Raw genomic sequence first — 57,424 nt, 5'->3', positions numbered from 1 at the left:
GCAACGGCGTCGGCGCTCCTGCCGACGAGGACGTCAAGCTGGTGCCCGAGGCGCTCGAGGGGAGCAACGTCAACTCGGTTGAAGCGATGGTCAGAATGATCAGCCTCGCTCGCCAGTTCGAGATGCAGATCAAGATGTTGCAGACGGCCGACAGCAATGCGCAGGCGGCCAGCCAGATTCTCTCCATGAACCGCTGATAGGACAGGACAAGCATGATCCGCTCACTGTGGACCGCCAGTACCGGCCTTACTGCCCAACAGGTGCAGATTGACGTCATTGCCAACAACCTGGCCAACGTCAGCACCAATGGTTTCAAGCAGGCACGCGGGATTTTTGCCGATCTGCTTTATCAGACCCTGCGTCAGCCAGGTGCCCAGTCCTCGCAGACGACGCAGATTCCGGACGGGCTGCAGATCGGTCTGGGCGTAAATCCCGTTTCCACGGGGCGAATTTTCACCCAGGGTGCTCTTCAGCAAACCGGTAACAGTCTCGACATGGCCATCGACGGGGCGGGCTTCTTTCAGGTCCTGCTGCCCGACGGGACCACCGCCTACACGCGTGATGGTTCGTTTCAGAAGGACAATCAGGGGCAGATCGTGACCACCAGCGGCAATCCGCTGCAACCGGCGATCACCATTCCCGAGAATGCCTTGACGGTGACCGTCGGTACCGATGGCGTGGTCAGCATCACCCAGCCGGGGACTCCAGCCACGGTGCAGATCGGCATCGTCCAGGTAGCCACCTTCATCAACAATGGTGGCCTGCAGAGCGTTGGCGACAATCTCTATCTGGAGACTGCGTCGAGTGGCACGCCGACGCCGAATACCCCGGGCAACAATGGCTCGGGGGTGGTGGTACAGAACTACGTCGAAGCCTCCAACGTCAATGCCGCGCAGGAGTTGGTACTGATGATCCAGACCCAAAGGGCGTACGAACTGAATTCGAAAGTGGTGGCGGTCTCCGATCAGATGCTGGCGCGTCTGACGCAGCTGTAAGGGCCTGATGATGAGCACTGGCCGGGTGAACAAGACAGCGCTGTTGCTGCTCCCCGTGGTACTGCTGATGGCCGCGTGCACCACCGTGCCGCCCACCAATATCCACCAGCCGATGACTGCGCGCCCGCAGTACCGCAGTGATGCGCTGGCGGCCAATCTGGCAGCGACCGGCAGCATTTATCAGGCGGGGGCCTCGAGAACCCTGTTCGAAGATCGCCGCGCGCGTTATGTCGGCGACACGATCACGGTGACCATCAGCGAGAACAACAACGCGGCGACCAAATCGAATACCAACGTCAGCAAGACCGGTAGCATCAGTGCCACCGCCGGCCCGTTCGCCGGTTCGCCGGCCAACTGGTTCCGGCCCGGGGAGCTGAACGCCAGCAGCAGCAATGTCGCCGCCGGCAAAGGCGATTCGGCGGCCAACAACGTGTTCACCGGCACCATTACGGTGACCGTCATCGAGGTCTTGCCGAACGGCAATCTGCTGGTTTCCGGCGAGAAGCAGGTGGCGATTGGTCAGGGGCAGGAATACATCCGGCTTTCGGGTATCGTCAATCCGTATTTCGTCAACGCCGCCAATACCATCCCCTCGTCACAGATTGCCGATGCACGCATCGAATACAAGGAGAGCGGTGCGATCAGCGAAGCGCAGGTGATGGGCTGGCTGGCACGATTCTTCCTTACCGTCTTGCCATTCTAAGGAGAACACAGTGGCCCCGACTTTCGCCAGGCACACCGGCAAAATGCAGCGCCGTCCGGCCGTTTTTGCCGCGCTCGCCGGTTTGCTCGCCCTGGCCTTGCTGAGTTTTCCGGTAGCGGCCGAACGGATCAAGGATCTGGCCTCGGTACAGGGCGTGCGTAGCAACCAGTTGGTCGGCTACGGGCTGGTCGTCGGCCTGGACGGAAGCGGTGACCAGACCACGCAAACGCCGTTTACCACCCAGAGCATCATCAACATGCTGGCGCAGCTGGGCACCACCCTGCCGACGACGCAATCCCTGCAACTGAAGAACGTTGCTGCAGTAATGGTGACCGCGAATCTACCGTCGTTTGCCAGGATCGGGCAGGTCATCGACATTACCGTATCGTCGATGGGCAACGCCAAGAGCCTGCGTGGTGGGACGCTGGTGATGACGCCGCTGAAAGGCGCCGATGGTCAGATCTACGCGCAAGCCCAGGGCAATGTACTGGTCCCTGGGGTTGGCGCGGGCTCCGCGGGCAGTCGGGTGACGATCAATCACCTGCTTGCCGGCCGTATCGTCGGCGGCGCAACCGTCGAGCGCGAAGTGCCGACAGCCCTGGGGCAGGGCCCCTTCGTTCACTACGAGATGCGGACGACCGACTTCGGGACGACGCAGCGCGTGGTCGAGGTGATCAACCGCGCCATCGGTCCCGGCACCGCGCAGGCGCTCGATGGTCGGCGGGTGCAGGTGATCGCCCCTGAAGACGCGAACAGTCGGGTGGCTTTCCTGGGGCACCTGGAGAGTCTCGAAGTACGGCCGAGCAAAGGAATCGCCAAGGTGATCATCAACCCGCGCACCGGCTCGGTGGTGATGAACCAGATGGTGACCATCGAATCCTGCGCGGTCGCGCACGGCAACCTTTCGGTGGTTATCAATACCGAACAGCAAGTCAGTCAGCCGAATGCGCTGGCGACGGGGCAGACGGTCACCACTACGCAGAGCGAGATCGAGATCAAGCAGGGGGGCGGATCCTTGATGTCGCTGAAGGCGGGTGTGAATCTCGCTGATGTCGTCAAGGCGATCAATGCGCTCGGTGCCGGACCACAGGATCTGCTTTCCATCCTGCAGTCCATGAAAGCGGCCGGCGCCTTGCGTGCCGAGCTCGAGATCATCTGAGTCCTCTTTCAAGACGCCCATCCCACCATCCCATCCGCCCATGAAATCAATCACCCTTGCCAGCGATACTGCCAACACTCGCCTGGCCATCGACCCCGCAGCGGCCGCCGATCTGCGCGCCCGGCTCGCTCAGGATTCGCAAGGCGGCATGAAGCAGGTAGCACGGCAGTTCGAGGGCATGCTCCTGCAGTTATTGCTAAAAAGCATGCGTGATGCGACGACCAGTGGCGGCATGCTGGACAGCCAACAAGGCAGCTTCTTTACCGCCCTTGGCGATCAGCAAATGGCCCTGAACCTGGCCACCCAAATGCCCATGGGTCTGGCAGAATTGATCGAACAACAGCAGTCGGGGCGAGCGGCCAAGGGCGGCGAAGCCGAGGCCACGCATTCAACCAGCGCAACTCTCGACGCCTTGCAGCAGTCCTTGAGCGCCCTTTCGCCGGCAACTGCGGCGGGCTATCTCGGTGGCGCTCGCCACCGGACGGGGTTGCTGGCGAGCGCGGCGGGCAGCAGTCGCGCAGCAGCGCTGGCCGCGGAATCGCCTTCGGCGCCACGTGACTTTGTCGATCGTGTCTGGCCACACGCCCAGGCAGCGGCCGCAGCCACCGGTGTCCCTGCACGTTTCCTGGTCGCCCACTCGGCGCTGGAGAGTGGCTGGGGACGGCGCGAGATCAGCCGTGCCGATGGTTCGCCGAGTTTCAACGTCTTCGGGATCAAGGCCGGGCGCAACTGGTCGGGGGCGACGGTTGAGGTCGACACGACGGAGTTTGTCAATGGCGTCGCGCAGTCCGAACGGGCGACGTTTCGCGCCTATGCCTCCTACGCCGAGGCGTTTCGCGACTACGCCGAGCTGCTCTCGAGCAAGCCACGCTATGCGGGCGTGCTTGGCCAGCAGGATGGCGTACAGTTCGCGCGTTCATTGCAGGAGGCTGGCTACGCGACGGACCCGATGTACGCCGACAAGCTGGCGCGCATCATTGCCGGCAACACCCTGCGCCAGGCCTTGTCCGGCTAGGCGCTCGATGGCGCGGGTCGACGATCGCCTAAACATTCGCGCTCTCCTGCCGTTAACAGAATAATCAAAAGGAGTTCACCGCATGGGCTCAGGAATCATCAATACCGCAGTGACCGGTCTGCACGTGGCTCAGTATGGGCTACTGACCACCGAACACAATATCGCCAACGTCAATACCCCTGGCTTCTCGCGGCAGAGGAGCATCCAGGAGAGCAATGCCGGCTTGCTGACCGGCGCCGGCTATGTTGGGCAGGGTGCGAACGTGGCAACGGTCGAGCGCATGTACAGTCGTTTTCTGACCGAGCAGGTGGAGCGTTCGCAGAGCAGCGCTAGTGAACTCGAGACCTACTACGCCCAAATCAGCCAGATCGATGATTTGCTCGCCGATCCGGGCACTGGTCTGTCGCCAGCGCTGCAGGCGTTCTTCGCCAGCGTTCAGGACCTTGCCGCCAATCCTTCGCTGTTGCCGAACCGCCAGGCGATGGTCTCGGCGGCGCAGTCACTGAGCGCCCGCTACCAGTCCTTGAGCGATCAACTGGCCGCGATGTACGATGGCATCAACAGTGGAATCACGGCTGCCGTCGCCAGCGTCAATTCCTACGGCGAACAGATCGCTTCACTGAACGGCCGCATTGCGGTTGCCGAAGCTTCGACCGGCCAGCCGCCGAACGACTTGCTCGATACGCGCGACCAGATGGTGCTCGAACTGAACCAATTGATCCGTACGCGAACGACGACCAATACCGATGGCAGCTACAACGTCTTCGTCGGCAGCGGCCAGCAACTGGTTGTCGGCTCACAGCTGATCGGTATGGCGACCATGGCGTCGAGCGCCGATTCCTCCCGGCTGGTGGTCGGTTTGCGAACCGCGGCCGGGGTCCAGGAGATGCCGGCGTCCTTGATCAGCGGCGGCAGTCTGAGCGGCTTGCTGGCTTTTCGCAGCGAGTCGCTGGATAGGGCGAGCAACGATCTGGGCAGCAACGCGGCTTCGCTGGCCTTGACCTTCAATGCGCAACACGCGCTCGGTCAGGATTTCTTCGGTCAGTCGCAGCTCGCCTCGTCGCCGCCGACCAGCTTTACGCCGCAGTTCTTTTCGGTTTCTCCGCCAGTGGTGATCGGCAACACCCGGAATCCGCCGGATAGCCCCCTGGTCAGCGCTGCTTTCGTCAGTCCGCAGCCGTTCAATGGCAATTTCTACGCCGATCTGGGTAACAGTGACTACCGACTCAATGCCGACGGCGCTGGCCTCACCCTGACTCGCCTGACGGACAACAAGCAATGGTCGGGGGTCGACCTGGCGGCGGTGAATGCACAGCTGAGCAGCGATCCACAGGGTTTTGAGCTGGCTTCACCGGGGGCCCTGGTGGCGGGTTCCAGCTATCTGATTCAGCCGACGCGGGGAGCGGCTCGCGGCATCGCCGTGAATCCAGCGTTGATCGCCGACTCGCGTCTGATCGCCGCTGCCGGGCCGTTGCGGGCCGCCGTCGGCACGGCCAATACCGGTACGGCCACCATTTCATCGGGCCAGGCCGGCCCCGGCTATCAGGATGCCGTTGCCGGATTGCCGATCAGTCTGGAATACAATGCGGGCGAACTGCGCAACTTTCCGGTCGGTGCGCGGGTGTCGATCGATGGTGCCGCGCCGGTGGACATCACCGCCAGCGACCAGGGCATTGCTTACAGCAGCGGTGCAACGGTCACCCTGGTGGGCTCGGCCAGCGTCAGTCCGCCCACCGGCTTCAGCTTCGTGATAACCGGTTTGCCCAATAATGGCGACCGCTTCACGGTCGAGATCAACAGCGGGGCCACGGCCGATGGGCGCAACGCGCTGACCCTTGCGCAGCTGCAAACGCAGCACACGATGTCCGGGCAGACGGCTTCCTATCAGGACGCTTACGCGCGCCTGGTGAGCGAAACCGGCAACAAGACACGCCAGTTACAGGTCAGCTCCGATGCGCAACAGAACTTGTTGGCGCAGGCACAAGCCAGTCGCGACTCGCTTTCGGCGGTCAACCTCGACGAGGAGGCAGCGAACCTCATTCGCTATCAGCAGGCCTACCAGGCATCGGCCAAGGCATTTCAGATTGGCGCTTCCCTGTTCGATACGATTCTCGAACTGGCGGCTTAATGTGAAAGTCGCGCAAGCGACTCACGAACCTCCCTTCTCCCCTTGCGGGAGAAGGGGCAGGGGAAGAGGGAAACGGTCATGACTTTCATGATTCGGGGTATCTCGACATGTCATGACCGTTAATGTGAAAGTCGCGCAAGCGACTCACGAACCTCCCTTCTCCCCCTGCGGGAGAAGGGCCGGGGGGAAAACGGTCATGACTTTCATGATCTGGGGTGTCACGACTGTCATGACCGTTAAGGAGACTTAGATGCGGATCAGCAGCAATCAACTTTATGATGCCGGTGTGCGCGGCATGGAGCGCAACCAGAGCCAGCTGCTCAAGCTGCAGGAGCAGATTTCAAGCGGCCGGCGAATTCTCACACCGGCCGACGATCCGATCGGCGCGGCGCGAGCGCTGACCGTCACGCAGACTCGTGAGGTCGCCGCTCAGTACGCGCGTAACCAGGGCGCGGCCGCTGATCGCCTGGGACTGGTCGACAGTCAGCTCGGCGCGGCGACCGATCTCCTGCAGAGCGTTCGTGAGCGCGTCATTCAGGCCGGGAACACGATTCTCAGTGACAGCGACCGCCAGGCCGTGGCCAGCGAACTCGAGGCACGTTTCGCGGAGCTGTTGGGAATTGCCAACAGCAAGAATGCCGAGGGCGATTATCTCTTTGCCGGTCACCAGGGCGCGACGACGCCCTTTGTGCTCAGCGCGGCGACATCGTCGGCGGCACCGACCTCGGTCAGCTATTTCGGTGACGATGGCGAGCGTCTGATGCAGGTCGGGCCGGCACAGCAGATGCCGAGCAGCGTTGCCGGCAGCGATCTGTTCATGAACATCCGTGAAGGTAATGGCAGCTTCCTGGCCGCTGCTGGCGGTGACGGCGGCACCCTTGCCAATAAGGGGGCCGGGGTCATTGACGGCGGCTCGGTGCTTGACCCGCAGAAGTGGCAGCGCGCCCTGAACTCGGATTTCTGGCAGGGAAGCAGCAATCAGGCGCTGGAAATAAGATTCTCGTCGGTCGCCGGGAGCAGTCATTACCAGCTGTTCGACGTCTCGACGTCGCCGCCACCGGCCGCCGCTTTGCCGGCCAGGTCAGTCACTGAGCTGCTGCCATTTACTTCCGGACAGGCTATTCCGCTGCTGAGCAGTGCGCCGGCGGCCGACTTTGGCGCACAGGTGGTGATCAACGGCCTGCCGGCCGATGGCGACCGCTTCAGCGTCACGCCGAGTGGTAACAAGAGCGTCTTCCAGACGATGCAGGAGCTGATCGGCCTGCTGAACTCCCCGCTCGGTTCGAGCCAGGCGAGGACAGAGTTCACCAGCCAGCTGGCAGGACATCTGAACCATCTCGACCAGGCGCAGGCCAACGTCAGCCGCGTGCAGGCATCGGTCGGCGCACGCCTGCAGGCACTGGATGGTCTGAGCAGCAACTCGGCGGCGGTCGATATCCTGCATCAGCAGAGCCTGTCGGCTCTTCAGGACCTGGATTATGCGCAAGCGCTCTCGGACTTCACGCGTCAGCAGTTGAGTCTCGAAGCCGCCCAGAAGTCCTTTGTCACGATCAGTGGCTTGAGCCTGTTCAGCTATCTGTAAGTGATCAACATGCCCAGGCTCCTCCCGGCCGGTCTTTTTCTCGCGACCCTGTTGGCGGGCTGTGGCACGGTCGACGTGCAGCCGCCCGCGCGGGCGGTGAGCAATCCCCCGGACAGCCGCTATGCGCAGTCGCCCGATCCGACCGTCAGCGTCGAGCCTGGCAAGGCTATCGCCCTGGTCGGGGCGGTGGGCTATGCCGCCTCCGCCTATACCGGGCCGGCGGCGAATCTGGGCATGGCCGCTGCCGGCGCGATCATCGCCTATGTGGTTTACGATCCGCTGGCACCGAACTGGACTATCGAAGAGCAGATGGTCGCTAGCGACACCTACCTGCTGTCGATGCGCGCCAAGAGTTTCCGCACTGGCGGCGATGGTGAGTCCGGATTGATCCTCAAGCGACGAGCGCTACAGTTGCAGCGCAAACATGGCTTCCTGGGCTTCCGGATTCTCGACTATTCCGAGGGTGTCGAGTCGAGCACGCCTTTTACGCATCGCTACGCGGAAGGCACGTTCCAACTGGTCCGAAGTGATCCTGAGAAGGTGGATTAGCGCGCGGCTGGCGAGAAATTGCCGAGCATGGCCTGCAGCCCGTACTCAAAAATCTGCTGTATGGGTTGGCTCAGATACGACAGACCGAACACCAGTCCGGCGAAGCCGAGAGTGATGGTCAGCGGAAAGCCGATGACGATCAGGTTGAGTTGCGGCGCGGCGCGGCTGAGGATGGCCAGCGCCAGGTTGGTGACTAGCAGCGCGACAAGAATGGGGAGCGCCAGGAGCAGGCCCGACGAGAAGATCAGCGCACCGGAACGCGCCAGCTGCAACCAGCTGCCCGTTTCCGGCAGTGCTGCACCGATGGGGATGGCGGTAAAGCTGTGCGTCAAGGTGGCGATGACCATCAGGTGGCCGTTGATGGCCATGAAAATCAGCAGTGCCAGCAGCCCCAGGAACTCCGAGACCACCCCGGTCTGACCGGCGGTCAGTGGGTCGTAGGCGGTGGCGAAGCCGAGGCCCATCTGCAGGCTGATCATGCTGCCCGCCAGGTCGACTGCGGCGAGCACCAGGCGTACGGCGAAACCCATGGCAAAGCCGATGAGCATTTGTTGCGCGAGGATCAGCAGACCTGCACCCGACGCCGGGTCGACGGCGGGCATCGGCGGCAGCGCCGGGGCGATGGCCAGGGTGATCGCCAGGCCAAGGATCAGCCGGATGCGGACGGTCAGGGCGGGGTTATTGAACGGCGGCGCGCTGACCAGGACGGCGAGGACGCGTGCCAGCGGGAAGAAGAAGGCGACGATCCAGGCGTTGATCTCGGCCGAGCTCAGGCTGATCATCGCTGGCCTAGCCGACCAGTAGAGGAATGCTTTCGAACAGTCGGCGCACGTAGTCGACCATCAGCCCCAGCATCCACGGGCCGGCCAGGAGCAGGATCAGGAATACCCCGACCAGCTTGGGAATGAAGGACAGTGTCTGCTCGTTGATCTGCGTCGCGGCCTGAAAAACACTGACGATCAGGCCAATCAGCAGCGCCGCGAGGAGCAGTGGCGCGGCCAGCAGCAAGGTCATCTCGACCGCCTGGCGTCCAATATCCATGACCAGTTCGGGCGTCATGTGGCGAAACTGGCCACCAGTGAGCCGAGGATCAGATGCCAGCCGTCGACGAGCACGAAGAGCATCAGCTTGAAGGGCAGGGCGATCATCACCGGCGACATCATCATCATGCCCATCGACATCAGCACGCTGGCGACGACCATGTCCACGATCAGGAAGGGAATGAAGATGATGAAGCCGATCTGGAACGCCGTTTTCAGCTCGCTGGTGACGAAGGCCGGGACCAGCAGACGCATCGGAATGTCGTCGGCAGACTGGAAGCGGGGCGCGTTGGCCATGCGCGCGAAGAGCGCGATATCCGTTTCGCGCGTCTGCTTGAGCATGAACTTGCGCAGCGGTACGGCGCCGCGTTCGATCGCCTGCAGGTAGGTGATCTTGTTTTCCGACAGCGGTTGATAGGCTTCGCTATAGACGCTGTCGAGCACTGGCGACATGATGAAAAAAGTCAGGAAAAGCGCCAGACCGAGCAGCACCTGATTGGGCGGTGAGGTTTGCGTCCCCAGCGCATGCCTGAGCAGCGACAGGACAATGATGATCCGGGTAAAGCTGGTCATCATCAGCAGCGCTGCCGGGATGAAGGTCAGTGCCGTCAGCGTCAGCAGGGTCTGCACCGACAGCGTGAAGGTCTGGCTGCCAGCCGCGCCCGGGGTGCTGGTCAGCGCCGGCAGGCCGCCGGCCTGGGCCCAGGCCGCCAGCGGCGCGAGCAAACCCAGCACCGCCAGTAGCGCGAGCAGGAAGCCACCGCGGCTGCGTCTAGCGGCCTTCATTCTTGCGCTCGGCGACCTGCTTGAGCCATTGCGAGAAAGGCTTTTCGCCGTCGCCGGTCGATGGCAACTCACCTTTCGGTAGCGTATGCAAGGTTCGAATCTGGCCCGGCACCAGGCCGACAACGAGCCAGGTATCACCAACCTCGACCAGCACGATGCGTTCTCTGCTGCCGATGATCAGACCGCCAACGACGCGCATCGGGCCATTGCTGCCGAAACCACGGCCGCCGTTGAGCCGGCGCAGAAAGTAGGCGGCCAGAAACAGAACAGCGATGACCAGGGCCAGTCCGAGAACGCTTTGCAGCATCGTCGCCAGCGACAGGCCAGGGGGCTCGGGAAGCGCGGTCTGCGCCAGCGTGCTGCCCGAAAACAGCGCGCACAGCAGCCAGCACGCATTAAGCGTCGGGTGGTAAACAAAGGGCTTGAGGTGTCGAAGCAAGAGGGGCCGCCGGCTCAGAATGCTGCTCGCTATCTTAAAGCAAGCGTGGCGAAGCGCATACGCCGTGCTTCGCAAAGTTCGTTGGGGAAGGGCCGCTTCGCGAAAGGCTGGCAGTGTGCGGGTGATCTATTTCAGTCGCAGCAGAGAAGCCGGGGTGGTCTTGCTCACGCTCCAGGCGACGGTTCACCGCTCTCTTTCGACGCGCTGCCGCCGGCTTCGGCCGCGCAGGAGAAAGCGGCCGGGGTCGACGGCGTCGACCAGATCATCGGGCAGCGGCAGGGGGGCGGCGGTGACCATGCAGGCGAGCAGTTCGCCGGCGAGAGCCGACCAGACGATGCCGCGGGCGCCGAAGCCGTTGATCAGGTAGAGACCTGGCAGGCGCGGCATTTCGGAGAGTGCTCGGGAGGGGGCGTCGGGGTCGATCGCTGCGGCGTCGCCAATGGCGCCGATCATCGGCAGGCGATCGGGGGATAGTGGGCGGAAGCCGACGCGGCCGGCAAGGTCGCGTGCCTGAATCCCATTGCCGTAGCCGGGCAGGATGAAGTCGAGTTTGGCCAGGTTTTCGGCGTGGTCGCTTTCGCGCAGCGCGGCTTCGCCATCATCGACGCTGAAAGTGGCGCCAGCGCAGCGCAGGCCGTCGATGGCTGGAGTCACGTAGCCGAGGCGGCAGACGACGACGTCAGGCGCCGACCCTGCTGTTGCGGCGAGATGTGAAACCTGTCCGCGGGCGGCGCGCAGGGGCAGATGGGCGGTAACGGCGAAATGTCGGGCGGTCGTCGCATTGGCGAGGATCAGTACCGGTGCTGCGGCGATGACGTCGCCGGCGGCGTTGCGGGCGCGCCAGAGATCGGCCGGGCGGTCGATCTGCGCCACCGCAGCGGCGTAGTGGGCAGTGATGGCTGTGGCGTAGCGGGCGAGATTGGCGCGGCACAGCGACCCCGGATCGACCCAGCCTCCGCCGGGGAACCACCAGCCGCCGCTGGCCACCGGCCAGGCGGCGAGTTTCCGCGCCTGCTGACGATCGACGAAGTAGAGTTGATCGGCTGCCGCCTTCCGGATCTCGACGACCCGTTGCTGGGTGGCCGCGTGCGTTTCGTCGCGGGCCAGATGCAGGACGCCCGTCTGTCCCCAGCGCAGGGCTTGGCCGGCGGCGGTCAAGGCTGCGAAATGGCGGCAGGCGTGTTCGAAGCCGGCCCGGGTCAGCCGCGCCAGGCGGTTATCGTCGAGCGAGGGCAGCGGGCGCAAGACGCCGGCGACGTTGCCCGAGGCGCCCTGGGCGGGCGCGTGGGCGCGCTCGATGAGGTCGATTTTCCAGCCGCGCGCGGCCAGGCGTTCGGCGGCGCTGCTGCCGGCCAGGCCGGCGCCGATGACGATTGCGTGCTGGTTCATGGCCGGCTGGGCAGGCGATCTACTCGGGTCGCATTTGCGGGAAGAGGATCACGTCGCGAATGTTCGCCGAGTCGGTGAGCAGCATGATCAGGCGGTCGATGCCGATGCCGCAACCGGCGGTTGGCGGCAGGCCGTATTCGAGCGCGCGGACGTAGTCGGCGTCGTAGTACATCGCTTCCTCGTCGCCGGCGTCCTTGGCTTTGGCCTGTTCGAGAAAACGGGCCGCCTGATCCTCGGGGTCGTTCAGCTCGGAGAAGCCGTTGGCGATTTCGCGGCCGGCGATGAACAGCTCGAAGCGCTCGGCGATTTCCGGGTTGCTGTCGCTGCGTCGGGCCAGGGGGCTGACCTCGGCCGGGTAGTCGATGATGAACGTCGGGTCCCACAGGCCGGCTTCGGCGGTCTCTTCGAAGAGCAGTAGCTGCAGGGTGCCGAGGCCGGCGGTAGCAGCCACCTCGACTTTCATCTCGCTCAGCTTCGCGCGCAGCCAGGCGGCGTCATTGAGCTGCTCGACGCTGTAGCCGGGATGGTCCTTGCGGATCGCCTCGATGATCGTCAGGCGCGCAAAAGGCTTGGCGAAGTCGAGGGTCCGGCCCTGGTAGGCGAAGATTTCGCTGCCCAGCGCCTCGCGCGCGCTGTGGCGCAACAGCCCTTCGGTGAAGTTCATCAGGCGGCGATACTCGGAGTACGCCTCGTAGAACTCCATCATCGTGAATTCGGGGTTGTGCCGCGGGCTGATGCCTTCGTTGCGGAAGTTGCGATTGATTTCGAAGACTTTTTCGAGCCCGCCGACGACCAGGCGCTTGAGGTATAGCTCCGGCGCGATGCGCAGGAAAAGCTCCATGTCGAGGGCGTTGTGGTGCGTCTTGAAGGGTTTCGCCGAGGCCCCGCCGGGGATCGGATGCATCATCGGCGTTTCGACTTCGAGGAACCCGTCGTTGACCATGTAGCTGCGGATCGACTGCACGATGCGACTGCGTACGGCGAAAGTGAAGCGTGAGCGCTCGTTGGTGATCAGGTCGACATAGCGCATGCGGTACTTCTGTTCCTGGTCGGTCAGGCCGTGGAACTTCTCCGGCAGCGGCCGCAGCGACTTGGCCAGTAGCCGTACTTGCGAGCATTCGACGGTCAGTTCGCCGCTGCGGGTGCGGAAGAGGGTGCCGACAGCGCCGACCATGTCGCCCATGTCCCAGCGTTTGAAAGCCGCGTAGGCTTCTTCGCCGATCAGGTCGCGGCTGACGTAGGCCTGGATGCGTCCCGAAAGGTCCTGCAGGGTGATGAACGAGGCCTTGCCCATCACCCGCTTGAGCATGATGCGACCGGCGACGCGTACTTCGACCGGCAAGGCGGCGAGCTCTTCGCGGTCTTTTTCCTCGTACAGTGCGATGATTTTGCCGGCGGTGTTCTCGCGCGCGAAGTCGTTCGGATAGGCGCTGCCGGTCTGCCGCCATTCGGCGAGCTTGGCGCGTCGTTCGGCAATGATGCGGTTTTCGTCGTGCTGCGCGGAGCTATCCTGCGCGGTATCGGTGTCGGGCATGATGGCGGTCGGTCTCGGGTGATCAGCGGGTTATCACTGTTTTGCGGGGTTGGCCAGGGTCTGCGCATCGGTGGCTGCACGCTCGAGCAGGAAAGCGCCGATGGCCTGGGCCGTGGCCTTGTCGGCAGGCATGCCGTACCAGCGTGAAAACGCGGTACGCGTGTCGCCCGGATTGTCGCTCGCTGGCGGCAGGTAGAAAAGGCCGCTGGCGCGCCCGCTTTGCGGGTCGAAGAGGATGTAGAGGTGTTCGTCGAGGCAGCCGGCGGAGCTGCACGCCGAGGTCAAGATGTAGCCGGTGCCGTTGATGTCGACGCGCTCGGCGCGCTTGCCGGCAGCGAGTCGCTGCGTCCATGCCGGGAAGTCGAGTTCGCCGACCGCGCTGCGGTAGGCTTTGGCAAACTCCGGCTTAGTCTTGAGCAGCGCTTCCGGCTGCTGGCCGACATAGGCGTCGAGCGAGCTGTCGACCGCGGCGGCGAAGTTCGGCACGAAGCTTGGCACAAGCAGCAGGCTGGCCAGGGCGATGGTGAGGAAGGGTCGTGGCATGGGTCAGACTCCCTGTTTGAGGCTTGCTTCGATGAACTGATCGAGGTCGCCGTCGAGCACGCCCTGCGTATTGCCGACCTCGACGTTGGTCCGCAGGTCCTTGATTCGCGACTGGTCGAGAACGTAGGAGCGGATCTGGTGGCCCCAGCCGATATCGGACTTGGCGTCTTCGAGTTTCTGCTGCTCGGCCTGGCGATTGCGCATTTCAGCCTCGTAGATGCGCGACTTGAGCATGGCCATTGCTTCGGCCCGGTTGCGGTGCTGCGAGCGATCGTTCTGGCACTGGACAACGATATTCGTCGGCAGGTGCGTGATGCGTACCGCCGAATCGGTCTTGTTGATGTGCTGGCCGCCGGCGCCGGACGCCCGGTAGGTATCGATGCGCAGGTCGGACGGGTTGATGTCGACCTCGAAGGAATCGTCGATTTCCGGGTAGGCGGTTACCGAGCAAAAGCTGGTGTGGCGGCGGGCGTTCGAGTCGAAAGGCGACTTGCGCACCAGACGGTGAATGCCGGTCTCCGAGCGCAGCATGCCGTAGGCGTACTCCCCGTTGAGCTTGATGCTGGCCGTCTTGATGCCGGCAATGTCGCCTTCTGACTCCTCGAGCACTTCCACCGCGTAGCCTTTGCGTTCGCCGTAGCGCACATACATACGCAGCAGCATGGCCGCCCAGTCCTGCGCTTCGGTACCGCCGGCGCCGGCCTGGATGTCGACAAAACAATTGAGCGGGTCGGCGGGGTTGTTGAACATGCGCCGGAACTCAAGGCCGGCGACATCCTTCTCGATGCCGTCGATGTCGGCCGTAATCGCCAGCAGCGTTTCGTCATCATCTTCTTCGCGGGCCATGGCGAACAGTTCGCCGGCGTCGCGCAGGACCTTACCGACCGTATCCAGCGTCAGCACGATATTTTCGAGCGAGCGCTTCTCGCGGCCCAGTTCCTGCGCGCGCTCGGCGTCGTCCCAGACTTTCGGATCTTCGAGTTCTAGAGAGACGGCCTTGAGTTCATCGGCTTTCTGATCGTAGTCAAAGATACCTCCGCAGTTCGGCGGCCCGCTGACCGAGGTCGTCGAGTCGGTTTTCGATGAGGTTGAGCTGTTCGGCTTCCATGTTTTCTCTGATCGCTTGAAGAATGAACCGCCCATTATATACGTCCGCCGCCAGCTGCCGGGCGGCAGCTTCGGCGCGTGGGCGCGCGACAGCTTCGCCGCTGTTCACGAGTGGTGGTGCGTCAGGGCACGCTCGCCCTGCTTGGCCACTTCGCTTGCGCAGGGCAAAGCAAGCCCCGTCTTGTGCCTGGACGAATATGGTTTGAGTTCTGATATTAGTGGGATTTCTTGTTATCCTAAGGCGCGGGCCGAAGTCGGGACGTCTCGCTGTGGTCGGCTCCACCACGCTCTTGACGATGCACTACGAACTGCGTGCTCTGACATTCAGAGTGGTCAAGAAAAAGAAACTGATCTCGGGAGGAAAGCATGTTGATCTGGCTGATTGTTCTTTCTTGCGTGCTTGGCGTCGTCGCCTGGTCTCGACGCGCGCGCGCGCGACCGACGTCGACAAGGGAAAAGTCAGTGCCCTATTCCCAGCTGCCCTTCCGTGGCGTCGTGATAAGACAGGGGAGCCATACCTGTGCCGCGGTACGGAAACTTGCAGGGACACGATTTCTCGCCAAAGAGGCGCCGCGTTTGCCGTTAAATGACTGTAACGTGGTAGCTTGTCAATGCCGCTTCGCCCACTTCGACGACCGCCGTGAAGACGATCGCCGACGGACACACGCCTTGCAGCGCGGCTTCGTGGACGCCGTGGGAAAAAGCGAACGTCGCGCCGACACTGACCGCAGAAGCGCCGTGGAGTGCGCCTGAGCTGTAGCTATTGCTGCCTCGGCGGTCGCGGTCGCGTCGCGAGACCACGGGCAGACTGGGCCAGCGCACCGCCGCGCCTGCTCGTCCGCGGCTGGTTCACGCCGAGGGGTTCTCGATATGCTCGATCATCAACTGCGGCGTCTGCACGCCGTTGTAGTCGTTGATGGCCAGCCGGTAGGCGGCGCGGATGGTGTTTCCCGGGGTGTGGGAAAAGTTGAACTGGATGGCGTCCAGCCTTTGTGCGCCTTTGCGCAGGCGCAGCTTGAGATGCTTGTCCTTGAGGATGCGCTGGCTTTCGACGACGAAATCGTCCTCGAACAGCGGTGGCGGGAAACCCTGGCCCCAGACTTCGGCTTCGAGCAGGCGGGCAGTGGCGATCGAGTAGTAGCCTGATTCGAGGCCGCCGTCGGTTTCCAGGGTGCGCGTGCGGTCGGCCGGGGCCAGCAACTCCTCGGCGACCTGCGCGAAGAGTTCGCGAAAACGCGGCAAATCGCACTCCTTGATGGTCACGCCGGCGGCCATGGCGTGGCCGCCGAAGCGTAGCAGCAGGCCGGGTGCGCGTTTGCCGACCAGGTCGAGCGCGTCGCGCAGATGCAGACCGGGGACCGAGCGGCCAGAGCCCTTGATTTCGCCACCGTCCCCCTCGCCGCGGGCGAAGGCGAAAACCGGTCGGTGCAGCCTTTCCTTGATGCGCGCGGCGACGATGCCGACGACTCCCTGGTGCCAGTCGGCGTCAAAAAGCGAAACGCCGACTGCTGCCGAGTGCGGGTCCGCAGGCATGGTGGCCGCGGCATCGGCGCCGGCTTTTTCGATCAGCAGCAGCGCCTGCTCCTGCATGCCGGCCTCGATTTCGCGGCGCTCGCGATTGAGGGCATCGAGTTGCTGGGCGATATTCATCGCCCGTCCCGGGTCGTCGGTGATCAGGCATTCGATGCCCAGCGACATGTCGGCAAGGCGACCGGCGGCGTTCAGGCGCGGGCCGATGATGAAACCGAGGTCGCTGCTCGAGGCCTGTGTCGGGGTGCGTCCGGCGGCACGAAAAATGGCCGCGATGCCGGGCGTCAGCCGACCCTGGCGGATGCGCTGCAGGCCCTGACTGACCAGCACGCGGTTGTTGTGGTCGAGCTTGACGACGTCGGCGACGGTGCCCAGCGCGACCAGGTCGAGCAGGGTCGCCAGCTTCGGTTCGCGGCGGCCGCTGGCTGCCGCGAACCAGTCGCGCTGGCGCAACTCGGCGCGCAGCGCCAGCATCACGTAGAACATTACGCCGACGCCGGCCAGTGCCTTGCTCGGGAAGTCGCAGCCGGGCTGGTTGGGGTTGACGATGCATGCGGCGGCGGGCAGTTCGTCACCTGGCAGGTGGTGATCGGTGATCAGCGTGGCAATGCCCAGTTCGCGGGCGCGGGCGACGCCGTCGACGCTGGCGATGCCGTTGTCGACGGTGACGATCAGGTCGGGACTGCTTTTCGCCGCCAGGTCGACAATGTCCGGCGACAGGCCGTAGCCGTAGGTGAAGCGGTTGGGGACCAGGTAATCGACGCGGGCGCCGAAGGCGCGCAGCGCGCGGATGCCGACCGCGCAGGCGGTCGCGCCGTCACAGTCGTAGTCGGCGACGATGAGAATTTTCGCTTGCCGGGCGATGGCGTCGGCGAGCAGGACCGCGGCCTGGGCCGCGTGCGTCAGGCGCGTGGGTGGCAGCAGCGACGGGAAGTCGTAGTCGAGTTCGCTGCGCATGACGATGCCGCGCGCCGCGTAGATGCGCGCCAACAGGGGGTGCAGGCCCTGTTGTTCGAGTTGCCACTGGACGCGCGGCGAGACGCGACGGCTGTGCAGGGTGGTCATCACTTGCCCCGGGCGAGCGCTTGCGCGGTTGCCGCCAGCGGCTGCGGACGACGCCACAGTTGCCATTGCTCGCCGCGGCCGCTTTCCCAGGCCAGCGCCGCGTAGGCGGTCGCGGCTTCAAGGCGCAGGCGTTTGAGCCTGCCGCTGGCGAGTGCTTTCTGCACGGGCGCAAACCAGTGTTTGTCGAGCCTGGCCAGTTCTTTGCCGTAGGCGTCGGCGTCTTCGTACTGCACGGGGCGCTGCAGCGTGTCGAGAATCACCAGTTGTCGGCTGCCGGCCGGTGCTTGCGCGAGCAGCGCGCCGAGGTCGGCGGGCAGTGGCTGCATCGGGATGCCGTAAGCGCGGCCCAGGCCGCAGGCCAGTACGTCTGCGCCCCAGATGCCGGCGAAATTGCCGGCACCGGCGCTGCTGTTCGCTGCGGCTTGCGCGCCAGCGCCCCACAACCACAGGCTGTTGATCGTCGAGCGGCCGGCCTCCTCGCGTTTTTCGTTGGCCGGCTGCCCGTAGAGAACCATTTGCACTTCGTTGAGCAGTTGCCGCAGGTGGCGCGCCTCCGGGGTTTCCGGCAACTGCCGGCCAAGCTTGCGACCGGCGACGACCGACAGCGGCGGGACGTCGAAATGGCCCAGATCGGTTTCGCCAGCGAGCTGCAGATACCAGCGATCGGCCGTGGCGACATGGAAAGTGCCGACATCTGCGAACTGGCGATTGAGTTCGGCGATGAGTTCCCGCGCCTCGTCGAGGCTGATGTCGAGACTGCTACCGTCGGCAAGAATGAGTTTTTCCTGGTGCAGGCGCAGATGTACCGGGTCGGCACAAAGCCAGCACGGGTCGGCGCCGGCGGCGGGCGGTGCCTGACTCTCGCCGAGGATCCGGAAAGCCGCCCAGGGAACGCTGCCGCTGAGGCCGAAGGCGTCGCCGAGCGTTGCTTCGAAGGACTGTGGCGCCCGTCGCTGCAGGCGACTGCGCGCGATCAGCGTGTTCAGTCCGGGGCAGGCGAGGGCGTCGAAAGTTTCGCGGTCGTCGGGTTCGGGCCAGACGAGTTCGGGGACGACAAGAGTGAGCTGCATGCGGGTGGGCCGGAGGAGGCGAGACAGTGGAGGAAGCGCTGGGCGAGAAGGCGGGCGAGACAACGGACGGATGGCGTGAGCGCGGCCAGCGTAGCCCGAGGAGTGTGGAATGCTTGAATGCTTGAACGGGCAGCCGCTAGCCGAAAAAGTGTAGCATAGCGGCTTTGCCGTTTCGGCGCTTCGCAGCACCAACCTGAGATGAGTTCCCGCCGCTGATGGCCCTTCCTTACGAGCTGCTGATCGGCCTGCGCTACACGCGCGCCAAAAAGCACAATCACTTCATTTCCTTCATCTCGCTGATTTCCATGCTTGGCATCGCCCTCGGGGTCGCCGCGCTGATTGTCGTGCTGTCGGTGATGAACGGCTTTCAGACCGAGCTCCGCTCGCGCATTCTGGCCGTCGTCTCGCACGTCCAGATCACCGGCGGCAGCGGCGAAATGGCCGGCTGGCAAGCGGTCGCCGAGCAGGCAGCCGGACAGCCACACGTGCTCGCCAGCGCGCCCTTCGTGCAGGCACAGGCGATGCTTACCTCCGGGCAGGCAGTGCGCGGCGCCCTGGTGCGCGGCATTCTGCCCGACCAGGAAGACCGGGTCGCCGATTTTCGCCCGCACATGAAGAGCGGCAAGCTCGACGATCTGACTCCCGACAGCTTCAACATCGTCCTCGGCAGCGAACTGGCGCGCGCGCTCGACGTCCGCGTTGGCGACCGGGTGACGCTGATCGCACCGCAGGGCGTGGTGACGCCGGCCGGGGTGATCCCGCGGCTGAAGACTTTCAACGTCGTCGGCCTGTTCGAAGTTGGTATGTACGAGTACGACAGTGGCCTGGCGCTGATTGACCTCGCCGACGCACAGCGTCTGTATCGCATGGACGATCGTGTTTCCGGCGTGCGCCTGAAGCTCGACGATCTGTTCAAGGCGCCGCAGGTGTCGCGCGCCCTGGCCGGTTCCCTGCCGATCAACGCCTTCATCAGCGACTGGACGCGCAGCCACGCCAATTTCTTTCGCGCCGTACAAATCGAGAAAAACATGATGTTCATCATTCTCTCGCTGATCGTCGCCGTCGCGGCGTTCAACATCGTGTCGACGCTGGTCATGGCGGTGACCGACAAACAGGCCGACATTGCCATTCTGCGCACCCTCGGTGCCAGCCCGATGAGCATCATGATGGTGTTCATCGTGCAGGGCGCGCTGATCGGCTTCATTGGCCTCGGCCTTGGTGTCGCCGGCGGCGTTGCCCTGGCCCTCAACGTTGATGTCGTGGTGCCCTTCATCGAGCGCCTGCTCGGCACACAGTTTCTCGCCAAGGAGGTTTATTACATCTCGAACCTGCCCTCTGAACTACAGTGGAGCGATGTGACGACGATCGTCGGCGTTGCTTTCGTGCTCGCACTGGTGGCGACGATCTATCCGAGCTGGCGTGCGAGCCGGGTCAATCCAGCGGAAGCCCTGCGTTATGAGTGAGCCGGTTCTGGCCTGTCAAGGGCTGAGCAAGATCTATCGCCAGGGCGATAGCGAAGTCGAGGTGCTGCTCGGCGTCGATCTTGAGATCCAGGTCGGCGAACGCGTGGCCATCGTCGGCGCCTCCGGTTCGGGCAAGAGCACCCTGCTGCATCTCCTCGGTGGCCTGGACGCGCCGAGCGCTGGCAGCGTGCAGTTGATGGGTAAGGATCTGAACAGCATCAGCGACGCGCAACGAGGGACGCTGCGCAATCACCACCTTGGTTTCGTCTATCAGTTTCATCACCTGCTGGCCGAATTTACTGCCCTCGAGAACGTCGCCATGCCGCTGATCATTCGCCGCCTGCCGAGGGCGGAAGCAGAAGCGCGGGCCGCAGCGATACTCCGCGAAGTCGGTCTCGGCCACCGCTTGCAGCACACGCCCTCGGAACTGTCCGGGGGTGAGCGGCAGCGGGCGGCGATCGCCCGCGCGCTGGTTACCGAGCCGGCGTGCGTGCTCGCTGACGAGCCGACCGGCAACCTCGATCGGCAAACCGCCGCCGGCGTCTTCGAGCTGATGCTGGCGCTCAACCGCTCGCGGCAAACCAGTTTCGTCGTCGTCACCCATGACCCGGCACTTGCCGGCCGTGCCGAACGCATCCTGACCCTGAACGACGGCCGCTTGCAGCCCTCTGACGGCTGAGATTCTGCCTGGCGCGCCAATCGCCTAAAGTTTCGGCGCCTGCTGCCGTTAAGGGTCTTGCGGCACCTTTTGGAGACGGATCATCATGCAGACCCTGTTCGCCCCGGCCATTGCCCTGCTCAACCGCCTTGGTTATACGAAGAAGTTCACGGTGATGGGGATGCTGGCGTTGATCGCGATCGGTCTCCTCGGGGCGAATCTCTACCGTTCCGAGCAGCGGGTAATCGACCGTTCGCAGCAGGAGTTGGCCGGTCTTGAAACGATCAAGCCGATCGCCATTCTGGTGCAGCATCTGCAGGTCCATCGCGGGCTTTCGTCAGGGGTTCTCAATGGCGACGAGAGGATGGAATACCGGCGCGCAGGCAGGGAAACGGAAGTCAAGGAAGCGCTGCAGGCCGTCACTGCGAGCTTGCCGCCACAATCGGCCGCGTCTGCTTCATGGCAGAAGCTCGTCGCCGCGTGGGGGACCATCCAGCAAGGAGGCCTCAAGCTGGGGGTACGCGAGAATTTTCTGCGCCACACCGCGCTGATCGATGAACTTGCCCGCTTCCAGCGCGCCATCGCCGATCAGAATTCCCTGACCAACGATCCTGACATCGACTCCAGCTATCTCATTGATACACTGGTTGACGAGTTGCCGCTGGCGCTGGAGAACATGGGCCAGCTGCGCGCCATGGGCACCGGCGCCTTGGCCCGGAAAGAACCGCTGGCGATGGCGCAGCGGGTCGAACTGGCCGCAGCACTGGGCAGGCTCAATTCAGCCGTGGATGGTCTGCGGCGAAATATCGCCAAGACCTCGCACTACAATCCCGGCTTGCAGTCGGCGCTCGACGCTGCGGCTAAGGACATGGGCGCGGCGGCGGAAGAGTTCGGCACCATGGTGAACGACGACATCCTCAGCGAGCGCTACGAGATGCTGCCGGCGGTCTATTTTGCGGTGACGACGCGGGTGATCGAGAAGGGTTACAAGGAGATGTTCGACAGCCTTTTCCCGACCCTCGAACAAGTGCTGCAGCAGCGCCTACAGCGAGCACAGCGGGAATTGGGCATCAGTATTGCCGTTACCGCGCTCATTCTGCTGATCTACGCTTACGTGTCGATCGCTTTCTATTTGGCGACGATTGGCAGTATCAAGCGCCTGGCAGCGAATGCGCGAATGATTGCCACCGGCGATCTCAGCGTCAGGGTGGATCTCGGTACTCGTGACGAGCTGAGGCTGGTTGGCGACAGCCTGAACGAAATGACCGAGGGTTTTCGTGTCCTGATCCAAAAGGTCCAGCGCAGTGCCGGCGAGGTGCTCGGGGCCACCCAGAACCTTGCTGCCTCGGCGGGGAATATTACCAGCAGCAGCACACAGCAGAGCGATGCCGCTTCGGCAATGGCGGCGGCGGTGGAAGAAATGACGGTGGGCATCGAAAACCTCTCCGCCAGTGCCCAGGACGCCAATCAGCTGGCCAGCCGCGCTGGCGAGCTGGCGACCGACGGCAGTCGCGTCGTCGGTGACGTAGTGCACGAGATCGAGCGCATTGCGGAGATCGTGAACCACGCGGCGTCGGTCATCGCCGACTTGGGTGGGCGCTCGGAGAAGATCTCGGCGATCGTCAATGTGATCAAGGAAATTGCCGATCAGACCAACCTGCTGGCGCTCAACGCGGCGATCGAAGCGGCGCGCGCTGGCGAGTCGGGGCGCGGTTTCGCGGTCGTCGCCGACGAGGTGCGCAAGCTGGCCGAGCGGACGACGCGCTCGACGAAGGAGATCTCGAGCATGATTGACGCCATTCAGAACGGCTCTCGTGATGCCGTGAGCAGCATGCAGCTGGGCGTTAGCCGTGTCAGCGCGGGCGTCGCGCTGGCCACGCAGGCCGGCGACGCGATCGGCGAAATTGGCGGCAATGCCAGCAAGGTGGTGGACAGCGTGGCGCATATCTCGAGCGCACTGCGCGAACAGAGCGTCGCCAGCGCCGAGATTGCCCGCAACGTCGAGCGTGTTGCCCAGATGGCCGGGGAGAACTGCGCGGCGGTGGCTGGCAATGCCGGTACAGCGGCACAGCTGGAAAGCCTTTCGCAAGGCCTCGACGCCGAAGTTCGCCGCTTCAAACTCGCCTGACTCCCCTTGAAGTGCGCGCGTGACGGCAGTTTTCCGTTCTAATGGCGCATGCGCGCCAACATTCTCGCCTTCGCCATGGGGGTCGGGCTTCTCCAGACCCGGGGAAGTTTGCCGCCTTTCGCGCTGGTCGTGGCGATGTTTTTCGGCGCTTCCGCCTGGCTGATCTGGGCGGGTGCTCGTCGGCAGCTGGCACCGCTTGCCTGGCGGAGCATTTCGGTTCTGGCCTGCGCCGTGCTGGGTCTGGCGTGGGCAGCACTGCTCGCCGAGCAGCGCCTGCAGGAGCGCTTGCCGGCCGAGTGGGAAGGTCGTGACCTGCAGATCGTCGGGGTGGTCGCCGGCTTGGCACAGGACTTCGAGAACGGCGAGCGCTTCGCTTTTGTCGTCGAGTCGGTGGAGTCGGTGGAGTCGGTTGCCTCGCCGCAGGCACGGGTGCCGCCGCGAATCATGCTCTCCTGGTACCACGGCCAGCGCGCCGACGAGCGCTACGAAGCGCTGACCGCAGTGCCCGCCGCAGTGCCCAGCACTCGTCCGGGCGAGCGCTGGCGGTTCACCGTGCGCCTGAAAAAGCCGCACGGCAATGCCAATCCGCACGGTTTCGACTACGAGGCCTGGCTCTTCGAGCGCGGCCTGCGGGCGACAGGCTATGTGCGCCCGAAAGGCGTGGCGCAGCGCCTCGATGACTTCGTTGTCGGGCCGGGCTATGCGATCGAGCGCCTGCGCGAGCGGATTCGCCGCTCTTTCCGCGCGGCCTTGCCGGAGGCGCCCTACGTGGGGATTCTTGCCGCGCTGGCGATCGGCGATCAGCAGGCGATTTCGACAGAGCAGTGGCACGTCTTCCGGCAGACCGGCGTCACCCATTTGATGTCGATATCCGGGCTGCACGTGACCATGGTCGCCGCGCTCTTTGCGGCACTGGTCGGCTGGCTCTGGCGGCGCAGCGAAGGCTTGATGTTGTGGCTGCCGGCAGCGAAGGCAGCGATCGCCGCCGGCTGGCTGGCCGCTTTCGGCTACGCCCTGCTCGCCGGTTTTGCCGTACCGACGCAGCGCACGCTCTACATGTTGAGCGTGGTGGCGCTGGCGCTATGGTCGGGGCGTAACCTCGGCGCCAGCCGCAGCCTCCTGCTGGCCTTGTTGCTGGTACTGGTGCTTGATCCCTGGGCGGTTCTCGCGCCGGGTTTCTGGCTTTCGTTCGCGGCGGTGGGGGTGCTCTTTTTTGTCGGTACGGCGCGGCTCGGAGCGCGGCCTGGCTGGCGTGCGACACTGGCTCGCTGGGGGACGACGCAATGGGCGGTGACGGTCGGTACGCTGCCCTTGTTGTTGCTCCTCTTTCAGCAATTTTCGCTGCTCTCGCCGCTGGCCAATGCCCTGGCCATCCCGGTGGTCAGCTTCCTGATCACTCCGCTCGCCCTGATCTATGCCCTCGTCCCCTGGCCGCCGCTACTGCAGCTCGACCACTGGCTGTTGTCGCTGCTGATGATCGTTCTGGAATGGCTGGCGCGCTGGCCGCTCTGGCAACAGCCGGCACCGCCGCTGCTGGCCACGCTGCTGGCCCTGATCGGGGTGCTGTGCCTGCTGCTGCCGCGCGGCTTTCCGGCACGCTGGCTCGGTTTCTGCCTGCTGCTGCCGGCGGTGTTCTGGCCGGCAGCACGACCCGCGCCCGGCGACGCCTGGGTCGATGTGCTCGATGTCGGCCAGGGGCTGGCGGTTGTCGTGCGCACCGCCGAGCACACCCTGCTCTACGATACCGGGCCGCTGTACAGCGCCGAGTCCGACGCCGGGCAGCGCATCGTCCTCCCCTACCTGCGAGCGATCGGCGTCGACCGGCTCGATGCGCTGATCGTCACGCATCGCGACAAGGATCATTCGGGCGGCCTGGTCGCCATCCGGGAAGCCTTGCCGGTCGGCCGCCTGCTCAGCTCGCTGCCGGAACTGGACGGTGAGCGCTGTGCGGCCGGCCAGAGCTGGGAGTGGGATGGCGTTCGCTTCACGATGCTGCACCCTGACGCCGCCGCTTACCAACTCCAGAGCGCCAAAACCAACAACATGAGCTGCGTGCTGCGCCTGGAAAATGCCTCCGGGAGCATGTTGCTCAGCGCGGACATCGAGGCTCGCGACGAGCAGGAACTGCTTGATCGTGCGCCCGAGCTCTTGCGCAGCGAAGTCCTGCTGGTGCCGCATCACGGCAGCGGCACCTCGTCGACGCCGGCGTTCATTGCCGCCGTTGGCGCCCGTGACGTGATCATTCCCGTTGGCTACCGCAACCGCTACCAGCATCCACGGCCGGATGTCCTTGCGCGCTATGCCGGAAGTCGCGTGTGGCGCAGCGATGCCGACGGCGCGGTGCGCATCGAGCTTGCCGGCGGCGTGGCGCTTGCCGCGTATCGCAGCGAACATCGGCGTTACTGGTATGGACAGTGAGCAGAATGGGCAGCGCACAGCCAGCTGACCCACGGCTGCTTGTCGCCGACCTGCTTGCCAAGCCAGAGCACTGACCCCGGTAGGGTCTTGGCGGCTACAATGTGGCATGTCTGCGAGATCACCATTGCCCGGAGCGTGCGCGTCTGTTCGCTCACCCCGTAGCGCCGCCCGATGAAGCTGCTGGGGCTCTTGCTGCTCACCGTCACGGCGCTGCACGCCGACCCCCTGCTTCCCCTCAACGTCGACAATCCGCTGGCCGAGCCGCGTTTCGAGTCGGTGGGGGTCGGCATCATTCCGCGCGCTGTCGTGCCGACGATGGTCCAGGACCGGGCCGGGTTCTTGTGGGTGGCGACCGGCGACGGTCTGGTGCGCTTTGACGGTTATCGCTTTCGTGCGCAGGAGCGTGAGAGTGCGGACCCGGCGGCGCGCAACCTGGGCTGGATCCGCGCCCTGCTCGCCGGCAGCGATGGTCGTCTGTGGGTAGGTACCGAATGGGATGGCCTGGCGGTCTATGACCCGGCGACCGAGCGTGTCACTTCCTGGCGCGGCGACAGCAAGCAGAACGCCGGCGTGCTGCCGACCATCCGCGCCCTGGCCGAGGATCGCGACGGCAGTATCTGGGCGGGTAGCGAGGGCGGCGGCCTGGATCATTTCGAGCCGAGCAGCGGCCGTATCGTCAACTACCGACATTCGCCGCAGCCGGGAAGCCTGCCCGATGATCGCGTGCAGGCACTGCTGATCGACGACCAGGGCTCGCTATGGGTGGGTACCTGGGCCGGCTTGAGCCGCCGCAAGGCGGCTAGTGATCGCTTCGAGGCGGTCTTCTCAAGCGACGGGGACGGCCATGCGAGCCTCGCCGGGCGCATCGTGCAGGCCTTGTTCCAGGCATCGGACGGGCGTATATGGGTGGGCACGCAGCAGGGCGATGTGGCGATCGTCGACCCGGCGACGGACAAGGGCCTGTTCCTCGACTACGCGCAGGACATTGCCAACCAGGGCGCCGTTTCCAGTCTGGTCGAGGCTTCGGGCGGGCAAATGTGGGTCGGTCGATCGACCGGCATCGATTTGCACACGGTCGCCGACGGCCGTCTTGTGCAGCGCTTGCGGCACGATGCGCGCCAGCGCTCGGGTCTGGCGGGCAACGAAGTGACGGCGCTGCTCCGCGATCAGGCCGGCCTGATCTGGGTGGGCGGTTTTGGTGTCGGTCTGCAGCGCCATGATCCGAATAACCAGAGCATCTGGTTGCGCGGCGCCGATGCGCAAGTCGGTAGCCCCTTTTTTCAGGCCGACGTGCGCAGCCTGCTGCAAGTCGATAATGGCGAAATCTGGGCGGCGACCAACAAGGGCGGCGTGGCGGTCATGGACAGCCTGCTGCGGGTGACCGGCGCGCTGTGGCCGCGGACGCCGAAACAGGCGCTGGCGGCCAGCCAGGCAGAAGGGCAGCCGTCGCCGCCGGTACGCGTCGAGGCCATGGCCCAGGCCGGCGATGGCAGCGTCTGGCTGGGGGCCGATTCAATGCTCTATCAGTTCGGCCAGGATCATCGGCAACTGCAAACGCTGCCGCATGCTGGCGGCCTGGTACGACGTTTGCTCGCCGCCAGAGATGGCTCACTTTGGGTGGCTACGCAGGATGGCGTCTTCCGCTGGCGGCCCGGTTCCGCCGAAGTCGTGCGCATCAGTCAGCCGCAGGGGCAAGCGTTGCGCGCCGATATCAATGCCCTTGCCGAGGCGTCTGATGGGAGCGTTTGGGTGGGTAGCGGCAAGGGGCTGTTTCGCGTTGCTGCTGGTGGCGACGAGCTGTTGCCGGTCGAAGCGCCCGCCGGCGCCGGCCTTGGCAACCCTAGTGTCATTGGACTTCTCTTCGACAGCCAGCAGACGCTGTGGGTGGACACGGCCGTGAGTGGCCTGCATCGGATGCGCAGTTGGGATGGCCGGCAGGCAGTTTTCGAGCGCGTCAGCGAACGCCATGGCATCGTCGGCCGGCCGTTTGGTGGCAATTTGCAGGAAGATGCGCGCGGACGCATCTGGACGCAGATGTACGTTTACGATCCCGCCAGCGACCGGCTCGACGAGTTGACTGCCGCCGACGGTGCCGATCTGGGCACCGGCTGGTTTCTATCACGGGCCAAGACGCTTGATGGGCGACTACTGTTTGGCGGCAGCAAGGGCATTCTGGTGGTCAGGCCCGAGCGCTTCGACGCCTCGGCCTACGCACCGCCGTTGTTGATCGCCGAGTTGACCATCAACGGCCAGCGCCAGTCGGCCGGAGGAATCCTCGACGGCATCGAACTGGCGCCCGAGCAGCGCAGCTTCAGCCTGGCCTTTACGGCGGTCGATTTCAGCGACTCGGGGCGTGTGCGCTATGCCTACCAACTGCAGGGTTTCGATCCTGACTGGATCGAAACTAGCGCCGATTCCCGGGTCGCCAGTTACAGCAATCTGTACCCTGGTGATTACCTTCTGCGCGTGCGCGCCAGTAATCGCAGCGGCGCCTGGAGTCCGCATGAACTGGCGATCAAGGTGCATGTGCTGCCCGCCTGGTGGCAAAGCTGGTGGTTTCGGCTGCTCGTGCTGGGCCTGCTGCTGGCCATGGTGAACGCGCTGGTGCGCTTGCGAACCCGTCATCTGCGCCTGCACGAGATGGAACTGACACAAATGGTGCACGCGCGCACGGCCGAACTGGAGGCCCTGGCGCTGGCGCTGCAGCGAAAGTCGGTCGCCCTGGAAGAATCGAGCCTGACCGACCCCTTGACCGGTTTGCGCAACCGCCGCTTCCTGACTCAGCACATCGAGGCCGATGCCGCCCTGGCGGTGCGCGAGTACGAGAGTCACTTCAAGTACGGAGCAAAGTTGCGGGAGGATGCCGGCTTGATATTCTTCCTGTTCGACATCGATTGCTTCAAGCACGTCAACGACCGCTATGGCCATGCCGCGGGCGACGCGGTGATCCGGGAAATGAGCGCGCGATTGGTGCGCGTATTTCGCGACACCGATTACCTGATTCGCTGGGGTGGTGAAGAGTTCCTCGTCGTGGCGCGAGCGACACCGCGCTCGCACGCGGCCGAACTTGCCGAGCGGGCGCGGGCGGCGGTGGCCGATCAGGCTTTCCAACTGGACGACGGCCGCTTCCTGTCGAAGACCTGCTCGATCGGCTTCTGCTGCTTTCCACTGTCAATCCAGCATGCCGCCACTCTGGACTGGGCTAGCGCCGTCAATATCGCCGATGCGGCGCTCTACGCCGTCAAGGGCGCGGGTCGCAATGGCTGGCTGGGAGCGCTCAGCGCCGGTGGTGAGTCGGCCGAAGCCTTGCTTGCCCGGTCGCGCAGGCCTCTGGCTGAGTGGACGCGCTCGGGTGGCTTGAAGCTCGTCTGCTCGCCGCATCACGACGGTCTGCGGGCAGCCGGTTTTCCGAACACGCTGTCCTCGACCGAGATCAACTCAGCTGCCGCCGTGGAGTGAGCCTGGGCTTGTCGGCGCGCTTGCGCAAGAGGGGACTAGTGGCTGCGATTGGATTGCATCTGGCGTCCGCCGCTTGCCGCCTGCAGGCGCCACTGCTGACGGTACTGCCCGGCGTTGGCCTCGATCCATGCCAGCGCCTGGGAGTCCCTCTCGTTTGCCGGGAAGTGCTCCACATACGCTTCGATCACGGCGTATTGCTGCTGGAGAAATTCCGCTTCCGAGAAATGCGGTTGCGAAAAATCGCGGACGAGATCGCGAAAGAACTGCAGTACGGCGTCATCTGAAATGTTCATGGGCTGCGCTCCTTGAGGAGAGTATTACTGGCCGCAATGATCTGGCTGATACCTCTGCAACGGCCATCCTGTGTCGTTCTTGAAGCGTTTCTTGGGTCCAGCGTTCGAGTTTCAGAGTCTATGAGGTGATAAGCGACTTTAACTGTAGTCGCTAAGCTTCTGTAAGCTCGGCTTATTGTTTTCCATGGCTGGGGGGTGTTGTCAAGCCTGATCCGACGCTGACAAGCGTTTGTCGCCACGAGTGGTACAAAACTGACACAGGTGCAGATTCGTGCAGGGTTGCTATGGTACTGACCGCGTTGGGTCCTTGGGCGCGGATTCCAGGCCTGTGCTAGAGTTTCGCCCTTCTCCCCGCAGCAAGCGCTGCAGGCGGCAGGCACGACGCAAGCTCGAGCGGCAGACTAGGCAGGGGAAATGAAACTTGCAGGGAGATTTACCAGATGAACATCCGCGCTGACTTCTCACCGTGGCTCATTGGGCCGACGCCGGGAATCGTTGAACGTGAGGTGTGCTGTGCCTCAGCCGCCGGCTTGCATCGCATGGCCTATACCGAGTGGGGTGAGCGCGACAATCCGAAGGTCCTGGTCTGCGCGCATGGCCTGACCCGCAATGGACGCGATTTCGACGCTCTGGCGCGGGCGATGGCTGCCGACTACCGCGTCATTTGCCCCGATGTTGTCGGGCGTGGGCGCAGCGATTGGTTACGCGACTCGGCGCACTACGTTTTTCCGCAGTACGTGGCCGACCTGATGGTTCTGCTCGCGCGCCTCGATGTCGACAGGGTCCATTGGCTGGGTACTTCGATGGGCGGGCTGCTCGGCATGTGGATTGCCAGCCAGGACGATTCGCCGATTTCCCGCCTGGTGCTCAACGATGTCGGCCCACTCATTCCCGTGGCCTCGCTACAACTGATTGGCGACTACGTCGGTCGGGCACCGAAGTTCGCGACCTACGAGGACGCCGAAAAGTATGTGCGCCTGGTCAGCGAGCCCTTTGGCCACCTGACTGACGCGCAGTGGCGCCATCTTACCGAGTACAGCCTGCAGCGGGCCGACGATGGCCGCCTCGAGATGCGCTACGACCCGGCAATCGGGGACCCGTTCCGGCGCCAGATCAGCGCTGGCGACGTCGACCTGTGGCCGCTCTACGATGCCATTCGCTGCCCGACACTGGTCGTTCGTGGCGCTGACTCGACTGTCCTGACGCACGCGACGCTGCAGGAAATGGCGAACCGCGGTCCGCGCCCGCAGACTGTCGAGATTCCCGGCGTCGGACACGCGCCGACCTTTCTCGACGCTCAGCAGATCGCTGCGGTGCGCGATTTCCTGCTGGTCGTCTGAGTCAGCTGAACCTGCCCTGCGTCGATCGCGCCGCTCGCGCGGAGAGGGCCTTGGGGTAGAACGCAGGCCCCGATCCCGGCAATCGCCATTCCAGCCGAGGCTTGCTCTTGTGGCCGATCGCCGATCAGCCGCCGATCACGCCACATGCGACGCGAGCGCCGCCGCCGCCGAGTGGCGCCGGGTGGTCCGAGTGATTGTCGCCGCCGGCGTGCACCATCAGCGAGCGATTGCGCACGTCAGAGAGCTTCAGCCTTGGTGCCAGCACCGGGGTGCTGGCCGTTCCGTCGGCGGCAACGTAGAGCGCTGGCAGATCGCCGAGGTGCCCGTCGCCCCACGGTTCGCCGTGCCGCTTCGTTTCTTGTGGGTCGAAGTGCCCACCCGCCGCCAGCGCTGCGACTGCCACGCCCTCCTTGTCCGCGGGGGTGCAGGCCGGCTTTTCGTGTACGTGGAAGCCATGCAGACCAGGCGGCAAGCCCTTGAGCTCGGGATAAAACGCCAGGCCGTACGCTGTTTCGACGATGCGCACCGTTCCCACGGCAGAGCCGACACCCTGGCTGCTGGCCAGGTTCAGAGTGACGCTTGTCTCGGCTGCGAAAACGAGAGCCGGGCACAGCAGACAGGCTACAACGCTAAGGGGAGCTTTCATGGGTGACTCCTTGGGTGGAAGAGCGGTTCACTCGGCGGGCAGTGCTTGTGAGCAGCCTTGTCGAACGCTTTGCGCCAGCAGCGGCGCGAAGGGATGGCGACCGGTCACGGTGCGTGAGGCCGCCAGGACTGGTCGTGCGGCCATGATAACGACTTGCTGAAGCCGAGCGCAAGCCCGCGCGGGGGCAGGTGCTTTTTCGGCCGCGCTTCAGTCCCTCTTAAGATTGGCCTTGCACTATCGTGCGCCAAGCTTTCTTGTCGAGGTATTCCGGTGACACAAACTCAGCGCGCACTGCGGCGCTTCTACCTGCTCATCTTCGTTGTGCTGTGCCTGCTGCTGGTGCAGTTCTGGCCGTACATCGAGGCTCCCGAGCCGACTGTTCTCCTCTTCGCTGCGCTCTCGTCGCTTACCTACGCGGCGATCTTTCTGTCGCCGGTGATGCTGACTGGCTGGTCGCTGGAAATGCTCGTTCGCCCCCGCGGCGAAGCCATTCCACGCTGGAAGCTGGCGCTGGTCTATGGGGTTGTCTGCTTGCTCGGCCTGATTGTCGTGTTGCTGGTGTTTATCGATCTACAACTCTTCAAGCTTTACGAGTACCACATCAACGCTTTCGTGTGGAATCTGGTGACCACGCCAGGGGGGCTTGCTGCGCTGGGAGCGAGCCAGGAAACGATCTCTACTGTCGTCGTCCTGGTCGCTGTCGCAGCACTTGTGCTCGCCGTTCTCCTGCTGTTGCTGCATCGCGTGGCGGCCAAATCGCCTGCCGAACCGGGACGTCCGGTGCCGCGCATGGCAGCAAGCCTGGCCGTGCTTCTATTCCTGACCTTGCTGGTGACCGAAGGGGTCTATGCCTTCAGCGCTTACACCGGCAAGGAGTCGTATTTGCAGGCAGCTTCAGTGCTGCCGTTACATCTGAATACCAGTGCCACCAGCTTGTTGCGCCGACTCGGCGTGGCGCCGGCGGAAAAATCAAATATCCTGAAACTGGCCGAGGGCAAGATCATCTATCCCTTGCAGCCGATCACCGCGACGGCCCGCGACAAGTACCCGAACATCATCTGGTTGACCGCTGAGTCGTTTCGTTGGGATCTTTTCAGCGCGGAGATTACGCCGAATCTCTGGGCGTTCGCCAAGACGTCGCTGAGCTTCAAACGTCACTACAGTGGCGGCAACCGTACGCGCATGGGTATGTTCTCGATGTTCTACGGCTTGCACGCACCCTATTGGTACGCTTTCCAGAAGCAGCGGGTGCGGCCGGTGCTGATCGACCTGCTGATCGATAAGGGCTACCTGTTCTCATTGCGTACCAGCCAGAGTTTTACCTATCCGGAGCTGGACGATACCGTTTTTGCCGACATGCCCGCGGGGACCCTGATGCAGGCTTTGAACGAGGGTGAGCCGTGGCGGCGTGACGAGCAGAATATCGATAACCTCCTCGCCGAACTGGCGGGCGCCGACGGCACCAGGCGGCGTTTCATGTTCATGTTTTTCGAGGCCACGCACGCCCCGTACACCTTCCCCGAGTCGGCGGTCATTCGCCCAGACTACCTGCACGAGGTGAACTACGCCAAGCTGGATTTGCTGACCAACGTCGATGCCATCCACCAGCGCTATATCAACGCCGCCCACTTCGTCGATGCGCAGGTCGGGCGCATCCTGGACGCCCTGCAGGCCAGCAAGCAGTTGGATAACACCGTGGTGCTGTTCACCGGCGACCACGGCGAGGAGTTCATGGAGAACGGCCACTGGGGGCATGGGCACGGCAACTATTTTCCCGAAGAGCAGATCCGGGTGCCGCTGCTGCTGCACCTTCCCGGTTACCCGGCGCAGTCCTTTGAACATCCCACCTCGCACCTGCAAATCCCGAAGACGCTGATGGAGTACCTGGGTGTCTCGACCCCGGCGCAAGCGTATACTCTGGCCGGCGACCTGTTCCAGAGCGAGGACTTCCTGGTCCTTGGCAACTACAACTTCATGGGCATCAAGAACGGTGACAGCAAGCTCGTCTTCCCTTTCACCGGCAGCGAGTTCTTCCGCTACGATGTCTATGATGGGCAGGACAAGAGGCTACCCAGAGATCAGCGCCAGCCGGTAATCGACGCCAGTAGCGCCGCACTCAAGCGAGTTATTGCGGAGGACCGTCGCTTTGTGCAGTAAAGGCCGGTATTTCGAGGGGCTGGTAGCGACGACGCAGCTGTTTCAAGGAGCAAGATGAAAATTGCAGTGATGGGCGCCGGTGCGGTTGGCTGTTACTACGGCGGCATGCTGGCCCGTGCGGGACATGCGGTGCTCTTGATTGGCAGGGCGCCGCATGTGGCTGCGGTGTCGCGCGACGGGCTGTTCATGGATACGCAGTCCTTTCAGGCGCAGGTGCCGATGCAGGCCAGTACCGACGCGAGTGCCGTACGCGGTGCGCGGCTGGTGCTCTGTTGCGTCAAGTCGCCCGATACCGCAAGCGCCGCCGCAGAAATGGCCCCACATCTGGACGCCGATGCTTTCGTGCTGAGTCTGCAGAATGGCGTCGACAACGCCGAGCGGCTGCAAGCCGCGCTGCGCCGGGAAGTCGCTCCGGCCGTCGTTTACGTGGCCACCGAAATGGCCGGCCCTGGCTGCGTCAAACATCATGGGCGAGGAGAACTGGTCATCGGACCGTCGTCATTCAGCAAGGACCTGCTGAAGCTGTTCGCCGACGCTGCCGTGCCGGTCACCATTTCCGACAACGTGGCGGGTGCGCTATGGGCCAAGCTGATTCTCAACTGCGCCTACAATGCCCTGTCCGCGATCACGCAGATCCCCTATGGCCGCCTGGTACAGGGTGACGGTGTCGAGGGCGTGCTGCGCGACGTGTTGAGCGAGTGTCTCGCCGTGGCGCAGGCGGAAGGGATCAGCGTCGCCGGCGACACCTGGCACGCCGTCCAGCAGATCGCGCGCACCATGCCCGGCCAGCTCTCGTCAACGGCCCAGGACCTGGCGCGCAAAAAGCCCAGCGAGATCGACCATCTCAACGGCTACGTGCTGCGCAAAGGCGAGGCACTGGGCATCGCGACGCCGGTCAATCGCGCCCTGTACGCCATTGTCAAACTGCTTGAAGCACGATAGAGGCGCCCGTACTGTGAAAGTCGCGCAAGCGACTCACGAACCTCCATTCTCCCCTTGCCGGAGAAGGGCCGGGAGAAGAGGGGTGTCAGTAACGCGCATCCTTCGGTTTGCCGCCCTTGAGCCAATCGTTTTCCTTGCCGGCAAGGTCTGGGCGCGGTTGCGTGGTGAAGAAGGCGGCAACGTCGTAGGCTTCCTGGTCGGAGAGCGTGCCACCCTGAGCGAGCGGCATGTTGGCTTTCACAAACGCAGCCGCCGTGTTCAGTCGCGCCATGCCGGCGCCGATATTGAACGCCTTCGACCCCCACAGTGGGGGGAACATATAGCTGCCATCGGGCTTGTTGAGGCCGGCGCCGTCAGCAGCGTGGCAGGAGGCGCACTTCTGCGCATAGATGCTCTTGCCTCTGGCCTTGTCCGGCGTAGCAGGCGCAAGGATTTCCTTGAAGCCGCGCCCGGCGCTATCCATCCCGGTAGGGACGCCTTGCGAAAGCCACCACACATACGACAGCACGCCGATCATTTCGGGGCTTTCCTCGGGCAAAGCCTTGCCGTTCATCGAACGCTCGAAGCAATCGTTGATCCGCGTCTGCAGGGCGTTCACGCTGGCGCTGCGCGAGCGGTACTCGGGAAACACGCCCCACAGGCCGACAAAGGGTGCAGCCCCCGCAACCGTGCCGCCATTGAGGTGGCAAGAAGAGCAGTTCAGCCCGTTGCCGACGTAAGCCTTGGCATGGTTCTGGGTGTCGGTCACCACCTTCTGCCCAAGCTTGATCGCCTCGCCCAGCGGGCCGGCAGGGATGGTTGATTCGGCCGGGACGCTGAATGGCCAGGCCTGCGGCGCATCGGCAGCCTCTGCTCGCTGCAGTGGCGCAAAGGCCAGGGAAATCGCTACGGCGGTTAGTGCGAAAAGTCTGCTCATTCCTTGTTTCTCCTCTCGTTGAAGGGCAATCCGTGCGACTTTTCCAGCCGACTTTTCCAGCCATTCAACCTGGCTGTTGCTGTGGCGAAACTCACAGGCAGCTACTGGTCAAGAGCTTCATGATAGGCGCTGTTGCGGCCGGTGATGAGGCTTGGGCAGGAAGAAATCGGCCGTCTCGAATACCTGACGAGGAAAGCGATGCCCCTTCCAGACCAGATTGCGTTTCAGCACCAGGTCGAAGAGCAGGGGGTTGTGTTTCTGGATCTCCGCGACGACGTCGGCCGTCTGTGGATCGAGTAGCCCAAGTCGCTCCAGTTGATGCAAGGAGAACAAGGGCAGGATACCGGTCAGGGGATAATCGGAGCCGTTGAGCAGACGGTGGTGCAGATCTTCGGCGAGCAGCAGCGTCTGCAGCGCCTCGGGCGCGCGGTTGATCTGGGTGACCGCGGACAGATCGCCAAACAGCAGTTTCTCGTATGCGGGCTCACGCATCATGCCCAGGAAAGCCTGGAAGTTGGTCAGGCCTCGGGAGGGTTTGCCGCTCTCGCCACCCTTCGCGGTTTCCCCCAGTGATGCGCAATGGGCGACGATCACGCGCACGCCCTGTTCCAGCGGGCGCCGCAGTCGCAGTGGATCGCCATAGTCCTGATGTCCGCCGCCCTCTGCCGCCAACTCATCACCGCCGTGTGTCAGCAAGGGCAGGTTCAGCCGCTGCAGGGCCTGGTAAAAGCGGTCGCAGCGCGGCGACGCGGGATCCATTCCCATCGCCGGTGGCAGCCATTTCACCGCCCGCGCACCGTGTGCGGCGGCCCAATCCAGGGCCTCGAGCGCGTCTTCACGATAGGGATGAACCGAGCAGATCCATTCCCAGTTGCTGCGCGCCGCCGCCACCGACTGGGTGTACTCATTGGCGACAAAAAAAGTACTCAATTCCGGGCGCCGCCGACCATCCACACCGTGGTTGTAATCGAAGGCGAGCAGCATCAGGCGCATCCCGCTTGCCGGGTCGATCAAGCTGGCCAGGCGTGCGAGGAAGGACGCGTCGCCGCCGACCGCCTCATCAACGCAGGCGGCGTTGGTGTACAGCCGTTTTTGCAGGAATTGGGAAGGGTGCCAGATGCTGTCGAGCGCTGGATTGACCCATACCTTTGCCGGATCCGAGTCGCCGGTGCCAACCAGATGCACATGGCAATCCCATAGCTTGGCCGGATCGAGACCGGCCAGGACATCCCTGACGACAGGGTGCTCGGCCAGTCGGTCGGGCAAGCGTGGCGCCAGGCAGGGATTGCGCAGGCCGCGCAATGGTAGCCAGTCGCGTCCCAACCACGCCGCACCGGCAGCGAAACTCAGGGCGCTAGCACCAAGAAACAGACGCCTGCTCATCCGGGATTCGATGATTTCCTGTCCATACTCACCGCGAGATCATAGCCGGCAGATTCCGGCAGTGTGTGCGGGCGGGGCTCGTAGCGGACCCAGGCGGACACGACGCTCGCGAACCTTGACCAGGTTGCGGCAAGCTTCCCGGGAACGATTTCGCCACGCCAGCCCGGGCGCTGGCAATGCTCACGGAGGGCAAACAGCGCTGCGCATTTACTGCAGGCGATTCGCCGGTAGCATGCGGGCTGCCGGGTCCTGGCGGTAGAAAGCTGCGAGCTGTTCGTAGAAGGCCGGAAATTGCGCGCGCAGGGCTGCCGGCATCTCGAAGAATGCCTCGCTCATGACGGCGAAGAACTCGCTCGGATTCTCTGCCGCGTAGGGATCGAAAACGGTGTCCTGTGCGCTGGCTTCCGCTTTGTCGACCTGCGCGCAGAAGTCTTCGTAACTGGCGAGCAGAATCTGCTGCCAAGCGGCTCGCGAGATTTCCGGTGGCAGGGCCGGGACACCGTTTGCTTCGCCACTGAGCATGTCCAGCTTGTGCGCGAACTCATGGATCACGACGTTGTAGCCGGCGCCGGCCATTTGCGCGTCGCGCCAGGAGATCAGCAGCGGCCCACCGGCCCAGGCTTCGCCCGAGGCCAGTTCCTGGTATTCATGGACAACGCCGAATTCGTCCTCGACGCTGCGCGGGATGACGAACTCGTCAGGGTACACGACGATGCCGACCCAGCCGCGGAAATAGTCGAGGCCAAGTTCGAGAATCGGCAGGCAGCCCTGAGCGGCAATCGAGACGCAGATCTCGTCGCTGAGTTGCAGGCCGCCGGCGACGGTGAACTCCTTCTCGGCGAGAAACTCCTGGGCCAAGGCGCGCAGCCGCTGCTGTTCGTCGGCGTCGAGCGCTCTGAGAAAAGGCAGCGCCGAAACGATTTCCTGCCACAGGGCGTCGGGAATCTCGGCGGCCTGCGGTTGTTTTCGCAACCAGCCGATGAGCTTGCCGATCATGACGCTTTCGCCTTCCCGGGAGCTGCGGTGGTCAGGTAAATGCCGGTGAAGATGAGGGCAATGCCGAGGTAGTGGTAGGAGCGCGGAATCTCGGCGAGGAAGATGGCCGCCAGGAGAGTGCCGAAGACCGGCATCAGGTGGATGAACAGGCTGGCCTTGCTAGCGCCGACTTCACCGACGGCGCGGTTGTAGAAAACGTACCCGAGAAAGCCCGGGAAAACGCCGGTATAGGCGATAGCGGCCAGCGAGCTGGTCGAAATGTCGATCGTCTTGCCCTGGGAAATCTCCCAGGCATAGGCGGGGGCGAGGGCGATCAGGCCGACGACGATGAATGCGGCGAGGAGCAACATCGGGTCGACACCGACTGGCCGCCACTGTAGTCCGATGGTGTATAGCGCCCAGGTGAATACGGCCACCAGCATCCACAGGTCGCCGATGTTCAGACTGAGATTGGCCAGTGTCTGCACCTCGCCGCGACAGACGATGATCGTCACGCCGACGAACGAAAGCAGCACTCCGAGCCACTCGATGCCGCGCAGGTGCTTCTTGAGGAAGGCCCACGACAGGGCAATGGTGGCGATCGGGATGAACGAGTTGAGCAGTACGGCGTTGGTCGCCGCGGTGTAGTTCAAGGCCACGTAAGCCAGCGTGTTGTAGCTGCCGACGCCAAGCAGGCCAAGCACGACAACCGGCTTCCAGCCGCGCCGCAGCAGTGGCCACTGTGCGCGCAGATGCGGCAGGGCGAGCGGCAGGACCAGTGCCAGAGCAATCGCCCAGCGCCAGAACGCGAGTGACAGCGGCGGCACCTGGTCGCGGATGGCGCGGCCAAGAACCATGTTTCCGGACCAGAACAAGACGGTCAGCGTGAGTAGCAGGTAAGGGTTTTGCAGGCGGGCGAACATCGGCGGCAGGGGGCGACAAAGGCGCATTATGCCTGATGCGCGGGCGAGTCCATTATAATTGCCTTATGGTTTCAGTTACTCATTCGGTCGCCGCTCAGGGCGACTTCGAACATTCCCTGCAATCCCTGCTTGAGGGAGTGCCGGTCGCTGACGGTGAGCGAATTCGACGCGCGGTGGAGTTTGCCCGGTCGTCCTATGCCGTGCGCCAGTTGGGCAGTGGCGAAAGCGTCTGGGGGCACGCTCTGGGGATGGCTCTGATCGTTGCCGGCCTCAAGCTCGACGCCGATGCACGTTTGGCGGCGCTGCTCTTCGCGCTGCCGGCGCAGCAGGAGCATGGCCTGGCGCTGATCGAAAAAGAGTTCGGGCGCAGCGTTGCGCATCTGGTGGACGGTATTTCGCGTCTGAACCGCGTGCGACCGATCACTCGCGGTTTCGTCGCTCATTCGTCGGAAAGTGACGACAAGAAGCCGCAGGAAATGAAGGCGCAGGTCGAGGTGCTGCGCAAGATGCTGCTGGCGATGGTCGAAGATATTCGCGTCGTCTTGCTGCGCCTGGCCTCGCGCACGCAGACCCTGCGCTACTACGCCGTCGAGCCCGATCCGCTGCGTGCGGCGGTGGCGCGCGAGACGCTGGAACTGTATTCGCCCTTGGCCAATCGGCTCGGCCTCTGGGAGCTGAAGTGGGAGCTCGAGGATCTCTCCTTCCGTTTCATGCATCCGGCGATCTACAAGGATATTGCGCAACACCTGGACGAGAAGCGAACCGAGCGTGAGCAGTTCATCGTGGACGCGGTCGATCGCCTGAAGCGCGAGTTGGCTGACGCTGCTGTCGGCGATGCCGAGGTCTACGGCCGACCGAAGCACATCTTCAGCATCTGGAACAAGATGCGCAAGAAGGATGTCGCTTTCTCGGAGGTCTACGACGTGCGCGCGCTGCGCGTCATCGTCAAGGACGTCAAGGACTGCTACACGGCACTGGGCATCGTGCACCATATCTGGTCGCCGATCGCCAGTGAGTTCGACGACTACATTGCGCACCCGAAAGGCAACGACTATCGTTCGCTGCACACGGCCGTGCATTGCCCGGACGGACGCGCGCTCGAGGTGCAGATCCGGACTCCCGATATGCATAAGCATGCGGAGTTGGGAGTTGCCGCGCACTGGCGGTACAAGGAGGGCAGCCAGGCGACCCCGGAAGACCGCTACGACGAGAAGATCGCCTGGTTGCGGCAACTGCTCACCTGGCGGGACGAGTCCGTCGATTCGTCGGACTGGGTCAGGCACTACAAGAAAGCGGCCTTTGACGAGACGATCTACATCCTGACCCCACAGGGGCGCGTCGTCGACCTGCCGCGTGGTGCGACGCCGGTGGATTTTGCCTACCGCGTGCACACCGACATCGGCCATCGCTGCCGTGGCGCCAAGGTCGATGGCGCACTGGTGCCGCTGAATACGCAACTGGCCACCGGACAGCGCGTCGAAATCGTTCTTGCCAAGCACGGCGGCCCGTCACGCGACTGGCTCAACAGCGCGCTGGGCTACGTGTTCACCCATCGCTCGCGCGCCAAGGTCAGGCAGTGGTTTGCCAATTTGGCGCTCGAGGACATGCTCGCCGAGGGGCGGGTGGTGGTGACGCGCGAACTGCAGCGCATGGGGCAGTCGAGCGTCAGTCTCGACGAGCTTTCGGACCGGCTCGGCTTTGCCCGCCCTGACGACCTGTTCATTGCCGTTGCCCGGGCCAAGCTGAACATGCGCCAGTTGCAGCTGGCGGTGCGTGGCGGCGAGGCGCCGCTGGACGAAGACGATCCCGCCGAGTTGGCGGTGTCCAGGTTGCGGCCAAGCGATGACGCCGAGAAGGGGATTCTGATCGTCGGCATGGGGCGCTTGCTGACGCAGTTGGCGGGTTGCTGCAAGCCGGTGCCACCGGATCCGATTGTCGGCTTCGTCACCCGGGGCAAAGGCGTGTCGGTGCATCGCGCCGATTGCAGCAACTTTAGCAACATGCGCGCAATGAATCCCGAGCGGGTGATCGAAACCACCTGGGGTGGTGGCGAGGAGGAGGGCATTTTTGCCGTCGATATCGTCATCGACGCTCACGATCGCCAGGGGCTGTTGCGCGATGTCTCCGACGTGCTTGCCCGTGAAAAACTCAATGTCATCGCGGTCAATACGCAGTCCAGGCAGGGTAAGGCGCTGATGCGCTTCACCGCTGAAGTTGGCAGCATCCCACAGCTCAACCGCACGCTGAGCTTGCTGCACGGTGTCGAAGGCGTGGTGGCCGCAAGGCGCGCCTGAGTCGCACCGGCCTGGTGGGTTTCCCAGGCCGGCGCTTACGACGTCTCCAGCTGCTCGTCAGTCCTTCAGCAGTTCGATCAGTTCGGCTTGCGACGAATGTGGGCTGGTCCGTGAGCCGCGCCGCTGATGATAGCTGCCATCCGCTCCGAGTTCCCAGGCCAGGGTATTGTCGGTGAGGTAGATCTGCAGCCCCTCGGTGATTACCCGGCGCTTCAGCTTGCGGTCGAGGATCGGAAAGGCGAGTTCGATGCGGCGGAAGAAATTGCGGTCCATCCAGTCGGCGCTCGATAGATAGACTTTTTCTTCGCCGTCGGCGAAGAAATAGAACACCCGATGATGTTCGAGTTGCCGACCGATGATCGACCAGACGTTAATGTTCTCGGACAGGTCCTTGACGCCGGCACGCAAGCCGCAGACGCCGCGGACGATGAGGTCGATCTTGACGCCGGCCTGCGAGGCTTCGTAGAGCGCAGCGATGGTCTCCGGTTCGAGCAGCGAATTCATCTTGGCGATGATTCGTGAACGCTTGCCGGTGCGTGCTGCCTCGGCTTCGGCACGGATCCCGGCGACGACATTCGGTTGCAGCGAGAAAGGCGCTTGCCAGAGGTGCTTCAGGGTCTGCGCGCGGCCGAGGCCGGTAAGCTGCTTGAACACCTCGTTGGCATCGGCACCGATATCTTCGTTGCAGGTGAGCAGACCAAAATCGGAGTACAGGCGGGCCGTCTTGGGGTGGTAGTTGCCGGTACCGAGGTGCACGTAGCGGCGCAGGAGGCTGCCGCCGGCCTTGCTTTCCTCGCGGCGGACGATCATCAGCATCTTGGCGTGCGTCTTGTAGCCAACAACGCCGTAAATGACGTGCGCGCCGACTTCTTCAAGCTTGGTCGCCCAGCCGATGTTCGCTTCCTCGTCAAAGCGCGCCATCAGCTCGACGACCACCGTGACTTCCTTGCCGTTCTGTGCCGCGCGCAACAGCGACTGCATCAGCACCGAGTCAGTGCCGGTACGGTAAACGGTCATCTTGATGGCCACCACCTGCGGGTCGGCGGCTGACTGATCGAGTAATTCGATGACCGGATTGAAGCTCTGGTAGGGATGGTGCAGCAGGATGTCGCCGCCGCGGATGGCGTCGAACACGTTGGCATTCTTCTGCAGAACTTTCGGTGTGCCGGGTTTGAAGGGTTGGAACTTGAGGTTGTCGCGCAGTACCCAGTCGGGAACCTGCATCAGGCGGACCAGATTGACCGGCCCGGCGACGCGGAAGAGGTCGCGCTCGGTGAGGTCGAAGTGGCCGAGCAGGAACTCGGCCATTGCTTCCGAGCAGTTGTTGGCGACCTCGAGGCGAACCGCATTACCAAAGTGTCGCTGCGGCAATTCGCCCTGGATCTTGGCGCGCAGATTCTTGACCGCTTCTTCGTCGACGAACAGGTTGCTGTTGCGCGTGACGCGGAACTGGTAGCAGCCAAGGACTTTCATGCCGGCGAACAGCTCGTGGACGAACTCATGCAGGATCGACGACAGGAAGATGAAGCAGTATTCGCTGTCACCAAGTTCGCGTGGCAGCCGGATGACGCGTGGCAGAACACGTGGCGCCTGCACGATGGCCGCGTTCGAGCTGCGCCCGAAAGCATCACGACCTTCGAGTTCGACGGCAAAGTTGAGGCTCTTGTTGAGCACGCGCGGGAAGGGGTGCGAGGGGTCGAGGCCGATCGGGGTGATCACCGGCATCACTTCGCGGAAGAAGAAGGCGCTGATCCATTCGCGCTGGGCGGGGCTCCAGTCGCCGCGCTTGAGGAAGCGAATGCCTTCACTCGCCAGCTGCGGCAGGATCTCTTCATTAAACAGTGCGTACTGTTCCTTGACCAGGGCGTGCGTTTCGTCGCTGACCAGAGAGTAGACTTCGCGTGCCGTCTTGCCGTCGGTGGTGAGCGCTACCGATCCCAGTTTGAGTTGCTCCTTGACGCCGGCAACCCGGATTTCGAAGAACTCGTCGAGGTTGCTGCTGACGATGCACAAGAAGCGCAAACGTTCCAGCAGTGGGGTTTTGTGGTTCTTGGCCTGCCACAACACGCGCCGATTGAAAGCAAGCAGCCCCATCTCGCGATTCTGAAAGTAGTCCGACGGGAAGCCGTCAGTGGCCTTGGAGGGAGGGGTTTCGGTGGGTGTGGCGGCGGTGTTCATGGGTTCCTTCCGTAAAAATTGATGGATCAGGCAGGCGTGCTGACGACAGCAAACATATTACAACCATCACCCTGCCGCTGCTCGGTAAAAGCCCTATTTTGTCCTTACAAAGCTACTGTGCGATCGGCTGTCGCGCGCTGCTCGGGCGGCCGGCGGTGGTAACATGGGCGTTCTGAAAATTGCCTTTGCCGTGCGGCGAGAAAAAGAACGGGCATGAGTTACGAGCTAATTGCCGGCGTCGATCTGGGTTCCAACAGCTTTCGTCTGCAACTTGGGCGTATCGTTGGCGATCGGATTCACCCGCTTGAACACCTGAAAGAGCGCGTTGGCCTTGCTTCCGGCCTGACCAGCGAGAGAATTCTCGACCATGCCTCGCAGCAACGCGCGCTCGCCGCCCTGCACCGCTTTGGTGAGCAGCTGCGGGGCTTTGCGCCGGAGCAGGTGCGCGCGGTGGCCACCGACGCGATGCGCGTGGCGCGCAATGCCGACCTCGTTCTGCAGCAAGCCGAGGCCGCGCTCGGTTTCCCGATCGAAATCATCGGCGGGCGCGAGGAAGCCCGCCTGATCTTCATCGGTGCCGCGAACGCGCTACCGCCTGCGACGCATCGGCGTCTGGTGGTCGATATCGGCGGTGGCTCGACCGAGTTGGTCATTGGCCAGGGAATCGAACCCCTGCTGATGGAGTCGCTATTCATCGGGGGGATCAACTTTCGCCAGCGCTTTTTCCCGGATGGCAAGGTGGACGGGAAGCGCTTCCGCGCTGCCGAAGTGGCGGCGGCTCGGCAAATCGAAGCGGTGGTTACCGACTACCAGCGCTGCGGTTGGCACGAGGCCGTCGGCTCGTCGGGTTCGGCGCAGGAACTTGCTGGCGTGCTCGAGCTGAACGGTCTTAACCCTGAGTGCGGCGCTGGCATCACTCGCCAGGGGCTGGCCCGTCTGCGGGCGATGATCATTGCCGCTGGCGCGGCGGAACGGCTGCCGCTGAAAGGCCTGCGCAGCGACCGCCTGCACATCTTCCCCGGTGCTCTGGCCATCATGTCGGCGGTGTTTTCCTCGCTCGAACTCGAACAAATGACCTATTCGGAGGGGGCTTTGCCACTCGGTGTCCTGCACGATCTGCGCGGCCGCTTCGAGCATCATGACACGCGCGACGTGACGGTCGTCCAGTTCATGCGCCGTTATCAGGTCGCCGAGGAGCAGGTCAGGCGTGTCGAGCGCACCGCCCTGGCCCTGCTCGGACAACTCATCCAGCTCGATTCTCCTGAGCACGAGCGGGAAGTTCACTTCCTGCGCTGGGCCGTCTCCCTGCACGAGATCGGCATTTCGGTGGCGCACGGCGGTTTCCACAAGCATGGTGCGTATCTGGTGACCAACGCCGACATGCCGGGTTTTTCGCAGCGCGATCAGTCGCGTCTGGCGCTGTTGCTTCTCGGTCAGCGCGGCAGGCTGCAGAAACTGGCCTCGCTGCCGGCCGGCGATGCGAACTGGCGGCTACTCTTCTGTTTTCGGCTGGCAGTCTTGCTGCATCGTTCGCGTGACGATCAGGCGCCCCCAGAACTGGCGATCCGTGAGTCGCCTGTGGGTTTCCAGCTCGATGTTTCGGCTGCCTGGCTGGACGGCAATCCGCTGGCTCGCGCCGCTTTGCGCGAAGAGTCGCTGCTCTGGGAGCGTATCGGCAGCCAGCTGCAGCTCAGAGCCCTGCCGTCTGGACGGATGTGGCAGTGAGGCCGGGGTGAGCGTCGCCGCGATCGAGCTGCAGCAGCAGCCAGGTGTACGGCAACTGCGCCTGTCCGGGGATTGGACGCTGGCGACCATGCCGCAGCCGATTGTCAGCTTTGAGCGGCGCCTGCGCGAGCTGGCAGCCGGCAATCCGGCGTGGGACCTGCAGTCGATTGCACGCCTGGACAGCGCCGGCGGGATTCTGCTGTGGCGCGCCTGGGGCCAACAGTGGCCGGCGTCGCTGGCCATTTCCAGCCGCCATCGGGCGGTGATTGCGCGTATCGAGATGATGCCGCTTGAGCGGCCGTCGGAGCGCTCGAGAGAACGTTTGTCGCTACTGCTCGTCATCGGTCGGCCGGCTCTCGCCGTGGCCAGTCACTTCACTGGCCTGGTGGCCTTGATCGGCCAACTGATCCTGGACCTGATTTACCTCTGCCGACATCCAGGGGACATACCCTGGCGAGAGTTTTCGGCAAACCTCTTCAAGAGCGGCGCGCAGGCCCTGCCGGTGACGGCCTTGATCGGTTTCCTGATCGGTGTCGTTCTTTCCTACCTTTCGGCCTTGCAGTTGGCGAACTTCGGTGCCGACGTCTTCATCGTCAACCTGCTCGGCATCAGTATCGTTCGCGAACTGGGCCCGGTGCTGGTCGCCGTTCTCGTCGCCGGTCGTTCGGGGTCGGCAATGACCGCCCAGATCGGCGTCATGCGCGTCACCGATGAGATTGATGCGCTGGCCACGATGGGCGTTTCGCAAAGCCAGCGCCTGGTCTTGCCCAAGGTCGCCGCGCTCGCCGTGGCGATGCCGCTGCTGGTGCTCTGGTGTTCAGCGGCGGGGATCATCGGCGGCATGGTTTCGGCCAATCTGCAGATGGACCTGTCGTATGGCTTTTTCATTGATACGCTGCCCAAGGTGGTGCCGGTCGCCAATCTGTGGATTGGCATGGGCAAGGGCGTTGTTTTCGGTTTTCTGATTGCCTTGATTGCCTGTCATTTTGGTCTCAGAGTCAAGCCAAATACCGAAAGTCTGTCCGCGCAGACGACCGCTTCGGTGGTGACGGCCATCACGGTGGCGATTCTGGTCGATGCCGTTGCTGCGATTCTGACCCGCAGAATCGGACTGCCGCTGTGAGCGCGGCCGCAGAGGTGGCCCGAACAAGGGTGCCGGCCATTGAAATTCGCGGCTTGTGTACGCGCTTCGATGAGGTGGTGATTCATCGCGACATCGATCTTGAGGTCGAAGCCGGGCAGATGCTGGGTCTGGTCGGCGGCTCGGGCAGCGGCAAGACGACTTTGTTACGCGCGATCGTCGGTCTGTTGCGGCCCAGCGCGGGGACGCTTAAACTCTTTGGCCAGACGCTGTTCGACGGCGATCACGAGCAGGGGCGAGCGCTTCGCCGTCGCTTCGGAATGCTCTTTCAGCAAGGCGCACTCTTTTCGGCGTTTTCGGTCTTTGACAATATCGCCTTTCCGCTGCGCGAACTGCGCACACTCGACGAAGCCATGATCCGTGATCTGGTCTTGCTCAAGTTGGCGATGGTCGAACTTGAGCCACGCCATGGCCGGCTGATGCCCGCGGAATTGTCTGGCGGGATGATCAAGCGCGTGGCACTGGCGCGTGCGCTGTCCCTGGAGCCCGAACTGCTGGTCCTCGACGAACCGACGGCCGGGCTCGACCCCGATCGTAGCGAGAACTTCATCAAGTTGCTCAAGCTGCTGCAGCGGGAACTCGGCTTCACCGTGGTCATGGTGACGCACGAGCTCGATACCCTGCTCGGCCTGGCGACGCGTCTGGCAGTTCTCGCGGATCAACAGATCGTTGCCTGCGGCACGCCGGCCGAAGTGCTGGCCGTCGATCATCCCTTCGTGCGCAACTTCTTTGCTCCGAAGCGCGCCGCGGCAGCGATTCGACACGAGGCGAGCTAGCCATGGAAAACCGTTCGCACGCGCTGCTAGCCGGATTGTTCACCCTGTTGCTGGGAGTTGCGGTAGTGCTCTCGGTGTGGTGGATCGGCGGCAAGCACGAGAGCAGCCGCGACTACACCGTTGTTACGCGGCAGAACGTTACGGGACTGAGCCTGCAAGGACAGGTCCGCTACCGCGGCATTCGCGTCGGCAAAGTGCAGACCATTGAGCTCGACCCGGATGATGTGCGCAACATCCTCGTTCGCATCAGCGTAAACGATTCGGTACCGGTGACCCGTGGGACGGTTGCCAAGATGGGCTATCAGGGAGTGACCGGCATTGCGCATGTCCTGCTCGAAGAAAGCGGCGCCGATCCGCAGCCACTGCCGGGTAATGCCGGGGAGGCCTCGCGAATTCTCATGCGGCCATCGCTGATCGAGGAACTGTCCGATGCCGGCGGTGCCACCTTGCGCGCGGCGGGCGAGTTTCTGGGCAATGCCAACAAGCTGCTCGGCAGCGACAACCAGCAACGTTTCGCGAGTATTCTCGGCAATCTCGAAGCGACCACCGCGAACGCCAACGAAGCCATCAGCCAGTTTCGTCAGCTGTTGGCGCAAACTCCCGAAAGCCTGCGCCTGCTCAACGCCACGCTGGCTCGCGCCGAGCAGGCGGCGGGCCATGCGACGCCCTTGCTGCTCGAAACACGTGAACTGGTCGTGCGTCTGCAGGCGGTCAGCGAGCGCGTCGATGGCTTGCTTGGCGACCCGTCGCCGAGCGGGGTCGCCGCACTCGCGCCACGCCTCAACGAACTCGGTAGCGAGTTGTCGGCCAACTCGCGACAATTGCAGCGGGTGTTGCAGATGCTCGAGGATGCGCCACAAAGTTTCGTTTTTGGCTCGCCAAAGCATTCTCCCGGACCCGGCGAAGCCGGTTTCGTAGCCCCACCAAAGCGTGAAGGATCTCCATGAAGAGACTGTCGATCTGCCTTGCAGCGTGCCTGTTGCTCGCCGCCTGCGCGGGCGGAGCACGCACCGCCACCCAAGCCGAGGTCTATGACTTCGGTTTGCCGGCCGCGCGTCTGGCCGAAGGCCCCGGCTGGTCGAAGCTGGCTCTCGAGATTCGCGCACCGTACTGGTTTGACTCGCTGAGTATCGAATATCGCCTGCTCTACGACGACCCTCTGAAGTTGCGTAGCTACGCAGCCAGCCGCTGGGCTGGCGCGCCCGGACTGCTGCTCGCGCAGCACCTGCGGCAGCAGCTGGGTGTGCTCAGCGGCAGCGGGCGCACGGCGGTTGGCTGCCTGCTGCGTCTGGAACTGCAGGAGTTCTCGCAGCTTTTCGATACGCCGCTGCTGAGTCGTGGCGTGCTGCAGGGAACGGCCAGCGTGCTCGACGCCAGGCGGCAGATCGTCGCCGAACGCTGGCTCAGCATCGAGCAGCCGGCAGCCAGTGCCGATGCCCCCGGTGGCGTGCGCGCCCTGGTTGCGGCCAGCAACGAACTCGGGCGGCAACTCGCTGGCTGGTTGCAGGAAATCGAGCGAGATGGCCAGCTGAAGCGCTGCCCGGCAACGATTGCTGGTTGAGGGGCGCCGCCCGTAGCCGCGCAGAACCGGTTTTTTTTGGTAGTGATAGATCAAGGAGGCAAGAATGAGCACCGAGATGCCGATTCAGGACGACCCTTACGTTGTGCGCAGCGACAAGCAGGGCGTCGCCACGCTGACTCTGAACCGTCCGCAGCAGTTCAACTCGCTGTCACAGGCGATGATCGCCGCCCTGCAGGCGCAGATTGACGCCATCGCGCCTGATCCCGCCGTGCGCGTGCTGGTCATTGCCGGGGCCGGCAAGGCCTTCTGTGCCGGACACGACCTCAAGGAGATGCGTGCCAATCACAACAAGGCTTTCATGCAGGACCTGTTCAAGCGTTGCGGCCGGATGATGATGGCCCTGACCCAGATGCCGCAGCCGGTGATCGCGCGCGTGCATGGCATTGCCACCGCGGCTGGCTGTCAGCTGGTCTCGATGTGCGACCTCGCGGTTGCCGCCGACAGCGCGCGCTTTGCGACTTCGGGAATCAATGTTGGCCTGTTCTGCGCGACGCCGGGTGTCGGTCTGTCGCGCAACCTGGGTCGCAAGCAGGCGTTGGAGATGTTGCTCACCGGTGATTTCATCGATGCACGGGCCGCTCTACAGCAGGGGCTGGTTAATCGCGTGGTGGCTGGCGACGTGCTCGATGCCGAGATCGACAAGCTTGCCGGCTCGATCATCGCCAAATCGTCGGTGGCCATTGGCATGGGCAAGCAGATGTTTTACAAACAGCTCGAAATGGGTCTCGAAGGCGCTTACCAGTACGCTTCCGAAGTGATGGCCTGCAACATGATGACCGAAGACGCGGGCGAGGGAATCGATGCCTTTATCGGCAAACGCAAGGCGGAGTGGACGGGCCGCTAGTGTAGTTTTGCGTCACAGGGCCCTGGCGCTGGCCAGAGCACCTGCCGCCGCGAAAAGGGCTTGCTGGCCGGAGGCCCCTGGCGACTCAGACGACTGCCAGTTGATCGGGGCCGCTGGCTCGGGCAGCGTGCAGTGCCTCGATGGCCCGCTTCAGGACGTCCTCGAACGAGTGGTCCGTGGCACCGGCCTGGCTGGCACCGACACTGACCGTAAAGTGGACGGTGCCGTTCTCGGTCGGGATCGAGATGTCGGCAACCGCCGTGCGGATGCGCTCGGCCACCGCGATCGCTGCGCTGATATCGGTGTCGAGCAGGAGCATGGCAAACTCACCGGCACCGAGTCGCCCGATCATATCCGCGCCGCGTAGACAGGTGGTGGCCACCTCGGCAAACGAGATCAGCGCCTGGTCACCGGTGGCGTGGCCATAACCATCGTTGATGCGCTTGAAGAAATCGATATCGACCAAGAGGATCGAGAGCGGTCTCTGCGCAGGGTCTGCTTGCTGCAATTGCGCGTGGAACGCCGCGACGAAGTGCTGCCGGCTACTGACGCCGGTCAGCCGATCGGTGGTCGCCAGATGTTGCAGCGCGGCGTCTTGATTGGCCAGCGCGCGCAGCAGTTGCAAGGATCGAAAAGCCACCACGGCCAGCGGCACGGTGACGCTGATGGCCAGCATGAGGACCCACAGGGTTTGTTTGTGCCACGGCGCAAGCGCCTCATCGTAGGGCACTGAGACGGTCACCAGCAAGGGGAAATCGGGGACCGACGAGTAGCTGGCGAACTGTCGCCGCTGCTTGTCGCCGCCCTCCTCGAACACCACCGCCTGTCCTTGCGGCAAGAGCTGCGCGCCGGGAAGCGTGACGCCGGTGATCGCTTGGCCGAGCAGTCGCGGGTCGTCGGGCGCTCGCGCCAGAATTGTGCCGTCAGAGCGGAGGAGGGTGATTACCCCGCCCGGCTTGCGGCGCTGCTTCTCGTAAACGGTCGTCAGCTTGCCGAGGTCAATCACCGCGACCAGGATTGGGAAAGCCTGCGTGGGCAGACGGCTGGCGATGGGTAGTTCGGAATTTCCTGCCGGCGTTCTGCGTGTCGGGGCGCCGATGAACAGGCCGCCTGCCGGCGTGTTTCTGAAGTAGTCGCTGTCGGCGACGTTTGCCAATGGCTCGGAGGAGTCGGAAAGTGGGTCTATCGCCGTGCCGTCGGCAGCCAGCAGACGGATCTCGATGGTGGCGGCAGTGCGGTCGCGAAAGTCCGCGAGCAAGCGCCGAAAACCGGGGGCGCTGGCTGGGTCGAGGTCGGGGTTGGCCGCCAGCCAATTGGCACACACGGCAAGAATGACCTCGGCCAGACGAAACTGCCGGCGCGTCTGGTCTTCGACGGCGTGGGTCATGCGCTGCAGGGATTCGCGAGTCGCAGCGACGCGTTCATCGCGAGCCGAGTCGATCCAGAAGCTCACGGCAGCCCACAAGGCCGCGACGAACAGCAGCGAGAAGACGATGACCGTTCGCGGGCTCGCCCATTCCTCAAGATGTTTGCTGGTGGCCTTGACCATGCTGTCTGCCCCTGTCACACATGGAGAGTCATTCTAGCAGCGTAGTCGCGCTGACGGACAAGCGAGCTGGCGCAGTGGCTGTGCTAACGGTCATGACATGTCGAGATACCCCGGATCATGAAAGTCATGACCGTTTCCCCCTCACTTGCAGTGCGCATTCCGGCTTACACGCCGGAATCGTTCGCCGGGCAGGGAGCATGCTCCCCGAATTCCCCGTCTCACCCCCGGCCCTTCTCCCGCGAGGGGAGAAGGGCGTTTCGTGAGTCGCTGGCGCGACTTTCACATTAACGCCGCCAGCGGCGCTCGTCGTCGACGTCCCACTCGGCACGGTCGCTGCCCACCTGGGCGTCCTCGGCCTCAACATCGATGACACCGGCGAAGAACTCGATCGCCGTGTCGGCAACCTGCGCGGTGTCGTAGTAAGCGTAGGCGCCAGCGCCAAGCGCGCCAAATACCGGTATCCAGCGCGAAATCCCCTTGCCGATCAGCCTTTGCGCGATGTGCATGCCGATCTTCAGCACCACCGCCTGGACCTGCGGGCGGGAGGCGCGTTGAACGACAAAACGCTGGCCGATCTGGGCGACCAGATCGCGAACCGCTTGCGCGTCGGTATGCCTGAAAAGGCAGTAGATCATCTCCTCGCGGCCCAACTCGGCAGTTTTTCCATAACAACCGGCGATGTCGGCGACCAGCTGGGTCTGCAGTTGCCACAGCGAGCGCAGTTCCGGAAGCAGGGTCAGCCAGCCGAGCGGGCCGGGCGGCAGGCTGAGTCCGCTGGAGGTCACAGCCGCGCGTCGTGCTGCGGTGGCGGCAATCGCGCGCGCGCGAAGTTCCGGTTTGCGTGCTTCAAGTTCCGTACTGACCGGTGTCTGGCCGACGAAGTCGAGAATCGCCTCGGCGATTCGGGGCCCTGCCTTGAGCTGCGCGTTGCGTTTCGAGAAGCGTCTATCTTGCATGGTCAGAGTGCCATTTAATGTGAAAGTCGCGCAGGCGACTCACGAACCTCCCTTCTCCCCTCGCGGGAGAAGGGCCGGGGGTGAGACGGGGAATTCGGGGAGCATGCTCCCTGCCCGGCGAACGATTCCGGCGTGTAAGCCGGAATGCGCACTGCAAGTGAGGGGGAAACGGTCATGACTTTCATGATCCGGGGTCTCCCGACGTGTCATGACCGTTACCGTGAAAGTCGCGTGCGCGACTCACGGACAGAAAAGTGCCCGTCTGCCGTTTTACGGAAGAAAGCGCCATTTTGCTTCATGCGCTGGTCCGACGCCAGACGCTCGCCAGCCAGGGTTGCTGCGCGCACGGCAGGCCGGGCGGACGATAATAGTGTTCGATCTCCACATAGCCTGCCGCCGCCATGTGTTCGCGCCAGGCGGCGAGGTCGTGGTAGCTGGCGTAGCGGCCACTGCTCCAGCCTTCCTCGTTGTTGCCACGCGGGTTTGAGCAGAACAAGACGCCGGCGGGCTTGAGGGTGGCGCGCAATTGCCGCAGGACGCGTAGCAGTTCCTGGCGTGGGATGTGGAACAGCGAGGCATTGGCGTAGACCCCGTCAAAGTGTGCTTCAGGCAGATCGAGCTTGAGGAAGTCCTGCTGCCAGACTGTACAGCCGCTGTCCTGGCGTGCCATGTCTACGAAGTTCTGCGAGCCGTCGAGTCCGATCGCCCGATGGCCTAGCTGGGTAAGCGCTTTGAGGTCGCGGCCCGGCCCACAGCCGAAGTCGAGAACCGTGAAGGGTGCCTGGCCGTGGATATGGCGCAACAGTGCGGCGATGTTTTGCGTCACGTCGTGCTCGCGAGTGCCGGCACGGAAGTCCTCGGCGCGCTGGTCGTAATGGGCCAGGGTCTGCGTCGTGATAAGCTCGAGATCGTCAGGGCGTAATGGCATGGCTGGTTGGGGCGGCTGGGTTTTCGGCAGCGGGCAAGATGGCGGAACGGAGGTGGTGTGTTCACTGATGGTAAACCATAGGCCCGCCATTCGGCTCGACAAGCTGCGTTTGCGGGCCGACCAGGTCACATTGGCGCGGCCGGCCGCCGGAAACAGGAAAAGAAATACTCCTGTGCTAATCTACGTGACGGCGCGCGGCCATGCCGGGCTCGTTGCAGCAGGAGCGATGACGGGCTGGCGCCAGGGGAGACGACATAATATGACCCGGGGAAGGCATGCCTTTCCCGCCACGAGGGTTCGCCATGGCCACTGAAACCGAAATGAAGCTATCGCTGTCGGCGCGCGCGGCCAGCCAGTTGCGCCGCCATGTCTTGCTGTCGGGCGTGCCGTCGCAGCGGCAACTGCTGATCAATACCTACTACGATACGCCCGATTGCCGCCTGCGCAGCGAGCGGCTGATCGTGCGCTATCGTCAGCAAGGGGGCGACTGGCTGTTGGGCGTCAAGACTGCTGCTCAACTCAGCGGTGGGCTGGCCGAGCGCCAGGAGTGGGAGTGCCCTGGTCGGCCCGGCGAGTTCGACTTTTCGCATGTCGACCAAAGCGCTGTTCGCGATCTTCTCGAGTCCTTGCGAGATCAGTTGCAGCCGGCGTTTGTCACCCGCTTCCAGCGCCACGCCTGGCTGCTGGAACCGCGCGCGGGCGTGCGCATCGAACTGGCGCTCGACTGCGGGACGATTGAGGCCAGCGGTCGTCGCCAGCCAATCCGTGAGGTCGAGCTTGAGCTGCTGTCCGGCGCCGTTGGCGATCTCTTCGACCTGGCCGTTGCGCTGCAGGCCAGCCTGCCTTTGCATCCGGAAGCTCGCAGCAAGTCCGATCGCGCCTATCGCCTGATGCTCGACACGCCGATGACCGCGGCCAAAGCGCTGCCGGTTGCGATCGACGCCAGCTTGGCGAGCATCAGCGCATTTCGTCGCATTGCCCTGTCCTGCGTCAACCAGTTGCAGAGCAATGAGCAAGGAATTCTCGCGACCGATGCTCCCGAGTTTGCGCACCAGGCGCGCGTCGCAATTCGCCGCCTGCGGTCGGCCATACGTGTCTGGCAGCGCCACCTCCCGGCGCCATTCGTGGCCCGTTTTGATCCCCTCTGGCAAGAGCTCGCCAGGCGTCTGGGGGGAGTGCGCAACTGGGACGTCTTCCTGGCCGATACCGCGCCGCTATTGAGTGCGGCCTTTGCCGACCGGGCAGAAGATCAGGCGAAAGTCGAGTCCTTGTTCCGCTACGCCCGGCGGCGCTGCACAAGCAATCGCCGGGCCGCGCGAGCCGCCTTCAAGTCGGCTACCTATTCGCGTCTGTTGCTCGACTTCTCGGCAGCTCTTCAGGCCTTGCCCGAAGCCAAGCGCGGTTCGCTGGGAGACTTTGTTCCCGCCTGGCTCGACAAGTGTACCCAGCGCGTCAACCAGCGCGCCGCAGAGGCACAGCAGGGCGGCGACGAGGCTCGTCACCGTCTGCGCCTGGCGTTCAAGCAATTGCGCTACGCGCTCGAATTCTTTTCGCCAATCTTCGCCGGGCCCGTGTTGCAGAACTTCCATCAGTCGCTTACCGCCCTGCAGGAACAGCTCGGGCACCAGAACGACCTGGCGGTCGCCATGCAACTGGTTGTTGAAGCGCTGCCGGGGCGTAGAGCCGAGGGCGTCCATGGCTGGCTGGCGGTGCAAAGCGAGGCACTGCTACCAGAGCTGGAAATGCTGTTGGAGGCTTTTCGACGTCAAGATGCGCCGTGGTCAGCGCCGTCGTCGTGAACGGGTGGGTTTGCGGCGCGTTTGTTTCCGGCTTGGCAGTTGTTACAGGTTTACAGCAAGCGGTACTGAGGTCGTTTCAGCTTTCCTTTGCCGTGCGGTCCTTTTGCCCCTCGACGTAACCGGTAAGTTGCGACTCGAGTTCGTTGAAACCTGAAGGCGCTTGCTGGCTCAAACGCGACAGCCTTCGCATCAGGCGCTGCTGCGCAAAAGTTTCCGCCGGGTCGGGCTTGCCCAGTAGATACTCCGAGCCGCGTTTGGTCATTACGACCATCGAATTGGACTCGAATCGGTGGCCAGTGAGTGGCGATGTCCTGATGTGCGAGGACGAGGGAAAGCGCGGATTAGTGCCATACACGCGCCCTTCGATGCACACCAGTCTCTCGCCCTCACGGGTGATCAGTTCCAGCGTTTTCCAGTTATTGAGGATATTCATAGTGCCCCCACCCCCGTTCTCGATGCGAAGTAGCCAAGCGACTCACCATTCTAGCCGACAAATCAGTGCTGCGCTGCCTTTCGGAAGTGGGCCGGATGCCGTGATTCGGTTCGTCGATAGTCATCTTCGCGGATTTTGTCATGTGTTAATTCAGGGATTTGCAAGCCAAGAAAGCTTGTTAAGAGCCCTGCCCGTAGGTGGGAAGCTAGCTGCCGGCCGCTACTGTCCAAGGCGATCCGTCGCGAGACCCTGCTAGCGATCGCACCAAGCAGACGTATCTGAGTAGAAGCAAGAACCTTGCCACTTTTTCATCAATCAAGTGATTTCATTAAAGCAATGGCTTAGGGTTTTTGCATGTTAACGGCAAAAATGCCGTGTAAAATTTACCGACACTTTTGCCGCGTGCGAGTGCCATTTGCTGCTTCGATTGACGGCTTGCTGCCGATACTGCTTTCAAGCCTCCACCGCACTCTGCAACAGGCAGTTGCTTTCCTCGGCCGCGAGTGCTTCTATCCTGGCCAGCTGTTGCGTCAGTACGGCCAGTGTCGCCTCGGAGGCGTCACGACCTTTGCGCAGGCGGCCGAGGATGCGCGCGCGCAACACCGCTGGCCTTGCCTGTGGCGCGACGATAAAGAAAGCGACTGCCGCCTGCGCGGCCAGGGCTCGGAAGCTGTCGCGCCGGGCGCGTTCTAGAAAGGCGGCGTCGACGATCACCGACCAGTTGGCTGTCAGCAGCTCCTCGGCCAGTTCGTACAGGCGGCGGTAGGTCAGTTCGCTGGCGTTCCTGGCATAGAGGCCACCATCGACCGGCGAGCCACTGCGCGCGGCGGCGTCGAGGTCGAACAGGCGCTTGCGTTCGACGTCGGAGCGCAGGCGGAGCGTCGCCGCTGCGGGATCGTGCAGCAAGACTCGGCGTGCGGCGCGACTCTTGCCGCAAGCGGAGACTCCGTGGGTGATGATCAGTCGTGCCGGTGGCGGGTTGACCAGGCGTTCGGCGAGCGCCAGGTAATGGTTGGCGTGGCCGCCATCACTGCTCGTCTGCGTGGCCCGCAGCGCCGCCACTTTGGCGCGCACCAGTGCGCGATAGACAGCGTAGAAGCGCAGCACCTGCACGGCGTCGTAGTCGCCACTGCAGGACAGCCACTCGTTGAGCAGCCAGGCGGCCAGACCGGGCTGATCGTGGTCGAGGAGATCGATGAAGGTGAACGCGATCTCGCTGGCGACGTCAATCCAGCGCAGGTCTTCACTGAATTCGATGCAGTCGAAGAGGCGCACGCTGCCGTCAATCAAAACCAGGTTGCCCAGATGCAGGTCGCCGTGACACTCGCGCACCCGGCCGGCCGCTTTGCGGGCGGCGAAGCGGGGGGCCAGCCGCTCGAATTCGCGGTGCGTCCACGCGGCGAGCCGTGCCAGCCGTGCCTGTTCTTCGCGGCCTGGCAGCAGCGGTGCCAGCTCGGCGAAATTGGCGAGGGCCGGCGCCAGCACCTGCTCGGGTTCGCCGAAATGCGTGCCGGCCGGTGCCACTGCCGCCTGCTCGTGAAACTCGGCAATCGTGGCGGCCAGGGCGGACATCTGTTTCGCATGCAGTTTTTGGCGTCCGCACAGGCGATCGAGTCGACCTGCTTCCGCGAAGCGGCGCATTTTGACGGCGAACTCGATGGCCTCGCCGCTGCCGCCGATCTGCGGGTCGGCCGCCGTGCCGGCAATGGCGACGACTTGCAGGTAGAGGTCTGGCGCGAAGCGACGGTTCAGGCGCAGCTCCGCCTCGCAGCAGGCTTGGCGCTTGGCGAGCGTGCTGTAGTCGAGGAAGGGCAGGAGCACCGGCTTCTTGATCTTGTAGGCGAAGGCTCCGGCCAGGAGCAGCCATGAGGCGTGCGTTTCGATGACTTCGACGCCGCTTGCCGGGTCCGGATAGCGGTCGGCTTCGAGCAGGGCGGCGATCAGCGGGGGGGGCACTTGCGGCATTTTTCAGTCCTTGTGTGCGCGTCGCAGGGAGGCGCTGCGCAGTTCTTGCGGCGACCACCTCTGCGGCGCGCAGCCAATCGCCAGCAGCCCGTTCGTGGTCGGGTCACTGATCGGCGTGCTGCCGAGCAGGCAGTTTGCGGCGGCTGTGGAGGGCATGTGCGCGATTGGCGTCAGTGCGGCGGCGATCAGTGGCCGACTTCGGCCAACAGCGAGGCGATCATCGCTTCAGCCTGGCGCAGGTAGCTGCTGCCGAACAGGTGCAGGTGGTTGAGTACGTGGTAGAGCTGGTACAGCGTTCGCCGCTGTTGGTAGCCGTCGGGCACTGGCCAGGCCTCGCGGTAGGCGGCGTAGAAGCGCTCCGGAAAGCCGCCGAACAGTTCGCTCATTGCCAGGTCGCATTCACGGTCGCCGAAATGTACTGCCGGGTCGAACAGCGCCAGCATGCCCGTTTCGTCGATGGCTGCATTGCCGGACCACAGGTCACCATGCAGCAGGCTGGCGCTTGGCCGATGATCGGCGAAGAGGGTGGCAAGATTCTCCGCCAGCCGTTCACCGTCGGTGATCAGTCTGCTGCGGTAGCCAGCAGCTGCGGCGAGTGCAAGCTGTGGCTGCAGTCGCTGCGTGGCAAAGAATGCCGGCCAGCTAGTCCGTCCGGTGTTCAGTTGCGGTGTGCTGCCGATGAAGTTGTCGCGGTGCCAGCCGTACTGTGGGCCGCTGATGCGATGCAGTGCGGCGAGCGAGCGGCCCGCCGCCGCCACCTGCTCGCCTTCTCGCAGAGCGTGCAGGTGCAGGTGTTCAAGGACCAGGTAGGCCTGCCCGCCAGCGCTGCCGTGGCCGACGACGCGTGGCACGCGCAGCGCCGAACAGGCCGCCAGTGCCCGCAGGCCGTCTGCTTCGGCGACGAACATGTCGAGCAGGC

At 63.8% G+C, this 57,424-nt stretch carries 48 protein-coding genes (2 of these 48 only partly in view); 24 read left to right on the top strand and 24 right to left on the bottom strand.

Annotated features, from left to right (window positions below):
- From QZ648_RS16335 to QZ648_RS16300, 8 genes are all read left to right on the top strand, one after another.
- A protein-coding gene (locus QZ648_RS16335) for a flagellar basal body rod protein FlgF (protein WP_169066955.1) crosses the window boundary here: on the top strand, positions 1–197 show its final stretch. 553 nt of this gene lie to the left of the window's left edge; 197 of the gene's 750 nt are visible here — the last part of the coding sequence; its start codon lies beyond the left edge, outside the window; its stop codon occupies positions 195–197.
- Positions 198–212: 15 nt separating this feature from the next.
- Positions 213–995 (top strand): flagellar basal-body rod protein FlgG, encoded by a 783-nt coding sequence (flgG, locus tag QZ648_RS16330; RefSeq protein WP_169066954.1) that lies wholly within the window; start codon positions 213–215, stop codon positions 993–995.
- Between the two features lie 7 nt (positions 996–1,002).
- Positions 1,003–1,698: a flagellar basal body L-ring protein FlgH gene (locus tag QZ648_RS16325; RefSeq protein WP_291997682.1), complete on the top strand. Its 696-nt coding sequence runs from the start codon at positions 1,003–1,005 to the stop codon at positions 1,696–1,698.
- A gap of 43 nt (positions 1,699–1,741) precedes the next feature.
- Complete coding sequence (locus QZ648_RS16320; protein ID WP_169066996.1) at positions 1,742–2,857, top strand: flagellar basal body P-ring protein FlgI; 1,116 nt, start codon at positions 1,742–1,744, stop codon at positions 2,855–2,857.
- A 40-nt stretch (positions 2,858–2,897) separates the two neighbouring features.
- Positions 2,898–3,872, top strand: coding sequence for a flagellar assembly peptidoglycan hydrolase FlgJ (gene flgJ / locus QZ648_RS16315; protein ID WP_169066953.1), 975 nt, complete (start codon positions 2,898–2,900; stop codon positions 3,870–3,872).
- Positions 3,873–3,954: 82 nt separating this feature from the next.
- Entirely contained in the window at positions 3,955–6,000 is a 2,046-nt protein-coding gene (gene flgK, locus QZ648_RS16310) for a flagellar hook-associated protein FlgK (protein WP_169066952.1), read from the top strand.
- A 250-nt stretch (positions 6,001–6,250) separates the two neighbouring features.
- Positions 6,251–7,582, top strand: coding sequence for a flagellar hook-associated protein FlgL (gene flgL / locus QZ648_RS16305; protein ID WP_291997681.1), 1,332 nt, complete (start codon positions 6,251–6,253; stop codon positions 7,580–7,582).
- 9 nt (positions 7,583–7,591) lie between these two features.
- The gene (locus QZ648_RS16300; RefSeq protein WP_169068059.1) at positions 7,592–8,131 is read left to right on the top strand and encodes a hypothetical protein; all 540 of its coding nucleotides are present in this window, start codon (positions 7,592–7,594) and stop codon (positions 8,129–8,131) included.
- On the opposite strand, the gene fliR is transcribed toward QZ648_RS16300, so the two are convergent.
- The 11 genes from fliR to QZ648_RS16245 form a co-directional block, all read right to left on the bottom strand.
- Positions 8,128–8,913 (bottom strand): flagellar biosynthetic protein FliR, encoded by a 786-nt coding sequence (fliR, locus tag QZ648_RS16295; RefSeq protein ID WP_291997680.1) that lies wholly within the window; start codon positions 8,911–8,913, stop codon positions 8,128–8,130. The two genes, QZ648_RS16300 and fliR, sit on opposite strands and share 4 nt — an antisense overlap.
- Before the next feature lie 7 nt (positions 8,914–8,920).
- On the bottom strand, positions 8,921–9,190 hold the full coding sequence (fliQ, locus tag QZ648_RS16290; RefSeq protein ID WP_042331677.1) for a flagellar biosynthesis protein FliQ: 270 nt from the start codon (positions 9,188–9,190) through the stop codon (positions 8,921–8,923).
- Positions 9,187–9,957: a flagellar type III secretion system pore protein FliP gene (gene fliP, locus QZ648_RS16285; protein ID WP_291997679.1), complete on the bottom strand. Its 771-nt coding sequence runs from the start codon at positions 9,955–9,957 to the stop codon at positions 9,187–9,189. Before fliP ends, fliQ begins: the two co-directional genes overlap by 4 nt.
- Entirely contained in the window at positions 9,944–10,396 is a 453-nt protein-coding gene (fliO, locus tag QZ648_RS16280) for a flagellar biosynthetic protein FliO (protein ID WP_248595581.1), read from the bottom strand. Before fliO ends, fliP begins: the two co-directional genes overlap by 14 nt.
- A 183-nt stretch (positions 10,397–10,579) precedes the next feature.
- On the bottom strand, positions 10,580–11,785 hold the full coding sequence (gene mnmC / locus QZ648_RS16275; protein WP_291997678.1) for an FAD-dependent 5-carboxymethylaminomethyl-2-thiouridine(34) oxidoreductase MnmC: 1,206 nt from the start codon (positions 11,783–11,785) through the stop codon (positions 10,580–10,582).
- A gap of 19 nt (positions 11,786–11,804) precedes the next feature.
- Entirely contained in the window at positions 11,805–13,319 is a 1,515-nt protein-coding gene (lysS, locus tag QZ648_RS16270; RefSeq protein WP_291997677.1) for a lysine--tRNA ligase, read from the bottom strand.
- Positions 13,320–13,352: 33 nt separating this feature from the next.
- Entirely contained in the window at positions 13,353–13,862 is a 510-nt protein-coding gene (locus QZ648_RS16265) for an Ivy family c-type lysozyme inhibitor (RefSeq protein WP_291997676.1), read from the bottom strand.
- 3 nt (positions 13,863–13,865) lie between these two features.
- Positions 13,866–14,970, bottom strand: a protein-coding gene (gene prfB / locus QZ648_RS16260) for a peptide chain release factor 2 (RefSeq protein WP_169068055.1) whose coding sequence is annotated in 2 segments (ribosomal slippage) — positions 13,866–14,888 and positions 14,890–14,970 — 1,104 coding nt in all. Because the reading frame shifts where the segments join, the coding sequence is not laid out codon by codon here.
- A gap of 581 nt (positions 14,971–15,551) precedes the next feature.
- Positions 15,552–15,791, bottom strand: coding sequence for a hypothetical protein (locus QZ648_RS16255; RefSeq protein WP_291997675.1), 240 nt, complete (start codon positions 15,789–15,791; stop codon positions 15,552–15,554).
- 27 nt (positions 15,792–15,818) lie between these two features.
- On the bottom strand, positions 15,819–17,564 hold the full coding sequence (gene recJ / locus QZ648_RS16250; protein ID WP_291997723.1) for a single-stranded-DNA-specific exonuclease RecJ: 1,746 nt from the start codon (positions 17,562–17,564) through the stop codon (positions 15,819–15,821).
- Positions 17,564–18,634, bottom strand: a complete 1,071-nt coding sequence (locus QZ648_RS16245) for a hypothetical protein (protein WP_169068053.1) — start codon at positions 18,632–18,634, stop codon at positions 17,564–17,566. Before QZ648_RS16245 ends, recJ begins: the two co-directional genes overlap by 1 nt.
- A 215-nt stretch (positions 18,635–18,849) precedes the next feature.
- Here QZ648_RS16245 and QZ648_RS16240 point away from each other — a divergent pair, with 215 nt between their 5' ends.
- From QZ648_RS16240 to QZ648_RS16220, 5 genes are all read left to right on the top strand, one after another.
- A complete protein-coding gene (locus QZ648_RS16240) occupies positions 18,850–20,097 on the top strand; it encodes a lipoprotein-releasing ABC transporter permease subunit (RefSeq protein WP_169068052.1) in 1,248 nt (415 codons plus the stop codon).
- A complete protein-coding gene (lolD, locus tag QZ648_RS16235; RefSeq protein WP_169068051.1) occupies positions 20,090–20,776 on the top strand; it encodes a lipoprotein-releasing ABC transporter ATP-binding protein LolD in 687 nt (228 codons plus the stop codon). The genes QZ648_RS16240 and lolD overlap by 8 nt, the downstream gene beginning before the upstream one ends.
- Before the next feature lie 85 nt (positions 20,777–20,861).
- Positions 20,862–22,883 (top strand): methyl-accepting chemotaxis protein, encoded by a 2,022-nt coding sequence (locus tag QZ648_RS16230; protein WP_169068050.1) that lies wholly within the window; start codon positions 20,862–20,864, stop codon positions 22,881–22,883.
- 48 nt (positions 22,884–22,931) lie between these two features.
- Complete coding sequence (locus QZ648_RS16225) at positions 22,932–25,301, top strand: DNA internalization-related competence protein ComEC/Rec2 (RefSeq protein WP_169068049.1); 2,370 nt, start codon at positions 22,932–22,934, stop codon at positions 25,299–25,301.
- A gap of 171 nt (positions 25,302–25,472) precedes the next feature.
- The gene (locus QZ648_RS16220; protein ID WP_291997674.1) at positions 25,473–28,760 is read left to right on the top strand and encodes a ligand-binding sensor domain-containing diguanylate cyclase; all 3,288 of its coding nucleotides are present in this window, start codon (positions 25,473–25,475) and stop codon (positions 28,758–28,760) included.
- 35 nt (positions 28,761–28,795) lie between these two features.
- On the opposite strand, the gene QZ648_RS16215 is transcribed toward QZ648_RS16220, so the two are convergent.
- Positions 28,796–29,053, bottom strand: a complete 258-nt coding sequence (locus QZ648_RS16215; RefSeq protein WP_169068046.1) for a hypothetical protein — start codon at positions 29,051–29,053, stop codon at positions 28,796–28,798.
- Between the two features lie 440 nt (positions 29,054–29,493).
- Here QZ648_RS16215 and QZ648_RS16210 point away from each other — a divergent pair, with 440 nt between their 5' ends.
- The gene (locus QZ648_RS16210; RefSeq protein ID WP_169068045.1) at positions 29,494–30,393 is read left to right on the top strand and encodes an alpha/beta hydrolase; all 900 of its coding nucleotides are present in this window, start codon (positions 29,494–29,496) and stop codon (positions 30,391–30,393) included.
- A gap of 124 nt (positions 30,394–30,517) precedes the next feature.
- Here QZ648_RS16210 and sodC read toward each other — a convergent pair whose 3' ends face one another.
- Entirely contained in the window at positions 30,518–31,039 is a 522-nt protein-coding gene (sodC, locus tag QZ648_RS16205) for a superoxide dismutase family protein (protein ID WP_169068044.1), read from the bottom strand.
- A 270-nt stretch (positions 31,040–31,309) separates the two neighbouring features.
- On the opposite strand from sodC, the gene QZ648_RS16200 reads away from it, so the two are divergent.
- Positions 31,310–33,196, top strand: a complete 1,887-nt coding sequence (locus tag QZ648_RS16200) for a sulfatase-like hydrolase/transferase (RefSeq protein ID WP_211203836.1) — start codon at positions 31,310–31,312, stop codon at positions 33,194–33,196.
- Positions 33,197–33,250: 54 nt separating this feature from the next.
- Positions 33,251–34,138 (top strand): 2-dehydropantoate 2-reductase, encoded by an 888-nt coding sequence (locus tag QZ648_RS16195; RefSeq protein ID WP_291997673.1) that lies wholly within the window; start codon positions 33,251–33,253, stop codon positions 34,136–34,138.
- 85 nt (positions 34,139–34,223) lie between these two features.
- Here QZ648_RS16195 and QZ648_RS16190 read toward each other — a convergent pair whose 3' ends face one another.
- The 4 genes from QZ648_RS16190 to QZ648_RS16175 all read right to left on the bottom strand — a co-directional run bounded on the left by QZ648_RS16190 (position 34,224) and on the right by QZ648_RS16175 (position 38,362).
- Positions 34,224–35,054 (bottom strand): c-type cytochrome, encoded by an 831-nt coding sequence (locus QZ648_RS16190; protein WP_291997672.1) that lies wholly within the window; start codon positions 35,052–35,054, stop codon positions 34,224–34,226.
- A gap of 117 nt (positions 35,055–35,171) precedes the next feature.
- A complete protein-coding gene (locus QZ648_RS16185) occupies positions 35,172–36,437 on the bottom strand; it encodes an amidohydrolase (protein WP_291997671.1) in 1,266 nt (421 codons plus the stop codon).
- Positions 36,438–36,644: 207 nt separating this feature from the next.
- Entirely contained in the window at positions 36,645–37,433 is a 789-nt protein-coding gene (locus QZ648_RS16180; protein ID WP_291997670.1) for a M90 family metallopeptidase, read from the bottom strand.
- On the bottom strand, positions 37,430–38,362 hold the full coding sequence (locus QZ648_RS16175; protein WP_248595577.1) for a DMT family transporter: 933 nt from the start codon (positions 38,360–38,362) through the stop codon (positions 37,430–37,432). Before QZ648_RS16175 ends, QZ648_RS16180 begins: the two co-directional genes overlap by 4 nt.
- Positions 38,363–38,400: 38 nt before the next feature.
- Between QZ648_RS16175 and QZ648_RS16170 the strand changes: the two genes are divergently transcribed.
- A complete protein-coding gene (locus QZ648_RS16170; protein WP_169068040.1) occupies positions 38,401–40,629 on the top strand; it encodes a bifunctional (p)ppGpp synthetase/guanosine-3',5'-bis(diphosphate) 3'-pyrophosphohydrolase in 2,229 nt (742 codons plus the stop codon).
- Positions 40,630–40,686: 57 nt separating this feature from the next.
- Here the strand turns inward: QZ648_RS16170 and ppk1 are convergent, their stop codons facing one another.
- Positions 40,687–42,807 carry a polyphosphate kinase 1 gene (ppk1, locus tag QZ648_RS16165; RefSeq protein WP_169068039.1) on the bottom strand — a complete coding sequence of 707 codons (2,121 nt, stop codon included), beginning with the start codon at positions 42,805–42,807 and terminating at the stop codon, positions 40,687–40,689.
- Between the two features lie 213 nt (positions 42,808–43,020).
- Here ppk1 and QZ648_RS16160 point away from each other — a divergent pair, with 213 nt between their 5' ends.
- The 6 genes from QZ648_RS16160 to QZ648_RS16135 all read left to right on the top strand — a co-directional run bounded on the left by QZ648_RS16160 (position 43,021) and on the right by QZ648_RS16135 (position 48,875).
- Positions 43,021–44,532, top strand: a complete 1,512-nt coding sequence (locus QZ648_RS16160) for a Ppx/GppA phosphatase family protein (RefSeq protein WP_169068038.1) — start codon at positions 43,021–43,023, stop codon at positions 44,530–44,532.
- A 7-nt stretch (positions 44,533–44,539) separates the two neighbouring features.
- A complete protein-coding gene (locus QZ648_RS16155; RefSeq protein WP_291997669.1) occupies positions 44,540–45,655 on the top strand; it encodes an ABC transporter permease in 1,116 nt (371 codons plus the stop codon).
- Between the two features lie 29 nt (positions 45,656–45,684).
- A complete protein-coding gene (locus QZ648_RS16150) occupies positions 45,685–46,449 on the top strand; it encodes an ATP-binding cassette domain-containing protein (RefSeq protein WP_169068037.1) in 765 nt (254 codons plus the stop codon).
- Between the two features lie 2 nt (positions 46,450–46,451).
- Complete coding sequence (locus QZ648_RS16145; RefSeq protein WP_169068036.1) at positions 46,452–47,396, top strand: MlaD family protein; 945 nt, start codon at positions 46,452–46,454, stop codon at positions 47,394–47,396.
- Positions 47,393–48,010 carry an ABC-type transport auxiliary lipoprotein family protein gene (locus QZ648_RS16140; RefSeq protein WP_169068035.1) on the top strand — a complete coding sequence of 206 codons (618 nt, stop codon included), beginning with the start codon at positions 47,393–47,395 and terminating at the stop codon, positions 48,008–48,010. The genes QZ648_RS16145 and QZ648_RS16140 overlap by 4 nt, the downstream gene beginning before the upstream one ends.
- Before the next feature lie 64 nt (positions 48,011–48,074).
- Positions 48,075–48,875: an enoyl-CoA hydratase gene (locus tag QZ648_RS16135; protein WP_169068034.1), complete on the top strand. Its 801-nt coding sequence runs from the start codon at positions 48,075–48,077 to the stop codon at positions 48,873–48,875.
- A gap of 85 nt (positions 48,876–48,960) precedes the next feature.
- On the opposite strand, the gene QZ648_RS16130 is transcribed toward QZ648_RS16135, so the two are convergent.
- From QZ648_RS16130 to QZ648_RS16120, 3 genes are all read right to left on the bottom strand, one after another.
- A complete protein-coding gene (locus QZ648_RS16130; protein WP_169068033.1) occupies positions 48,961–50,424 on the bottom strand; it encodes a GGDEF domain-containing protein in 1,464 nt (487 codons plus the stop codon).
- Positions 50,425–50,708: 284 nt separating this feature from the next.
- Positions 50,709–51,380: a hypothetical protein gene (locus QZ648_RS16125; RefSeq protein ID WP_169068032.1), complete on the bottom strand. Its 672-nt coding sequence runs from the start codon at positions 51,378–51,380 to the stop codon at positions 50,709–50,711.
- Between the two features lie 295 nt (positions 51,381–51,675).
- Positions 51,676–52,308: a class I SAM-dependent methyltransferase gene (locus QZ648_RS16120; RefSeq protein ID WP_169068031.1), complete on the bottom strand. Its 633-nt coding sequence runs from the start codon at positions 52,306–52,308 to the stop codon at positions 51,676–51,678.
- A 302-nt stretch (positions 52,309–52,610) separates the two neighbouring features.
- Between QZ648_RS16120 and QZ648_RS16115 the strand changes: the two genes are divergently transcribed.
- Positions 52,611–54,107 (top strand): CYTH and CHAD domain-containing protein, encoded by a 1,497-nt coding sequence (locus QZ648_RS16115; protein ID WP_169068030.1) that lies wholly within the window; start codon positions 52,611–52,613, stop codon positions 54,105–54,107.
- 76 nt (positions 54,108–54,183) lie between these two features.
- Here QZ648_RS16115 and QZ648_RS16110 read toward each other — a convergent pair whose 3' ends face one another.
- The 3 genes from QZ648_RS16110 to QZ648_RS16100 form a co-directional block, all read right to left on the bottom strand.
- The gene (locus tag QZ648_RS16110; protein WP_169068029.1) at positions 54,184–54,540 is read right to left on the bottom strand and encodes a hypothetical protein; all 357 of its coding nucleotides are present in this window, start codon (positions 54,538–54,540) and stop codon (positions 54,184–54,186) included.
- A 453-nt stretch (positions 54,541–54,993) separates the two neighbouring features.
- Positions 54,994–56,505 carry a bifunctional aminoglycoside phosphotransferase/ATP-binding protein gene (locus QZ648_RS16105; protein WP_291997668.1) on the bottom strand — a complete coding sequence of 504 codons (1,512 nt, stop codon included), beginning with the start codon at positions 56,503–56,505 and terminating at the stop codon, positions 54,994–54,996.
- A gap of 185 nt (positions 56,506–56,690) precedes the next feature.
- Positions 56,691–57,424: the 3' portion of a fructosamine kinase family protein gene (locus QZ648_RS16100; protein WP_169068028.1), read on the bottom strand. The gene runs 184 nt beyond the window's last position; 734 of the gene's 918 nt are visible here — the last part of the coding sequence; its start codon lies off the right edge, out of view; it ends in the stop codon at positions 56,691–56,693.

It is taken from the genome of Candidatus Accumulibacter sp. ACC012 (genome assembly GCF_907163155.1).
GTDB lineage: Bacteria > Pseudomonadota > Gammaproteobacteria > Burkholderiales > Rhodocyclaceae > Accumulibacter > Accumulibacter delftensis.
The sequence above is the reverse complement of the archived record's forward strand: the minus strand, read 5'-3'. Positions and strand labels throughout refer to the sequence as shown.

Bases quoted from the DNA above. Each gene is read 5' to 3' on its own strand.
- flgG (WP_169066954.1), top strand. From the start codon at position 213: ATGATCCGCTCACTGTGGACCGCCAGTACCGGCCTTACTGCCCAACAG.
- QZ648_RS16325 (WP_291997682.1), top strand. From the start codon at position 1,003: ATGATGAGCACTGGCCGGGTGAACAAGACAGCGCTGTTGCTGCTCCCC.
- QZ648_RS16320 (WP_169066996.1), top strand. From the start codon at position 1,742: ATGCAGCGCCGTCCGGCCGTTTTTGCCGCGCTCGCCGGTTTGCTCGCC.
- flgJ (WP_169066953.1), top strand. From the start codon at position 2,898: ATGAAATCAATCACCCTTGCCAGCGATACTGCCAACACTCGCCTGGCC.
- flgK (WP_169066952.1), top strand. From the start codon at position 3,955: ATGGGCTCAGGAATCATCAATACCGCAGTGACCGGTCTGCACGTGGCT.
- flgL (WP_291997681.1), top strand. From the start codon at position 6,251: ATGCGGATCAGCAGCAATCAACTTTATGATGCCGGTGTGCGCGGCATG.
- QZ648_RS16300 (WP_169068059.1), top strand. From the start codon at position 7,592: ATGCCCAGGCTCCTCCCGGCCGGTCTTTTTCTCGCGACCCTGTTGGCG.
- fliR (WP_291997680.1), bottom strand. From the start codon at position 8,913: ATGATCAGCCTGAGCTCGGCCGAGATCAACGCCTGGATCGTCGCCTTC.
- fliQ (WP_042331677.1), bottom strand. From the start codon at position 9,190: ATGACGCCCGAACTGGTCATGGATATTGGACGCCAGGCGGTCGAGATG.
- fliP (WP_291997679.1), bottom strand. From the start codon at position 9,957: ATGAAGGCCGCTAGACGCAGCCGCGGTGGCTTCCTGCTCGCGCTACTG.
- mnmC (WP_291997678.1), bottom strand. From the start codon at position 11,785: ATGAACCAGCACGCAATCGTCATCGGCGCCGGCCTGGCCGGCAGCAGC.
- lysS (WP_291997677.1), bottom strand. From the start codon at position 13,319: ATGCCCGACACCGATACCGCGCAGGATAGCTCCGCGCAGCACGACGAA.
- QZ648_RS16265 (WP_291997676.1), bottom strand. From the start codon at position 13,862: ATGCCACGACCCTTCCTCACCATCGCCCTGGCCAGCCTGCTGCTTGTG.
- recJ (WP_291997723.1), bottom strand. From the start codon at position 17,564: ATGACCACCCTGCACAGCCGTCGCGTCTCGCCGCGCGTCCAGTGGCAA.
- QZ648_RS16245 (WP_169068053.1), bottom strand. From the start codon at position 18,634: ATGCAGCTCACTCTTGTCGTCCCCGAACTCGTCTGGCCCGAACCCGAC.
- QZ648_RS16240 (WP_169068052.1), top strand. From the start codon at position 18,850: ATGGCCCTTCCTTACGAGCTGCTGATCGGCCTGCGCTACACGCGCGCC.
- lolD (WP_169068051.1), top strand. From the start codon at position 20,090: ATGAGTGAGCCGGTTCTGGCCTGTCAAGGGCTGAGCAAGATCTATCGC.
- QZ648_RS16230 (WP_169068050.1), top strand. From the start codon at position 20,862: ATGCAGACCCTGTTCGCCCCGGCCATTGCCCTGCTCAACCGCCTTGGT.
- QZ648_RS16225 (WP_169068049.1), top strand. From the start codon at position 22,932: ATGCGCGCCAACATTCTCGCCTTCGCCATGGGGGTCGGGCTTCTCCAG.
- QZ648_RS16220 (WP_291997674.1), top strand. From the start codon at position 25,473: ATGAAGCTGCTGGGGCTCTTGCTGCTCACCGTCACGGCGCTGCACGCC.
- QZ648_RS16215 (WP_169068046.1), bottom strand. From the start codon at position 29,053: ATGAACATTTCAGATGACGCCGTACTGCAGTTCTTTCGCGATCTCGTC.
- QZ648_RS16210 (WP_169068045.1), top strand. From the start codon at position 29,494: ATGAACATCCGCGCTGACTTCTCACCGTGGCTCATTGGGCCGACGCCG.
- sodC (WP_169068044.1), bottom strand. From the start codon at position 31,039: ATGAAAGCTCCCCTTAGCGTTGTAGCCTGTCTGCTGTGCCCGGCTCTC.
- QZ648_RS16195 (WP_291997673.1), top strand. From the start codon at position 33,251: ATGAAAATTGCAGTGATGGGCGCCGGTGCGGTTGGCTGTTACTACGGC.
- QZ648_RS16190 (WP_291997672.1), bottom strand. From the start codon at position 35,054: ATGAGCAGACTTTTCGCACTAACCGCCGTAGCGATTTCCCTGGCCTTT.
- QZ648_RS16185 (WP_291997671.1), bottom strand. From the start codon at position 36,437: ATGAGCAGGCGTCTGTTTCTTGGTGCTAGCGCCCTGAGTTTCGCTGCC.
- QZ648_RS16180 (WP_291997670.1), bottom strand. From the start codon at position 37,433: ATGATCGGCAAGCTCATCGGCTGGTTGCGAAAACAACCGCAGGCCGCC.
- QZ648_RS16175 (WP_248595577.1), bottom strand. From the start codon at position 38,362: ATGCGCCTTTGTCGCCCCCTGCCGCCGATGTTCGCCCGCCTGCAAAAC.
- QZ648_RS16170 (WP_169068040.1), top strand. From the start codon at position 38,401: ATGGTTTCAGTTACTCATTCGGTCGCCGCTCAGGGCGACTTCGAACAT.
- ppk1 (WP_169068039.1), bottom strand. From the start codon at position 42,807: ATGAACACCGCCGCCACACCCACCGAAACCCCTCCCTCCAAGGCCACT.
- QZ648_RS16160 (WP_169068038.1), top strand. From the start codon at position 43,021: ATGAGTTACGAGCTAATTGCCGGCGTCGATCTGGGTTCCAACAGCTTT.
- QZ648_RS16145 (WP_169068036.1), top strand. From the start codon at position 46,452: ATGGAAAACCGTTCGCACGCGCTGCTAGCCGGATTGTTCACCCTGTTG.
- QZ648_RS16140 (WP_169068035.1), top strand. From the start codon at position 47,393: ATGAAGAGACTGTCGATCTGCCTTGCAGCGTGCCTGTTGCTCGCCGCC.
- QZ648_RS16135 (WP_169068034.1), top strand. From the start codon at position 48,075: ATGAGCACCGAGATGCCGATTCAGGACGACCCTTACGTTGTGCGCAGC.
- QZ648_RS16130 (WP_169068033.1), bottom strand. From the start codon at position 50,424: ATGGTCAAGGCCACCAGCAAACATCTTGAGGAATGGGCGAGCCCGCGA.
- QZ648_RS16125 (WP_169068032.1), bottom strand. From the start codon at position 51,380: ATGCAAGATAGACGCTTCTCGAAACGCAACGCGCAGCTCAAGGCAGGG.
- QZ648_RS16120 (WP_169068031.1), bottom strand. From the start codon at position 52,308: ATGCCATTACGCCCTGACGATCTCGAGCTTATCACGACGCAGACCCTG.
- QZ648_RS16115 (WP_169068030.1), top strand. From the start codon at position 52,611: ATGGCCACTGAAACCGAAATGAAGCTATCGCTGTCGGCGCGCGCGGCC.
- QZ648_RS16110 (WP_169068029.1), bottom strand. From the start codon at position 54,540: ATGAATATCCTCAATAACTGGAAAACGCTGGAACTGATCACCCGTGAG.
- QZ648_RS16105 (WP_291997668.1), bottom strand. From the start codon at position 56,505: ATGCCGCAAGTGCCCCCCCCGCTGATCGCCGCCCTGCTCGAAGCCGAC.